The sequence below is a fragment of the Methylobacterium sp. Leaf465 genome (genome assembly GCF_001424705.1).
Classification (GTDB): Bacteria; Pseudomonadota; Alphaproteobacteria; order Rhizobiales; family Beijerinckiaceae; genus Methylobacterium.
Genome location: NZ_LMRA01000013.1, coordinates 1 through 53904 on the forward strand (window position 1 = coordinate 1; position 53904 = coordinate 53904).

43 protein-coding genes and 5 pseudogenes are annotated in these 53904 nt (G+C 64.9%); 24 read left to right on the forward strand and 24 right to left on the reverse strand.

Going from position 1 to position 53904, the window contains the following annotated elements:
* The 6 genes and pseudogenes from ASG51_RS11205 to ASG51_RS23355 form a co-directional block, all read right to left on the reverse strand.
* Positions 1-393, reverse strand: a pseudogene (locus tag ASG51_RS11205) (glutamine--fructose-6-phosphate aminotransferase); the annotation flags it as partial.
* Between the two features lie 118 nt (positions 394-511).
* Entirely contained in the window at positions 512-1822 is a 1311-nt protein-coding gene (locus ASG51_RS24085) for a hypothetical protein (RefSeq protein WP_156389671.1), read from the reverse strand.
* 45 nt (positions 1823-1867) lie between these two features.
* Entirely contained in the window at positions 1868-2728 is an 861-nt protein-coding gene (locus tag ASG51_RS24090) for a glycosyltransferase family 2 protein (protein WP_156389672.1), read from the reverse strand.
* A gap of 686 nt (positions 2729-3414) precedes the next feature.
* Positions 3415-4470 carry a GDP-mannose 4,6-dehydratase gene (gene gmd, locus ASG51_RS11210; RefSeq protein WP_056380873.1) on the reverse strand — a complete coding sequence of 352 codons (1056 nt, stop codon included), beginning with the start codon at positions 4468-4470 and terminating at the stop codon, positions 3415-3417.
* A gap of 81 nt (positions 4471-4551) precedes the next feature.
* Positions 4552-5499, reverse strand: coding sequence for a GDP-L-fucose synthase (locus ASG51_RS11215; protein WP_056380874.1), 948 nt, complete (start codon positions 5497-5499; stop codon positions 4552-4554).
* Positions 5500-5793: 294 nt separating this feature from the next.
* A complete protein-coding gene (locus ASG51_RS23355) occupies positions 5794-9090 on the reverse strand; it encodes a glycosyltransferase (RefSeq protein WP_082513973.1) in 3297 nt (1098 codons plus the stop codon).
* Between the two features lie 290 nt (positions 9091-9380).
* On the opposite strand from ASG51_RS23355, the gene ASG51_RS23360 reads away from it, so the two are divergent.
* A protein-coding gene (locus tag ASG51_RS23360; protein ID WP_156389673.1) for an IS5 family transposase occupies positions 9381-10186 on the forward strand; the annotation gives its coding sequence in 2 pieces (ribosomal slippage) (positions 9381-9708 and positions 9708-10186; 807 coding nt in all).
* A 308-nt stretch (positions 10187-10494) separates the two neighbouring features.
* Positions 10495-11592, forward strand: coding sequence for a hypothetical protein (locus ASG51_RS11225; RefSeq protein WP_056380878.1), 1098 nt, complete (start codon positions 10495-10497; stop codon positions 11590-11592).
* Between the two features lie 53 nt (positions 11593-11645).
* Here the strand turns inward: ASG51_RS11225 and ASG51_RS11230 are convergent, their stop codons facing one another.
* Positions 11646-12551: a 2-dehydropantoate 2-reductase gene (locus ASG51_RS11230; RefSeq protein ID WP_056380880.1), complete on the reverse strand. Its 906-nt coding sequence runs from the start codon at positions 12549-12551 to the stop codon at positions 11646-11648.
* Positions 12552-12587: 36 nt separating this feature from the next.
* Positions 12588-12857 (reverse strand): hypothetical protein, encoded by a 270-nt coding sequence (locus ASG51_RS11235; protein ID WP_156389674.1) that lies wholly within the window; start codon positions 12855-12857, stop codon positions 12588-12590.
* A 195-nt stretch (positions 12858-13052) separates the two neighbouring features.
* Here ASG51_RS11235 and ASG51_RS11240 point away from each other — a divergent pair, with 195 nt between their 5' ends.
* The 5 genes from ASG51_RS11240 (at position 13053) to ASG51_RS11260 (ending at position 15558) form a co-directional block, all read left to right on the forward strand.
* Positions 13053-13616: an Hsp20 family protein gene (locus tag ASG51_RS11240; protein WP_056380882.1), complete on the forward strand. Its 564-nt coding sequence runs from the start codon at positions 13053-13055 to the stop codon at positions 13614-13616.
* A 134-nt stretch (positions 13617-13750) separates the two neighbouring features.
* Positions 13751-14272: an Hsp20/alpha crystallin family protein gene (locus ASG51_RS11245; protein WP_056380935.1), complete on the forward strand. Its 522-nt coding sequence runs from the start codon at positions 13751-13753 to the stop codon at positions 14270-14272.
* Positions 14273-14415: 143 nt separating this feature from the next.
* Positions 14416-14784, forward strand: a complete 369-nt coding sequence (locus ASG51_RS11250; protein ID WP_347379735.1) for a hypothetical protein — start codon at positions 14416-14418, stop codon at positions 14782-14784.
* 15 nt (positions 14785-14799) lie between these two features.
* A complete protein-coding gene (locus tag ASG51_RS11255; RefSeq protein ID WP_056272184.1) occupies positions 14800-15174 on the forward strand; it encodes a hypothetical protein in 375 nt (124 codons plus the stop codon).
* An 18-nt stretch (positions 15175-15192) separates the two neighbouring features.
* The gene (locus ASG51_RS11260) at positions 15193-15558 is read left to right on the forward strand and encodes a hypothetical protein (RefSeq protein WP_244480126.1); all 366 of its coding nucleotides are present in this window, start codon (positions 15193-15195) and stop codon (positions 15556-15558) included.
* Positions 15559-15630: 72 nt separating this feature from the next.
* Here the strand turns inward: ASG51_RS11260 and ASG51_RS11265 are convergent, their stop codons facing one another.
* Complete coding sequence (locus ASG51_RS11265; RefSeq protein WP_056380884.1) at positions 15631-16044, reverse strand: DUF1236 domain-containing protein; 414 nt, start codon at positions 16042-16044, stop codon at positions 15631-15633.
* Between the two features lie 184 nt (positions 16045-16228).
* Between ASG51_RS11265 and ASG51_RS11270 the strand changes: the two genes are divergently transcribed.
* Positions 16229-16849 (forward strand): pyridoxamine 5'-phosphate oxidase family protein, encoded by a 621-nt coding sequence (locus ASG51_RS11270; protein WP_056380887.1) that lies wholly within the window; start codon positions 16229-16231, stop codon positions 16847-16849.
* Positions 16850-17091: 242 nt separating this feature from the next.
* A complete protein-coding gene (locus tag ASG51_RS11275) occupies positions 17092-19749 on the forward strand; it encodes a glucosidase (protein WP_056380889.1) in 2658 nt (885 codons plus the stop codon).
* 32 nt (positions 19750-19781) lie between these two features.
* On the opposite strand, the gene ASG51_RS11280 is transcribed toward ASG51_RS11275, so the two are convergent.
* Positions 19782-20051, reverse strand: coding sequence for a hypothetical protein (locus ASG51_RS11280; RefSeq protein ID WP_056273604.1), 270 nt, complete (start codon positions 20049-20051; stop codon positions 19782-19784).
* A gap of 249 nt (positions 20052-20300) precedes the next feature.
* Positions 20301-21686: an FAD/NAD(P)-binding protein gene (locus tag ASG51_RS11285; protein ID WP_056380890.1), complete on the reverse strand. Its 1386-nt coding sequence runs from the start codon at positions 21684-21686 to the stop codon at positions 20301-20303.
* A 313-nt stretch (positions 21687-21999) separates the two neighbouring features.
* Between ASG51_RS11285 and ASG51_RS11290 the strand changes: the two genes are divergently transcribed.
* Genes ASG51_RS11290 through ASG51_RS11305 form a run of 4 tightly spaced genes read left to right on the forward strand, consistent with a single transcriptional unit; the run spans position 22000 to position 25584 of the window.
* Positions 22000-23103 (forward strand): LLM class flavin-dependent oxidoreductase, encoded by a 1104-nt coding sequence (locus ASG51_RS11290; protein WP_056380892.1) that lies wholly within the window; start codon positions 22000-22002, stop codon positions 23101-23103.
* Complete coding sequence (locus tag ASG51_RS11295) at positions 23103-24044, forward strand: ABC transporter substrate-binding protein (protein WP_056380894.1); 942 nt, start codon at positions 23103-23105, stop codon at positions 24042-24044. The genes ASG51_RS11290 and ASG51_RS11295 overlap by 1 nt, the downstream gene beginning before the upstream one ends.
* Positions 24045-24073: 29 nt before the next feature.
* The gene (locus ASG51_RS11300) at positions 24074-24601 is read left to right on the forward strand and encodes a cupin domain-containing protein (RefSeq protein ID WP_056380895.1); all 528 of its coding nucleotides are present in this window, start codon (positions 24074-24076) and stop codon (positions 24599-24601) included.
* A 14-nt stretch (positions 24602-24615) separates the two neighbouring features.
* Positions 24616-25584, forward strand: coding sequence for an aliphatic sulfonate ABC transporter substrate-binding protein (locus ASG51_RS11305; protein WP_056380897.1), 969 nt, complete (start codon positions 24616-24618; stop codon positions 25582-25584).
* 48 nt (positions 25585-25632) lie between these two features.
* Here ASG51_RS11305 and ASG51_RS11310 read toward each other — a convergent pair whose 3' ends face one another.
* Positions 25633-26379, reverse strand: a complete 747-nt coding sequence (locus ASG51_RS11310) for a glucose 1-dehydrogenase (RefSeq protein ID WP_056380899.1) — start codon at positions 26377-26379, stop codon at positions 25633-25635.
* Positions 26380-26486: 107 nt separating this feature from the next.
* On the opposite strand from ASG51_RS11310, the gene ASG51_RS11315 reads away from it, so the two are divergent.
* Positions 26487-26852, forward strand: a complete 366-nt coding sequence (locus ASG51_RS11315) for a helix-turn-helix domain-containing protein (protein WP_056272218.1) — start codon at positions 26487-26489, stop codon at positions 26850-26852.
* Positions 26853-27044: 192 nt separating this feature from the next.
* Here the strand turns inward: ASG51_RS11315 and ASG51_RS11320 are convergent, their stop codons facing one another.
* Both ASG51_RS11320 and ASG51_RS11325 read right to left on the reverse strand, forming a co-directional pair.
* Entirely contained in the window at positions 27045-28307 is a 1263-nt protein-coding gene (locus tag ASG51_RS11320; protein WP_056380901.1) for a D-serine ammonia-lyase, read from the reverse strand.
* 240 nt (positions 28308-28547) lie between these two features.
* Positions 28548-29012 (reverse strand): Lrp/AsnC family transcriptional regulator, encoded by a 465-nt coding sequence (locus tag ASG51_RS11325; protein WP_055953482.1) that lies wholly within the window; start codon positions 29010-29012, stop codon positions 28548-28550.
* A 154-nt stretch (positions 29013-29166) separates the two neighbouring features.
* Here ASG51_RS11325 and ASG51_RS11330 point away from each other — a divergent pair, with 154 nt between their 5' ends.
* Positions 29167-30177 carry a 1-aminocyclopropane-1-carboxylate deaminase gene (locus ASG51_RS11330; RefSeq protein ID WP_056380905.1) on the forward strand — a complete coding sequence of 337 codons (1011 nt, stop codon included), beginning with the start codon at positions 29167-29169 and terminating at the stop codon, positions 30175-30177.
* A gap of 134 nt (positions 30178-30311) precedes the next feature.
* On the forward strand, positions 30312-31736 hold the full coding sequence (locus ASG51_RS11335; protein WP_056380907.1) for an FAD-binding oxidoreductase: 1425 nt from the start codon (positions 30312-30314) through the stop codon (positions 31734-31736).
* Positions 31737-31743: 7 nt separating this feature from the next.
* On the opposite strand, the gene ASG51_RS11340 is transcribed toward ASG51_RS11335, so the two are convergent.
* The 3 genes from ASG51_RS11340 to ASG51_RS11350 are packed head-to-tail and all read right to left on the reverse strand — an operon-like array spanning position 31744 to position 35313.
* Positions 31744-32793, reverse strand: a complete 1050-nt coding sequence (locus ASG51_RS11340; RefSeq protein WP_056380909.1) for a response regulator — start codon at positions 32791-32793, stop codon at positions 31744-31746.
* 13 nt (positions 32794-32806) lie between these two features.
* Entirely contained in the window at positions 32807-33220 is a 414-nt protein-coding gene (locus ASG51_RS11345; protein WP_056212883.1) for a response regulator, read from the reverse strand.
* 35 nt (positions 33221-33255) lie between these two features.
* Positions 33256-35313: an MHYT domain-containing protein gene (locus tag ASG51_RS11350; RefSeq protein ID WP_347379736.1), complete on the reverse strand. Its 2058-nt coding sequence runs from the start codon at positions 35311-35313 to the stop codon at positions 33256-33258.
* A gap of 3 nt (positions 35314-35316) precedes the next feature.
* On the opposite strand from ASG51_RS11350, the gene ASG51_RS11355 reads away from it, so the two are divergent.
* Together ASG51_RS11355 and ASG51_RS11360 are read left to right on the forward strand one after the other, a co-directional pair.
* Positions 35317-36939, forward strand: a complete 1623-nt coding sequence (locus ASG51_RS11355; protein WP_056380913.1) for an ABC-F family ATP-binding cassette domain-containing protein — start codon at positions 35317-35319, stop codon at positions 36937-36939.
* Positions 36940-37314: 375 nt separating this feature from the next.
* On the forward strand, positions 37315-37548 hold the full coding sequence (locus tag ASG51_RS11360; protein WP_244480127.1) for a hypothetical protein: 234 nt from the start codon (positions 37315-37317) through the stop codon (positions 37546-37548).
* A gap of 250 nt (positions 37549-37798) precedes the next feature.
* Here ASG51_RS11360 and ASG51_RS11365 read toward each other — a convergent pair whose 3' ends face one another.
* On the reverse strand, positions 37799-40975 hold the full coding sequence (locus tag ASG51_RS11365) for a CusA/CzcA family heavy metal efflux RND transporter (RefSeq protein WP_056380916.1): 3177 nt from the start codon (positions 40973-40975) through the stop codon (positions 37799-37801).
* Positions 40976-41007: 32 nt separating this feature from the next.
* Complete coding sequence (locus ASG51_RS11370) at positions 41008-42345, reverse strand: efflux RND transporter periplasmic adaptor subunit (protein WP_244480128.1); 1338 nt, start codon at positions 42343-42345, stop codon at positions 41008-41010.
* Between the two features lie 771 nt (positions 42346-43116).
* Here ASG51_RS11370 and ASG51_RS11375 point away from each other — a divergent pair.
* The 6 genes and pseudogenes from ASG51_RS11375 (at position 43117) to ASG51_RS11400 (ending at position 47737) form a co-directional block, all read left to right on the forward strand.
* Positions 43117-43710, forward strand: coding sequence for a DUF6088 family protein (locus ASG51_RS11375; RefSeq protein ID WP_056380919.1), 594 nt, complete (start codon positions 43117-43119; stop codon positions 43708-43710).
* Entirely contained in the window at positions 43703-44524 is an 822-nt protein-coding gene (locus tag ASG51_RS11380) for a nucleotidyl transferase AbiEii/AbiGii toxin family protein (RefSeq protein ID WP_244480129.1), read from the forward strand. The genes ASG51_RS11375 and ASG51_RS11380 overlap by 8 nt, the downstream gene beginning before the upstream one ends.
* A 136-nt stretch (positions 44525-44660) precedes the next feature.
* Positions 44661-45547, forward strand: a pseudogene (locus tag ASG51_RS23365) (IS630 family transposase); the annotation flags it as partial.
* 221 nt (positions 45548-45768) lie between these two features.
* On the forward strand, positions 45769-46965 hold the full coding sequence (locus tag ASG51_RS24095) for a hypothetical protein (RefSeq protein ID WP_156389675.1): 1197 nt from the start codon (positions 45769-45771) through the stop codon (positions 46963-46965).
* A 63-nt stretch (positions 46966-47028) separates the two neighbouring features.
* A complete protein-coding gene (locus tag ASG51_RS11395; RefSeq protein WP_056380925.1) occupies positions 47029-47340 on the forward strand; it encodes a hypothetical protein in 312 nt (103 codons plus the stop codon).
* 154 nt (positions 47341-47494) lie between these two features.
* A complete protein-coding gene (locus ASG51_RS11400) occupies positions 47495-47737 on the forward strand; it encodes a glycoside hydrolase family protein (RefSeq protein WP_056380927.1) in 243 nt (80 codons plus the stop codon).
* A gap of 35 nt (positions 47738-47772) precedes the next feature.
* Here ASG51_RS11400 and ASG51_RS11405 read toward each other — a convergent pair.
* The 5 genes and pseudogenes from ASG51_RS11405 to ASG51_RS25035 form a co-directional block, all read right to left on the reverse strand.
* A pseudogene (locus tag ASG51_RS11405) lies at positions 47773-48914 on the reverse strand (IS3 family transposase).
* 66 nt (positions 48915-48980) lie between these two features.
* Positions 48981-49061 (reverse strand): annotated as a pseudogene (locus tag ASG51_RS24100) (IS5/IS1182 family transposase); the annotation flags it as partial.
* A 121-nt stretch (positions 49062-49182) separates the two neighbouring features.
* Complete coding sequence (locus ASG51_RS11415) at positions 49183-49635, reverse strand: hypothetical protein (RefSeq protein ID WP_244480130.1); 453 nt, start codon at positions 49633-49635, stop codon at positions 49183-49185.
* A gap of 1263 nt (positions 49636-50898) precedes the next feature.
* A complete protein-coding gene (locus ASG51_RS25025) occupies positions 50899-51432 on the reverse strand; it encodes a hypothetical protein (protein ID WP_244480131.1) in 534 nt (177 codons plus the stop codon).
* A gap of 1950 nt (positions 51433-53382) precedes the next feature.
* A pseudogene (locus ASG51_RS25035) lies at positions 53383-53861 on the reverse strand (IS481 family transposase); the annotation flags it as partial.
* Positions 53862-53904 lie beyond the last annotated feature (43 nt).

The window sequence follows — 53904 nt, forward strand, 5'->3', positions numbered from 1 at the left end:
GAGGTCGACGTAATGGGCCAGCGTCCGGGCCACCACCTCGGTGTCGGTCTCGCTCTCGAAGCGCACGCCCTGGCCCTGCAGCTCGGCCTTCAGCGCGCGAAAATTCTCGATGATGCCGTTGTGCACGACGGCGACGCGCGTCGTGGCGTGCGGATGGGCGTTGGTCTCGTTGGGCCGCCCGTGGGTGGCCCAGCGGGTGTGGCCAATGCCGAGGCTGCCGGCTAGGGGCGCGTCGCGCAGGCGCATCTCCAGGTTGGCGAGCTTGCCCTCGGCGCGCCGGCGCTCCAGGTGCCCCTTCGTCAGGGTGGCGATGCCGGCCGAGTCGTAGCCGCGATATTCGAGCCGGCGCAGGGCTTCCACCAGCTGCCCGGCCACGGCGTCCCGTCCGACGATGCNCGTCAGGGTGGCGATGCCGGCCGAGTCGTAGCCGCGATATTCGAGCCGGCGCAGGGCTTCCACCAGCTGCCCGGCCACGGCGTCCCGTCCGACGATGCCAATGATTCCACACATGCTATTTCGTACCATTGTCATCGCGGCGATATTCTGACGGTAACGATTCGATCATCCTAATGCGATAAACTTCCTCCTTATTGGGCTGTGCAAGATATACTGCAAATCCCGTTTTACGGATATCAAAACTTGATCGTGGAACGCTGAATTCGAAGCCATATTCTAGGCCATTAGTTCTCATTGCTTCGTCTACATCGGCTCTCATATACCTGTGCGGCTCAATAATGCTTGTGCCAGTATCGCTGCAAAAGAAGATGAAAGATTTTTGGTATTCAGGTTTATAGTTGTCTACCCAACCTTTAATGATGGTACCGTCTTCATTAATCTCAACTGAGTCTACATAGCCATCAAGATCCTCTCTGCAATCGGCAGCCATTGACACTATTCTCGAAGCAAATAGCGCGCCTATGTATTCATTGATTTGGTAAGGCTTGTCACTTCCGGCCTTTTCTTCCTGAGGCAACGGACGCACGGGTGCTGCTGGAGCCTGATCAATTGATCGATGATTTAACAGCCAAGCGAATTCACTTACGCGCACTTCTACCCTAGTAGATCTTTTTTTCTCTAGTATTATCTCCCTCGCTTTTTCGAGTCGACTTACTCTCAAACTAGGGTCAGGAAACTCGCTATTCGCTAAATTTATTGTATCAGCATCTCTTCTAAAATATTCACCGACCGGTGTATCTATGAGGGAAAAGTCCCCCTGGTATTTCGAAAGAAAGCTTAGCAAAAAGCTATAGTCCTCTAAAGCCGACATATTTTCATCGAATAAAACATCTGACACATCAACTTTGCTCAAATCAATAAGAAAGCTATGAATAGGACAAAAGTTATCAACAAAAAGGTCGTACTTGTTTTTGCCAAAAAATTCTCTCCGTTTATTTGTGACGTAGGGTTTCCCACCAATCCGTTCATAATACGTGGAAACTATAGCCCCGAAAGATATAGCCGCTGAACTCCGATTAAGACAATCTATCAGCAAATTGTAAGCGCTTGGGTACATTATGTCGTCAAAGTCTAAGAAGTGAATATAGCGTGTTTTAGCTGCTTTAACGGAAATATTTATCAAATGTGATCTTAAATCCTCCAGATCAGTGCGATCGGAATTTAAGATTGATATGTTTCTTACAGAACCGAAAACATAAGGGTTAGTTGCTGCTTTGATGAGATCGACTGACTTCGGAAGGAACCGCTGCGTTGCAATTATTACATCAACGTAGACTTTTTGACCTGATAACGAAAACAAAGCTCTTTGTAAAAAATCAATGCAATTTAGGTCGTGAACTCTAATAATCGTTGTGACATCTGACATCGAGCATACCTGTTTTATTTAGAGGACTATGATTATTTATGTCTTTCACCAGCGGGGTAGGGAAAAGCTCAATAACTGCCGCCATTCTTGAATCTCTGAAGACTGGAATATCTCTTTCGGCTTTTTAATTGGCGGCAAGTAATCTTTATTAGGATAAAATCTGCTCTCGATGAGTTGACGTTCCATTTCGGCTTGAAATTCCGGAGCTGACCACTTCGCGGCTAAGTATCGCGCTGATTCAAGCATCAACCGCCTTATCAGAGAAGATTTTATCTCACTTACGTCGTGGAAGAACAGAGCGGAACTGCAAGTAAAGCACTTGAAACCTTCCATTCTCACCCTCCACGATAAATCTATATCTTCGCAATACATAAATATATTATCATCGTAACCGCCTATCGAACGGTATATTTCTTTTGAAATCAAGAGGCATGCGCCCGAACACCATTGCGTTTCGCCGGTGAATGGATCGTATGGCTTCGGATGTTCTATCGGGAATTGGATAGCTTCGATAAGTGCGGGGTGACCCAAGTCAGCACTAAACTTGATTAGGTTCTTAATTGCATCAGGGTGCAAAAAGCCGTCGGGATTCATACATAGATAATAGTCGGACATAGCTGCGAATGATTTTTGCATCATAGCATTATGTGCGGAACCAAAGCCGATGTTGAAGTTTCCTCCGACGGAGCAGGAACTAATTCCGTATTCTCTGCAAACCTCATCCGCATCAAATAGTACCGATGAGTTCCACTTATATTTAACTTCGATATCTAAGGATACCCCGACATCAAGGTTCTCTATCGATCTTGCTATGGACTTAATAGTATCGACGAAGCCGTCGCGGTCTTGGTTAAACAATACTATGCCAATAGACATCTTTGTCTTGTTCGAAGGTTCTTCGGGCATCTGTTTGTCCTCTTATCTCGTTAGCTGAGAGAATCGCCGGCTTGAGTCGTTTCCAAAACTCTTGATTCTTCTATGCATGAAGGTATGTAGCCTTTTTTGACGATGTCGTTGAGTTTTTCGCTAAATAATATTTCGGACAAGTACTACTTTGCCATTCTGAGCCGAATCGCCCTGATGGTCTATCCTTTAGGTAAAAAAGGCCTCAGACCTCGCTGACTTGAGACACTCGAGATTGCAGTGGGTTCAGACAAATTTTCTGTTCCTGGCGTGCTTCTAGGTCAGAATGCCTTTCTGTCAAAGTAGTGCTAAGCGAAAGTCACATGCTCATCCTGTCTTTTGATTATTCCCGGCTCCATAATCTACCACCGCGTTGGCCCTGTCACTGTATGAGGTAGGTCGGTCGGTGCGCGAGGCGGGTATCTCTCGGATGGCACCAATCGATTTATGTGTGTCAATCAGGTAGCGTGCGAACGCTAAGTGCCTCGAGTTCACATTCACATAAAGCCAGGAGTTCATTATAGTGGCCAAAGTCTGTCCCGGCATCATTGGTCCTAAGGCTTACTGTAAGCGTCTGTTTTCGACAGATTTCTTATAACAGATTCTCAATGTAACAGCGCTCTTCTTGATGAAGTGCATAGAATTGAAGACTCCCTTTTTCCCTCGGTTTCGAGTTTATAAATAATAAATTAGTGGGTGGATAGAACTGCCGCAAGATCGGTGCGAACCATTTCCTCGACGAGTTCGGGAAACCTAATTGTGTGCGTCCAACCAAGTTTCTCGCGAGCCTTAGTTGGGTCACCAAGCAGCTGGTCGACCTCCGTGGGACGAAAATAGACCGGGTCGATCTTCACTAATACCTGACCGGTTTTACCGTCGAGGCCCTGCTCATCGACGCCTGTTCCCTGCCAGACGATTCTCCGGCTAACCGCTGCAAAAGCGCGCTCAACGAATTCACGAACCGAGTGCATCTCGCCAGTTGCCAGCACGTAGTCGTCCGGCACCTCCTGCTGAAGGATGCGCCACATCCCCTCGACGTAGTCGCGGGCATGCCCCCAGTCGCGCATGGCGTCGAGGTTGCCGAGGTAGAGCGTGGGCTGCAGTCCAGCCTCGATCGCCGCCACCGCGCGGGTGATCTTGCGGGTGACGAAGGTCTCGCCGCGCGTCGGACTCTCGTGGTTGAACAGGATGCCGTTCGAGGCATGCATGCCGTAGGCCTCGCGGTAGTTCACCGTGATCCAGTATGCGTAGAGCTTGGCCACCGCGTAGGGGCTGCGTGGATAGAACGGCGTGGTCTCACGCTGGGGCACCTCCTGGACCTTGCCGTAAAGCTCGGAGGTCGAGGCCTGGTAGAAGCGGGTCTTCTGACTCAGGCCGAGGATTCGGATCGCCTCCAGGAGGCGCAGGGTGCCGATGGCGTCGGAATTGGCGGTGTATTCCGGGGTTTCGAAACTGACCTGGACGTGACTCTGAGCGCCAAGGTTGTAGACCTCGTCCGGCAGGGTCTCCTGCATGATCCGAATCAAATTGGTGGCATCGGTCAGCTCACCGTAATGCATGTGGAAGTCAGTCGGCGCGAAGCGGGGATCTTCGTAAAGATGATCCACCCGCCCGGTGTTGAAGGACGAGGACCGGCGCTTGATGCCGTGAACGATGTACCCCTTCTCCAGCAGTAGGGCCGCCAGATAGGCGCCATCCTGTCCCGTGACGCCCGTGATCAGAGCCGTTTTCTGCGTCGTGAACATACGTTGCTCCTAGGGGGGGGCGCAGGGAGTTAAGGGGTTGCAAGCCAGCTGCAGCTTTGCGGTCGCTTGGTACAGGCCCTGTCAGGCCTTGGGATGATGGTGGCGGAACCAGGCGTAGGCGTCCGCGATCCCGGCGCGCAGGTCGATCCGCGGCTGCCAGCCGAGAGCCTCCAGGCGGGAGGTGTCGAGGCGCTTGCGCGGCGTGCCGTCCGGCTTGGTGGCGTCGAAGAGCAACTGCCCCTGCCAGCCCAGCGCCTCGGCGATCGTCTCTGCCAGTTCGCGGATGGTGAGTTCCTGGCCGGAGCCGACATTGATCGGCCCTTCGCCGGAATACGCCTTCATCAGGTGAACGCAGGCATCAGCGAGATCATCCACGTGGAGAAATTCGCGAAACGGGGTTCCCGTGCCCCAGAGCGTGATGGTCTCCTGATTGTCGCGCTTGGCCTCGTGCACCTTGCGCAAGAGGGCCGGCAGCACGTGGCTGCCCTGCAGATCGTAGTTATCGCCCGGCCCATAGAGGTTGGTCGGCATGGCCGAGATGAAGTCGGCTTCGTGCTGGCGGCGATAGGCCTGGCACAGCTTCAGCCCGGCGATCTTGGCGATCGCATACCATTCGTTGGTCGGCTCAAGCGGTCCGGTGAGGAGTGCGTCCTCCGCCATCGGCTGGGGCGCCATCTTCGGGTAGATGCAGGAGGAGCCGAGGAACAGGAGCTTCTCGACACCCAAAGCGTAGGCGCTCTGGATGAGGTTCGCCTCGATCATGAGGTTGTCGTAGAGGAAGTCAGCCGGGGCGCTGTCATTGGCGGCAATGCCGCCGACCTTGGCGGCGGCCAGGAAGAGCGCTTGTGGTCGTTCCGCTGCCATCCAGTCCTCGACCTCGGTCTGTCGTCGCAAATCGACCCTGTCCCGCCCTAGGGTGAGAATGGTGCAACTCTCCGAAGCGAGCCGCCGCACGAGGGCCGATCCGACCATCCCTCGATGGCCTGCGACGAGGACGCGCTTGCCGGAAAGATCGTAGGTCGGGTTCATCGGACAGTCGGATCCTCGGAAAACATATCGGTTAGGGGGGCGTCACACGGACTACCAGAGTCCGAACAATTCAGCGGCGATAAAGGAGGGCGAGCCTTTTGGAAACCCGATCCCGACTCGCGTGTCGCGTGCGGCTCTTCTCAGGCGCATACCGCTGGGCCGATCAGTCGAGCCGCGATAATCTACCCATTTGACAGAGACCTTTGGATCCGATTGAGCCCGATTGACATCGATTAGAAGTGCCGATGAGGCTTCGGAATGTAAGGCAGAGCCCACTACGACCAATGCTCTACATCATTCAACGTAGCCAGCACAGCGAAACCAGGCTGCCTGACCTGCATCACGCAGGTCAGCTTCAATCGTATCTCTCATTAACGTCAGGGGAGTATTCCAAGGTTCGATCAGCGCGGTACGCGGTAAGCCTTTCTCGCTCCACCGGGATGCGTGCTGTACGAATTTGTCGAGAAGCAACGGTAATGTGTTCGCGGTTTCTACCCCAAACTCACGGTGTGCCTCAATGTCAGAGGCAACGACAGGCAGGCCCATAGCGCAGGCTTGGCCGATACACAGATTGTAACCTTCCCAGCGGGAAAGGCTGACGAAGAGATCGGCAGCTGCATACAGCTCGGCCATCTCTGCATCGGATATGTTCGTGAACACGGTAAGCCCAGCTGCCCTCACGTAGGCTTCATCGGAAGCGTTTCCGCGGCCCGCGAGTGCGAAGATTGGTGACAAGCGTTGCGGATCAGCATGAAATTGTGCTTCGGCGGCAAGTTCCATATAGCTGTCGATCCCTTTGTAATGACGCTCACCTTCGCCAAAGCGCGCGACGTTGAGAACGACGAAGTGTCCCTCGAAGCCGTACTTCCTCCGCAAGTCCGCGCGTTTTCGTGACCAATCATCGGACCAAGCCGAGAGATGACCATTGCCGTTTCGAATGACGATCGCGTCATTCCGGTATTGTTGATCCTTAATCGTCTGCGAAATCGTGAATACGCGACGCGCCAGCGGAGCGGACAGCCGCTTCTCCCAATCGATGGATAGCCGCCCCTCAGCGTCGGGAAAGAGATGGGGTGGCGGTTCGCCGTGATCGACGAAATAGACAAATGGACGGCGGCCCAGGTACCGCGTGACGGAGAAAAACGGCGGCGTGTGCGCGATGATGCAATCGATGCCCTCGTTGATCGCTAACGAGGCGGCTTCCCGTTCGTTTTGGCAGATCACGCGTTCACAGCCGGGATAATCGATATCGTGGCTGGTTCTCGGGCCGCCAATAAAAACGCGCCATCCGCAGCGGCGGAGGAAAGCCGCCTGTTCTGCCACCACCATTGCAACGCCATGACCAAGGCCATGGACACGACTGAGAAGCAGTACGCGCAATTGGCCCGGCTCGCTTCTACGCCACGGGCGGACTGCGCGCGGCGGTGTCGCGAGCTTGCCGATCTGCTGCAGGGACAGATTCGGATTGTAATAGGGGTCGTCTTGGAACAATCCTGCGTACCGATCCCGGACGTAAATTGCCTCGCGGTTGTTTCTCGCCTGCTTTATAGGCGAATGATCAAATCCGCGCGATTTTGACTCATGATGAAAGAGTAAAGCATCACTTAAATATAGATTTCGATAACCGGCTCGGTGTGCATCGATACAGAGCTTCACATCGTTGAAGGCAATTTTGAGCGCCGGATCAAACCCGCCAAGGTCTTTGAAGAGGGTTCGGCGCACTGCAATGCAGGCTCCCGTGACCGCTGACATCTCGCGCGTCACGTCAAATGCCTCGGCGGCTTTGTGCTCGACTCCGACCAGTCGATGTGCGCCAACCCCCTGAATCCCTAAAACGACACCACCGTGCTGGATTGTACCGTCCGGATACAGGAGTTTAGCGCCGACGACTCCTACGTCCCGTAGACTGGCGAGCGATACGAGCTGCCGAATCCAATCGCCACGAATGACGCTCATGTCGTTATTCAGAAAAATGACGACGTCACAGTCGACGGCAGCAGCACCTGCGTTGCAGATTTTGGCGAAATTGAACTCACCGGGGGCTGGAACGATTGTAATATTTGGCTCTTCAGATATCTTCGTTAGGTACGAGGTTGTTGCTTCCTCCCTCGAGCCATTGTCGACGATAACAATTGCGTATGCCGTATCTGGGTAGTCTGTAATTGCAATTATGCTGTCGATGCACTCCTTAAGCAGATCCACCTGATCTCTCGTGGGAATGATAATTCCGACGCGAGACACAGGGGGGCTGGATGGCGTTGGCCGGGCGTTGGACTGAACTAAAGCGCCCTGCAGCGTCGGCTCATAGAAGGAGACGTCGGCGGGCGCCAAAATCGTCAGGACATGAGAGAGAATCAAGGGGATGTGGGCGACCTGCGGGTCATCCATTCCAAGGAGGAGGTCTGCTCCCAGCCTATCGAGTGAGCTTATCTGAGGCAGGCTTTGAATCAGAAGGTTCAGAATTTCGGACGTGACACGGAAACCGATCACCGGCCCAGCATACGGAGTTCGACGCATGAACTCCGGCGACATGACCGGCTTGAAAATCGGATTGAAGCGAACGTTGGCCTCGTTGAGGTGGTCATGGTCGGCATAGGCGCCCGTCACACCGTCCGATTCAAGTGACAGTGCGAATATCGCGCTCGCATGAGGCCGCAGGGCGGAGGTGCCGCTGCAGAGCAGGATCAAATCACCTTCGGAGAGATCCTCTACGACCGAGGCTGCGTCCGTAATGAAGTCGATCCGTCCCTGCTTGGCATACGCAAGGCAACTGTTCCAGGAAACGTCGCCGACGCCGTCCCCGCGAAGGAAACAGACCCGCACCTCCGGCCCGACCTGATTTTGATATCCGGCGATGATCGCCCCAATGTGTCGGCAGCCTTCTTCATCGAGAAGGTGGATACTGATCATATGCGGAGCGACGATCGCCTTCGCATCCGCCGCGATCCTGTCCAAATCATGTGGAGACAGCGCGTCATATGCATCCACCCACCGCTGGTATCTCGGCGGTCCCTTCGAGACGTTCCCTTGCCGCTGTCCTATCCGAAGGTAATGCTCGATCGGACTCCGACTGAACGTGGAAAACTCCGGATAAATCTCGGCATAGTAGTCGCTCTCGAAGTCAGAGCTCGGATCACGGCCCTCGACGGCTCCGGAATTTACGAAATGATCAAAAGGGACGACACCTGCATTCGCCAAGTCTCGATTGTTGGCGAGATAGAAGACCGCATCGAACATACCGCTTCGCTTTAGCAAATAGGCGAAGGTACCAATATCGTCAGACAGCCATAATGGACGTTCGCTATCGTTCGATGTCGCTGCCAAAGCATGGAGAAAAGGTGCGCGTCGCACTTCCTCAGAATGTCCGTGGGCGATCAAATATCGGGCTGTACTGAAATTCGGCCCAGGATCTCGGTGCTCGAAGATACCAAATTCACAAAAGTGAGCCAGAGGGCCAGATTTGAATTTCGATACCTCCGGATATGTTTGGACGTACCATTCCGGATCAAACAGGTTGGAGCCTTCGACTGCCGCGACGAGAGCCGGATCAACGGGCGACTTCGACGCACGTTTCCTTTTGGCGAAAAACATCAAAAACTCACCTCAAGATTCGCAATCGGCTTCCATAACCTAATGGTCTTCACCATCCGGCTCGCCGACGCCAAAGCGAGCTACGCGGCCGAGACGCGCATCTGCAAAAATTCTTTGCCGCAAACCGGCTCGTTCTGCACATTTCGGGTTGTTCCTACCATGGCACACGCGGAAACGGCCGCGTTGGACCGAGGATCGCCACCACATTCTCCGGAAATCTGGTCAACTTGGAGGCATTTGGCTCTCACTAAGAGCCTCTAACAAAACCGGGTTTGGCGCGTTGAGCGGAGATGGCGAGACCGCTCCTTCCCGATGGCCTCTGGGCCGAGATCGCACCGCTGCTTCCGCCTGAACGGGCCAAGCCGAAGGGCGGTCGGCCTCGAACATCCGACCGCGCGGCGCTGACGGGGATCCTGTTCGTGCTGCGCTCGGGCACACCGTGGGAGTTGCTGCCCCGGGAGATGGGCTGTGGCTCGGGCATGACCTGCTGGCGGCGTCTACGGGATTGGCAGGGGGCCGGAGTGTGGGACCGCCTGCAACACGCGCTCCTCGACCGGCTCGGCCGCCAGAACGGGATCGACTTCAGTCGAGCTTCCCTCGACAGCGCCTCGATCGCCGCAAAAAAGGGGGCGCGGCGACAGGCCCGAACCCGACGGACCGGGGCAAGCCGGGCACGAAGCGCCATGTCCTCACCGATGCGAAGGGCATTCCCCTCGCCTTGAAGCTGTCGGGTGCCAACGTGCACGACAGCCGAATGCTGGAGGCAGTCGTCGATGCCGTCCCGCCGATCCGGTCATGCTGGGGACGGCCGCGCAAGCGGCCCTCGAAGCTGCATGCCGACAAGGCCTACGACCACCGCCGCTGTCGTCAGGCGCTGACCCGCCGCCGCATCCAGCACCGCATCGCCCGGCGCGGGATCGAGAGCAGCCAGCGGCTGGGACGGCGCAGGTGGGTCGTCGAGCGGACCCTGGCCTGGTTCGCCCAGTTCCGGCGCCTCGCCATCCGCTACGAGCGCCGCAGCGACATCCATCTCGCCTTCTCGACGCTGGCCGCAGCCCTCATTGTCTGGCGTTTCATCGAACGGTGGTTTTGTTAGACGCTCTAATTTCCGAGTATGAGGAGCCTACACCATGCGCGCTTCGGGCGGACGTCGTCCGCTCATGCCATAGCAGCTGGAGAGTCTGAATATCGGTCTGACTCCAGCGAATCGTGTGATGCCGCATCATCATGGCGGATAACGACTTCAGAATTGGCCATCGATCTAGAGGCGCGCTGCTAAACCTGTCCGGCTTCGTCGTCGACGAGGCTGTCGAGACTCAAACACTCCGTGTAAAGAGCCCCAAGGGGGGCGACCTCTGCATGCCATCGTCGGCGCTCTTAGCTCTGAAAGTTCATGGACGTCGGATGAAAGCAATCTACACGGCGCGCGGCGATGGCCTTGGCACCCGGATGCTGTCGGCACTATATGCTCGCATCCTGGCCCAGCAACTCGGCCTGCCGCTCAAGGTGATCTGGTCGCCGCTGGGCGGCGCGAGCATCTATGCCGATTACGTGCTGATGCATCCCAGGTTTCTGCTCGAGATCTTCGCGGATCGGACGATGTTCACCAACCCCAATTCAGATCTACGCGGAGATATCCTGACCAGCGAAGAGGCCGCACACCTTAGGCTTCGAAGCTTGTATTATTCCAAAACCGAGATTTTAGGTCTGAGCCGTCAGGAATTGCCTGCTGCCTTGGACGAGGCTGAAGAGCTGCTCTATGATTTTCCTGGGCCGCTCATCGACTTCATGTCCAGCGAGATCGACCTGGGGAGCGCTCTGTCCTCCGCATGGTCGCAGGTGAATTGGAGCGCGCCGGTTCGTGAGGCTGTTGCAGCCGTCGGCACACGCATCGACTTTCCGACCTGCACCGCGGTTCATGTCCGCCGGGGCGACATTCTCGATGTCGTCAATCGCGGTGACTTGGAGCATCTCGTCAACGACGGAATGATCCAAATCCTACAGCGTTACACGCCCTTGGGTGCGTTTTTCCGGCAGATCGACACGTCGGCCCTGTCAGGCGACATCCTCGTCTGCACGGAAGACGAGGATGTGGTGCAGCGCTTCGCTGATCGCTACGGACGCGCGCGCGTCGCGTCGAGCATCGGCCTCGACCTCACCGAGAACCAGCGCGCGGCCACCGATCTGCTGCTGCTCTCGAAGGCTCGGCAGATCTTCGCGCCGTCGGTCAGCTTCTTCTCGCACTGCGCCGCCACGGTCAGCGGGGCCCGCCTCACGAACACGGGCTGGGACCTCGCGGCGAGCCTCGAGGAAATCCTGGCCTTCACCGATCGCAGCGACGCCACGCGGGTGCGGCAGGTCTCCGCCATCGCCTATGCCGCCGCGAGCCGCCTGGTCGCCGCGCAGGACCCGGGTCTCGCGGGGCAATTTCGTGCCCAGGCCGCGCTTTTCGATGCGGGATTGTCCGGCCGCATGCTGGGCGAGCACGCACCGGCTGCCTGAACCGTTCCGGCCTGTCCTCGGCCGGGCTCGGCGAACGGTCCTCTGAGCTTGGCTCAGGACAAACCTGGCCCATCCCGTCCCTCCAGCGCCCGAACCAGCGCCGTCAACGCCTGATTCACCGGCGTGGCGATGCCGGCGGCCTCGCCTCTCTGCAGGATGATCCCGTTGAGATGGGCGATCTCGCTCGCCCGGCCCCGAACGAGATCCTGCGCGGTGGAGGAGATCTGGTCCGGCATGGTCGCCGCGAGGGCGATGACCTGGGCCAGGATGTCGGGTGCCACCGAGATGCCCGACGCGTGCGCGACGGCGACGCATTCGGCGACGAGATCCGTCATCACGGCGTCGATGCCCGGTACTCCGAGAAGCCGGCCGTAGGGCAGCCGCGTGATCGCCGAGAGGGCGTTGTAGGCGCAGTTGACGATCAGCTTGCCCCAGAGGGCGTCGAGGGCGCGGTCGGAGATCTCCGTCGGGATGCCGGCGGCCGCGAAGAGCGCGGCCACCTCGGCGCTGCGGGGGAACGGGCCCATCACCACATCGCCGCGGCCGTAATGCCGGACATGGCCGGGCCCCGGCATCCCGGTCGCGACGTAGACCGCCACCGGCACCACCGGCCGGCCGAGCACCGCCTGGAGCCGCTCGGGGTTGTCGACGCCGTTCTGGAAGCTCAGCACCGCTGCGTCGGGCGTCAGGAACGGGGCGATCGTCCGGCCGACCGTCTCGGTGTCACCGGACTTGACGCAGACCAGCACCATGTCGGCGCCGGCCACCCCCGCCGCTCCGGTCGTGGCCTGCAGGCGTACCGCCTCCTGCCCGGCCGCGGTCTCCAAGAGGAGGCCGCGTGCCTGGATCGCGTCCACGTGGACCGCCCGTCCGACCAGGGTGACGGTGGCCCCGGCGCGCGCCAGCAGGGCACCGTAATAGCACCCCACCGATCCCGCCCCCATCACGGCGACCTTCATCGCAGCGTCTCCCTGTGCGCGATCCTGATCGGAGGCTTACGGGAGGCCGCCGCCCAGGGCCAGCCGTCGTTCCCGACCGGTTTCAGGCCGCCGGGGCGAGGGCTCGCTGCCCGCGGGGCTTTCGGTCAGAAAGGCGATGAGGGGGCGCATGAGCGCGCCCGCGCGGTCCTCACCGATCAGCACGACCTCGGTTATCGACGGGGCCGGCCAAGGCTCGGGAGCCCGCAGGATCCGCAGGCCCGCCTGCAAGAAGGAGCGCCCGAGCAGGGTCACCCCGAGGCCGCTGGCCAGCGCCTGGACGCCCATCAGGCCGCTCGTCGTGCAGGCTGCGACCCCGGCGCCGTGCCGGGCGGACCAAGTCCTAAAAAAATCGATCGCGGCCCGGAACCGCACGCAAACGACGACGTTTCGCGCGTGCGGGGCTCGATGGCCCGCGATCAGGGCGCCGGCGCACGCGTCCGGCGTCCCTCGTCATCACGTTGCTCATCGGAGGATGTGGTCATGAGGACTTACGATGTGTCACCCCTGTTCCGGTCCTCGGTCGGCTTCGACCGGCTGTTCGATCTGCTGACCCAGGCCGAGCGGGTCGAGGCCTCGACGGCCTGGCCGCCCTACAACATCGAGAAGGCCGCCGAGGACCGCTATCGCATCACCATGGCGGTGGCCGGCTTCACGCCGGACGAGATCGACCTCGTCCAGCACGACACCACGCTGCTGGTCTCCGGCCAGAAGACGGGCCCGGAGGGCGAGCGGCAGTATCTCCATCGGGGAATCGCGTCCCGGTCGTTCCGCCAGACCTTCAACCTCGCCGAACACGTCACCGTGCTCGGGGCGTCCCTGGAGAACGGACTCCTCACCGTCGACCTCAGACGCGAGGTTCCCGAGGCGCTCAAGCCGCGCCGCATCGCCATCGGCGGGCCCCCGGGCGCTGTCGGTCAGGACAATGCGCCGGCCCGGATCGGGGAGGCCGAGCCCGGGGAATCGCGAGAGCCCGGCGCTCGGAGCGTCGAAGGCCCACGGACCGGCGACGACGCCCGCGGCCAGGAACAGCCCGCGGCCGCCTGATGCCCCGCCCGGTCATTGGGCGATCCGAATCCGGCCCCGTTCGGACATCCGATCCCTCGCGGACCCGCGTTGCCGTGAAGACCTCCGGGCCCGCGAAAAACCGTTGGACGTCAACCCTGCTGATGGAGTGCATCATGAGTGTGAGAGATCTTCTTCCCTGGACGCGCAACGCGGGCGCCGCCGGGCCGGGTCCGATGCGGTCCGAGCCGCTGAGCCCCTTCCTGACCCTCCACCGCGAGATGAACCGCCTGTTCGACGACGTCTTCAGCGGCCTGAACGGCGCGTCCGCCCTCGGCCGGGGCGGCGCCGGCTGGCCCAGCGTCGAACTCGTCGAGACGGACCAGGGCCTGCGGGTCTCGGCTGAGCTGCCGGGCCTCGACGAGAAGGATGTCGAGGTGCTGATCGAGGACGGTGTCCTCACCCTGCGCGGCGAGAAGCGCTCAGAGACGAGCGACGCGGCCCGCGGCTACACGGAGCGCGCCTACGGCCGCTTCGAGCGGACGATCGCGCTGCCGTTCGCGGTCGAGGAGGACAAGGCGGAGGCTACCTTTTCGAACGGCGTGCTCAGCGTGACCCTGCCCCGCTCGGCCCAGGTTCCGGCCTCGGCGCGCCGCATCGCGATCACCGGCGGCGTGCAGACCGGGACGGCCCATTGACCGGCGCCCGAGCCCGGGCGGCCTGACGCGGCGGACGCGGATCCTTGGGTCGCGCCCGCCGATCCCGCACTCCCGAGGAGATCCCCGTTCACCCAGTGACTCTTGCTCACGAAGAAACCCTTGCTCACGAAGAGGAGGATGTCATGCAGTTGCTGGACACGACCATCGAGCGCCTGGGGCCGCTGGCCTCGGCGACCCTCCGGGCGACGGCCGTCGATCCGTTCGAGGCCTTCGTCGCGCCGGGCGACGTCTTCCGGCACCCGCGCGAGGTGCTGACCTATCCGGGCCTGTCGCTCGCCGAGAAGCGCGCCGTCCTGGCCTCCTGGGCCTCGGATTCGCGCGCCGTCGAGTCCTGCCCGGCCCTGCGCTGCCTCGAGGGCTGCCGGGCCGAGCCGGTGCCCCTCGACGCGGTGCTGGCCGCGCTCCAGGCGCTGGACGCGGTACCGGTGGCGGGGATCTGCGCCCGCGACGGCCAGGCGGGCGAGGCCGCTGCGGCGGACGGTCTGAACTGAGGGCGTAGGTGCGGCATGCCGACCTTTCCGCTGAAAAGCCCGCCCCATCGGCCGGACGGGCACCGCCGGGCCGGGATGCCGTGGCACGGCGCCGACGTGACGCGCCTTGTCGACGGGGTCGTCACAACAGGCCTCTGCGTCGGGCTCGCCGTGCTCCTGCGGGCGTGGCTGGCCGGGCCGGCCCTGGCGGGCGCGATCCTGGCAGGGCTCCTCACGGGCGCCGGCTATGTCTGGCTCGCCGTGGCGATCACCGGGGACGACGCACCCGGCGATACCCGGCGCGGGAGGTCCTGGGACGTCACCGCCTGGCATGTGACCGCCTGGGATGTGGCCCTGGTAATCCTCGCCGCCAGCGTCGCGGTGCAGGCCGCGGCGCCGCTCGGTGCCTGACTGGAGTGCGAGACCCCCATGCGTGACACCATCCTCGCCGTCGGACACAGGTCGCCATCTGTAGCTCCGGACCCTGGACGCCGCGACCCGGACTGGGAGCGTGCGCTCGTCAACCCGGCCGCGGTGTTCGGCACCGTCCGGGCCGTCCTCGATCACCCGCGCCTGATGCGCGGCGTCAAGCGGGAGATCCTGCGGCGCTGGGCCTGGGACGAACACCTCAAGGAGGTGGCGGCCTCCGAGGGCATGGCGGAGGGGGAGCCCTCGTGCCTGGACGAGGTCCGGGCCGCCCTCCTCAGCCTCGACGCGGCGTGGCGGCCGAAGCCCTCCGCCCCCGCGGCGGCCATCCCGCTCCTGCGGGAGGCGGACGACCGCCTCGCCGCCTGATTCCCCCATCGCGGCCGGCCCCTCCCCGCAGGTACCGTTCGGGCCTGTTCGGCCGACGCGCTCCGGCGCGGGTCAGTCGATCACCTCGACCACCCGCCGGGTGCCCGGTTCCACCAGCACAGGGTGGTCGTTGACGATGGTGTAGTTGTAGCCCTTCAGCGCGAATTCGGACGGCACGTCGTAGTAGACCACCCCGTCCTCGGGCAGCACCGCGCCGACCCGGACGGTGCCCGGATAGGCGTAGGACGGCCGCCGCTCGGCGCTGGCGTAGATCCGGAAGCGCTCGCGCCGGTCGACGCCGAGGATGCCGTTGGCCGTGCCGACGGCGGCGCCGATCGCGCCGCCCACCACCGCGCCGAGGGGGCCGGCCGCCAGCTCGCCCCGCGCGGCCCCTTCCTGCGCGCCCTGGACGAGGCCTTGCGCCTGGACCGGGCCGAGGCTCGCCAGGACGAGGGCCGAGGCGGCGGCGAGGATCTTGAGGGTCATGGGGCGGGTCTCCGGTACGGATGGATGCGGCTGCGAGCGGGCAACGCGGCCCGCCCCGTCCGGTGCCGGTGGTCGTACCGACAAAGCCGACCCGTGTCGCGCCGGACACAGCGGCGTCACGAGGCGTCTCCATGAGGGGCCAGGTTTCGCGTGTACAGATCACTAGGAAGAGACAGGAAACCCGATGGCGGCCGTCGAGACGATCGAAAAGCTGGAGCGCATCTACGGAGCCCCCGGGGCCGTCGGGGAGGCCTCGACCACCAAGGTGGCCGACCACATCACCCCGGATTACGGGCGCTTCCTCGCGGTCGCACCCTTCCTCGCCCTGGCCACCGTGGGCCCGGAGGGGCTGGACTGCTCGCCGCGCGGCGATGTCCCGGGCTTCGTGCGCGTCGCCGATTCCCGGACCCTGATCCTGCCGGACCGGCGCGGCAACAACCGGATCGACAGCCTGCGCAACGTCGTGCGCGACCCGCGGGTGGGGCTGATGTTCCTCATCCCGGGCATCGGCAACGCCCTGCGGGTCAACGGCCGGGCCGTGGTGGATGACGATCCGACCCTGCTCGCCAGCTTCGCGGTGGACGGCAAGGCGCCGCGCACCGCCCTCGTGATCACCGTGGGCGAGGTCTACTTCCAATGCGCCCGCGCGTTGATCCGCTCGGGCCTGTGGCGCCCGGACAGCCACGTCGATCCGAAGACCCTGCCGAGCCCCGGCGAGATCCTGGCCGGGTTGAGCGGGGGGCGCGTCGGCGGCGAGGCCTACGACGCGTCCTGGGCCGAGCGGGCGCGCCAGACGATGTGGTGACCTCCGGGGCCCGGGTCCGCGGATGCGAAAACGGCACGGCATCTGGCCGGCTTGGCGCTGATGATGCATCTGAGCCGCCTCCCGTTCCGAAATTCCCCGCCCCGAAGTCCCCTGCCCCGAAGCTCCCCGGACCTGATGATCGCCCTCCTCCCGCCCCCCTTCGTCACCCACCCGTCCGCCCGCCCTGCCCCGCCCCGGACCGGGACGGCGGCGCGCCCGGCGCCCGGCGCCGGGAGGCGGGCATGAGCGAGCTCGACGGCTGGGCCGAGCGCCGGCGCATCGCCGAGCAGGGGCGCGGCGAGCGGCCCTGGTCCCTGTGGGGCCCGTATCTCAGCGAGCGCCAGTGGGGCACCGTGCGGGAGGATTACAGCCGGGACGGCAATGCCTGGCGTTCGCTGCCGCACGACGAGGCGCGCTCGCGGGCCTATCGCTGGGGCGAGGACGGCCTCGCCGGGCTCTGCGACGAGCGCGGGCAGATGTGCCTCGCCCTCGCCCTCTGGAACGGGCGCGACCACATCCTGAAGGAGCGCCTGTTCGGCCTCGCCAACGAGGAGGGCAACCACGGCGAAGACGTCAAGGAGGTCTACCACTACCTCGACGCGGTCCCGAGCCACGCCTACCTGAAGTTCCTCTACCGCTACCCGCAGGGGGCCTACCCCTACGACGACCTCGTGCGCCAGGGGCTGCAGCGCGGCCGCGACCAGCCGGAATACGAGATCGAGGACACCGGGCTGTTCGTCGAGAACCGCTTCTTCGACATCACGGTGGAATACGCCAAGGAGGACGTCGAGGACATCCACGTGGTGATCACGGCGGTGAACCGCGGCCCCGAGACGGCGGACCTGCACATCATCCCGCAGCTCTGGTTCCGCAACACCTGGTCCTGGTGCGAAACGGCGGCGTACCGGCGCCCGGCCCTGGCCCTGCGCCCCGACGGCGGCATCGCCTGCGAGCACCCCCGCCTCGGTCTCTACCGCCTCAGCTTCGACGGCTATCCCGACCCGCTGTTCTGCGAGAACGACACCAACCTGCGCCTGCACGGCTGGGAGCCCGACGCTCCGGGCCCGTTCAAGGACGGCCTGCACGCGGCGATCGTGGACGGCGACGACGGGGCCGTGCGGCGCGATGCCGGCACCAAGCTCGGGCTGCACTACTTCCGCCAGTTGGAACCGGGCGAGACCACCCGGGTGACCTTACGTCTCGCGGCCGGCCCGCGCCTGCGCCCCGTGGACCGCGAGGGCACCATCGTCCATCGCCGGATCGCGGAGGCGGACGCCTTCTACGAGGCGCTGCAGGACGGCATCGGGGATGCCGATTCCCGCGCCATCTACCGGCAGGCCGCCGCCGGCCTGATCTGGTCGAAGCAGCTCTATGCCTACGACGTCCGGCTCTGGCTCAAGGGCGACCCGCTGCAGCCGGTGCCGCCCAAGGAGCGCGACAACGGCCGCAACGCGCATTGGCGCCACTTCGCCGGAGCAGACGTGCTCTCGATGCCGGACAAGTGGGAATACCCCTGGTTCGCCGCCTGGGACCTCGCCTTCCACTGCCTGCCGCTGGCTCTGCTCGATCCGGACTTCGCGAAGAAGCAGCTCCTGCTCCTCACCCGCGAATGGTACATGCACCCGAACGGCCAGCTGCCGGCCTACGAGTGGGAGTTCGGCGACGCCAATCCGCCGGTCCATGCCTGGGCCACCTACCGGGTCTTCGAGATCGACCGGGACCGGCGCGGCGGGCGCGGCGACCTCGCCTTCCTGGAGGGCGTGTTCCACAAGCTCCTCATCAACTTCACCTGGTGGGTGAACCGCAAGGACGCGGACGGCCGCAACGTCTTCCAGGGCGGCTTCCTCGGCCTCGACAATGTCGGGGTGTTCGACCGCTCGCGCCCGCCGCCGGGCTTCGGCCGCATCCACCAGGCGGACGGCACCGCCTGGATGGCGATGTACGCCCTCAACATGATGCGCATCGCCCTCGAGCTGGCGCTCCACAACGACGTCTACGAGAGCACCGCCTCGAAGTTCTTCGAGCACTTCCTGCTCATCGCCGAGGCGATGACCGACATGGGCGGCGAGGGCTTCGGCCTCTGGGACGAGGAGGACGCGTTCTACTACGACGAGGTCGACATCCCCGGCGGCGGCATGCTGCCCCTGCGGGTCCGCTCGGTGGTCGGCCTGGTGCCGCTCTTCGCCGTCGAGGTGATCGAGCCCTGGGTGCTGCAGCGCCTGCCCGATTTCGCGCGGCGCCTGAACTGGCTCCTGGAGCACCGCCCCCACCTCGCCTGCCTCGTCTCCCGCTGGGACGAGGGCGGCGTGCAGGACCGCAAGCTGCTGTCGCTCCTGCGCGGCCACCGGATGAAGGCGCTCCTGCGCCGGATGCTCGACGAGGCCGAGTTCCTCTCGGCCCACGGCATCCGCTCCCTGTCGAAGGCCCACCGCGACCAGCCCTACGCGCTGAACGAATTCGGCGCCTCCTTCACGGTGCGCTACGACCCGGCGGATTCCACCTCGAACATGTTCGGCGGCAACTCGAACTGGCGCGGGCCGGTCTGGATGCCGATGAACTACCTCATCATCGAGGCCCTGCGCCGCTTCCACACCTATTACGGCGACGACTTCCTAGTGGAGTACCCCACCGGCTCCGGCGACCACCGGACCCTGGCCGCCATCGCGGACGCCCTGGAGGACCGGCTGATCGCCCTGTTCACCAAGGATGCGGAGGGCCGCCGCCCGGCCTTCGGCGACCGGCCGCCGATCCCGCCCGCCCCCGGCGCCGAAGAGGCCCTGCTGTTCCACGAGTTCTTCGACGGCGACACCGGCCGCGGCCTCGGCGCCTCGCACCAGACGGGCTGGACCGCGCTGATCCTCAACCTGCTGCACACCCGCGCCCGGCGGCCGGCGGGATAGGAAGCTGGGGAGCGCCGTGGGGGACCGACCCCTCAGGCGATGGGCTGGCTCAGATAGGCCACCATCATCTCGGCGACGGCCCGGTCGGCGTAGTCCGACACGCTCTCGCGCCAGGCGACCGGAAAGGCCTCGACCACGCTGCGGCCGGCCAGGACTTCCGCGAGTTCCTGCGGCAGGAGCCCGTTCTCGATCGCCGCGGCGGCGGCCGCCCGGCCGTAGCTTCGCCGGACGTTGTGCGGTCCGGCCAGGATCGCGGGGTTCGCGGCCCCGGTCGGCTCAAAGGCTGTGGTGTGAAAGCTCATGGTCGTCATTCCCGCCGAACTGTTGTCCTGTCTGCGTCGCGTCGCGTCCTACGCAGCGGCGACAGGGGGCGGGGCGGAAGGCGAGGTGGCGGTGATGCTGGGACGGCTGGCTCATGGCGTCGGCTCCGATCGTCGGCGTATCCGTGCGGCCGATGGAAGAGACGATAGCCGCATCGCCCGGGAATGTGCTCCTAAAGATCCGGCGCGGCGGAGAGGGGCGTCGCACCGAAGACCGTTTCAGCGAAAGGCTCAGGCGGCCAGGCGGTCGCCGAGCTGGTCGGCCACCGCCCGGGCCAGGGGGCGGGCCGCGTCGCGGATGTCCGGCACCGCGATGCATTCCCAGACCACGCCGCGCAGCATCGGCCCGAAGGCCCAGATCGGGGCGTCGTGCGGCGCGCCCGCGACCCGGCCCCCGGGGCTCGCCGCGATGCCGAGGCCGAACGGGCCGGGCCGGACGAGGCCGCGGGCCAGCAGGTTGCGGATCAGCGGGTCGTCGGTCTCGGCGAGCCGGCTGAAGCCGGTGGCGTCGAGGATGCCCTGGACCGCGATCCGCTCGCGTCCGTCGGTGCCGCGCGGGCGCAGCGTCACCACCGCCCCATCCGGGGTCTCGTCGATGGCGAGGATGCGCCCGGCCCGGACCACGAGGCCGCCTCTGCGGATCTCGGCCGCGATCGCCTCCGCCGCCGGGGGCGCCGTGCGGTGGCGATGCACGTCCCAGTAGGGGCGAACATGGCGCAGGATTCGCGCCTGCTCGGCCCGCGGCAGCCCGGCCCAGAGGGCGTCGGTGATCGGGCGCAGGGCGTCGATGACCCCGCGCCAGTCGTCGCCGGCCTCCCGGGCCGTCGTGATCGCGCGCCGGATGGCGGCGACGAGTTTGCGGGCGGAAGCGCGGATTTCGGGGGTGAGCTCGGGGCTCCGCGCCGCCGGGACGGCGGCGTGGGGCTTCGGCAGCAGCCCCCGGCGGGACACGGCGACGATGCGGCCGGCGAACCCTTCGCGGCGCAGGGCCGCCACCGAATCCATCATGGTCAGGCCCGTGCCGATCACCAGCACGTCGCGCGCCGGGTCGAGGGTGCCGAACGCCTCCGGGTGCCACGGATCGAGCCGGTGCCGGCGCGGCGCGAGCGCCGGGCCCGGAAGGTTGCCCATCGCCAGGACCAGGCCCGCCACGAGCCGGGGCGGCACGCCCGCGCCGTGCAGCCGGAAGCCCTCCGGCACCGGCTCCACGTCGCAGATCGCCGCGCGCAGGGGGATCAGCCGGTCGCCGGCCCCAGCCGCCACGCGGTCCCAGCGCTCGGCGAGGTAGCGACCGTAGAGCCCGCGCGCCGCGAAGGTGCCGGCCTCGGTCTCGCGAATTCCCTGCCGCTCCGCCGCATCCAGGGGCGTGCATGCCAGCCAGTCCGCAAAGTCCTCGGGCCGCTCCGGGTCGGCGCTCATCTGGCTCGCCCGAAGGTTCAGGAGATGGTCCGGGTTGGGGGTGGCGTAGGCGAGCCCGAGGCCGAAGGGGCGGCTGCCTTCGCAGAGCAGCACAGGGCGGTCCACCGGCAGCGCGCGCAGCAGCTGCTCCGCCGCCATCAGGCCGCTGAAGCCGCCGCCGATGATCGCAATGGGAAGCGGCCGGTGGGTGGACGTCATGGCGATGGGCTCCCGGGTGGTACTCCACCGGGCTCTTACGGACGTTCGTTTTAGAGAACAAGCGCGTATTCGGGCGACGACGCGGTCGGAAGGAATGCGGCGATTTTCGCCCAAACGGAGGCTGCGGGGAGCATAGACGCAGGATATTCTAGGATGCCGGTGCGGCGTGGGATGGTCTCCTCCACCGGTTGGTTCTTTAAAAAGAACGTTCTCGTTGACTCGCGGAGCAGTGAACGGGACGATGGAGGTGGCTCGGCGAGCCCTGGCCGCGCCCGGCCGGCCGTCGCCGACACATACCCTTGAGAGGGACGTCATGAGCTTCCTCGAACCGGACGCCGTCGAGTTCATCGGCTTCGCCGCCCCCCGCGAACAGTCGGAGATCCACGCGCCTACGGGCCCGGCCATCGACCGGGACTACCTGCGCCTGCTGGCCCAGGCCCATGAATGGGGCGGGTTCGACCGCATCCTGGTGGCCTTCTACGCCACTGCGCCCGACGCGCTCCTGCTCGCGGCGCAGGTCGCGGCGGTGACGGAGCGCATCGGCCTGATGATCGCCCACCGCACGGGCTTCACCGCGCCCACCGTGGCGGCGCGCCAGTTCGCCACCCTCGACCAGCTCACCGGCGGGCGCGTCGCGCTCCACGCGATCAGCGGCGGCGACGACCGCGAGCTGGCCCGGGACGGCGACCACCTGACCAAGGACCAGCGCTACGCGCGCACCGACGAGTTCCTGGCCATCGCCCGGCAGGTCTGGACCGCCGCGCGCCCCTTCGATTTCGCCGGCGCGCACTACCGGGTCGCGGGCGGTTTCTCCGAGGTGAAGCCGGTCGATCCGCGTGGCATCCCGGTCTATTTCGGCGGCGCCTCGCCGCCCGCCATCGCGGTGGCAGGCCGGCACGCCGACACCTACGCCCTCTGGGGCGAGAGCCTGGATCAGGTCCGCGAGGCGATTCGGACGGTCCGCGCCGCGGCGGCGCCCCACGGGCGGTCCCCGCGCTTCAGCCTGTCGTTCCGGCCGATCCTGGCCGACACCGAGGAGGCCGCTTGGGCCCGGGCGGAGGACATCCTGGCCCGGACCCGCGCCACCCGGGCCGCGCAGGGGCTCGGCCCGGCGGCGACCCCGGAGAACGAGGGTTCGCGCCGCCTCCTGGCCGCAGCGGCGCAAGGGAACCGCCTCGACACCCGGCTCTACACCGCCATCGCTCGGGAAACCGGGGCGTCCGGCAACTCCACCGCCCTGGTGGGCACGCCCGAGCAGGTCGCCGAGGCGCTGCTGGCCTATCACGACCTCGGGGTGCGCACCTTCCTGATCCGCGGCTTCGACCCCCTGGAGGACGCCCTCGCGTATGGCCGCACCCTGATCCCGGCGGTCCGCCGGCTGCTGGCCCAACGCGCGACCCAGGCGGAGGCGGCGTGATGCGGCTTCCCCTCGCGGTCCTCGCGCTTCTGGCCCTCGCCGGTCTCGCCCGCGCCGACGAGGCGGTGCTGCGCGTCGGCGACCAGCGCGGCAATGCCCGCGCCCTGATGGAGGCGGCCGGCGTGCTGGCCGACCTGCCCTACCGCCTCGACTGGAGCGAGTTTCCCGCCGCCGCGCCCCTGCTGGAGGCGCTGAATGCCGGGGCGATCGATGCCGGCGGGGTGGGCGACGCGCCCTTCACCTTCGCGGCCGCCGCCGGGGTGCCGGTGAAGGCCTTCCTCGCCTTCCGCAACCGGCAGGACGGCCTCGCCATCCTGGTGGCGAAGGATTCGCCGATCCGGACGGTCGCGGACCTGAAGGGGAAGAGCATCGCCACCAACCGCGGCTCCATCGGCCATCAGGTCGTGCTCGCGGCCCTCGAAGAGGCGGGCCTGCCGGCCAGCGCCGTGACCCTGCGCTTCCTGCCGCCGGCGGATGCCAAGATCGCGCTCGCCAGCGGCAGCGTCGATGCCTGGGCGACCTGGGAGCCTTACACCTCCACCGCCGAGCTCGCCGGCCTCGCCCGGGTGGTCCGGGACGGCAACGGCATCACCCCGGGCCTGAGCTTCGCGGTGGCGAGCGACGCCGCCCTGACGACCAAGCGGGCGCAGCTCGCCGATTTCGGCCGGCGTCTCGTGGCGGCCCGGGACTGGGCCCTGAAGGATCCCGCCCCCTACGCCGCAATCTGGTCGAAGCTCATCGGCCTGCCCGAGGCGGTGCCCCTGCGCTGGTTCGCCCGGGCGCAGTACCGGGCCGTGCCGATCGACGAGGCCGTCATCGCCGACGAGCAGCGCAACATCGACCTCTACGTCCGCTCCGGGCTGATCCCGCAGGCCCGCGCGCCGAAGGCCGCGGCGATCCTCGATCGCAGCTTCGAACCGGGCGCCGCTGCGGTACGATAGGCCGCGACCCAAAGCGCGAGAGGCGACCCATGCACGGCGACCACGACCATCCCCACGACCACAGTCACGACGATCACCCGCACGACCACGAAGCCCCGGCCGAGCGCTGGAAGCACGACGGCGTGCGGGTGATCCCGGGCGACAAGCTCGACGCCAACACGGCCCAGACGCCGGGCATGTTCCGGCAGGCGGCGATCAACCAGGCCCGGGTCGGCGCCCAGAAGATCTGGGCCGGCACCGTGGCGATCGCCCCCGACGCCAAGACCGGCGTCCACCACCACGGCGCCCTGGAGAGCGTGATCTACGTGGTCTCGGGCCGCGCCCGGATGCGCTGGGGCGACCGGCTCGAATACGTGGCCGAGGCCGGCCCCGGCGACTTCATCTTCGTGCCGCCCTACGTGCCGCACCAGGAGATCAACGCCGATCCGGACCAGCCCCTGAACTGCGTCCTCGTCCGCTCCGACAACGAGGCCGTGGTGGTCAACATCACCGAGGTCGAGCCCGTCGAGCGGCCCGAGACGGTCCACTGGGTCGACCCCATCCACAAGCATCCCTGACGAGACGAGACTCCATGATCCATCGCCGCCACGCGCTGCGCGCCGCCGCCGCGCTCAGCCTGTTCGCCCTGACCCTCGCCCCCGGCTCCGGCCGGGCCGCCGAGGGGGCCAAGCTCCGCATCGGCTTCCAGAAATCCTCGACGCTGATCGCCCTGCTGAAGGAGGAGTCCGCCCTGGAGAAGGCCCTGGCGCCGCTGAACGTCACCGTCACGTGGCACGAGTTCACCAGCGGCCTGCCGATCATGGAGGCGCTCAATGCCGGCCAGATCGACGTGTCGGCGGATGTGGCCGACACCGTGCCGATCTTCGCCCAGGCCGCCCAGGCGCGGATCGCCTACATCGCCCAGGAGGCGGCCTCGCCGACCGCGCAGGCGATTCTGGTCGCGGCCGATTCGCCGATCAGGACGGTCGCCGACCTGAAGGGCCGCAAAGTCGCGGTGACCAAGGGGGCCGGCAGCCACTACCTGCTCCTGGCCGCCCTCGCGGCCGAAAAACTGCCCTTCAAGGCGATCAGCCCGGCCTACCTGACGCCGTCGGACGGGCGCGCGGCCTTGGCCAGCGGCAGCGTCGAGGCCTGGGTCGCCTGGGACCCGTTCCTGTCGGCGGCCGAGCAGCAGACCGGCGCCCGCGTCCTGCGCGACGGCACCGGCCTGTCCCAGTACAAGCGATACTACCTGGCCGGGGCCGACTACGCGACGCAGCGCGCGGACGTGCTCGCGCTGCTCTTCGGCAAGCTGCGCGAGACCGGGACCTGGGTGAAGGCCAACCCGGACGCCGCCGCCGCCCGGCTCGGCGCCCTGTGGAAGCTCGACCCGGCCATCGTCCGGCAGGCGAATGCCCGGCGCAGCTACCAGGTCGAGCCCGTCACCCACGCCGCCCTCGCCGAGCAGCAGACCATCGCGGACGCCTTCCGCGCCGAGGGCCTGCTCCCCCGCGCCGTCGACGCCGCTTCCCTGCCGATCTGGGCGCCGCCGGGTCTCTGAGCGGGCCGGCCCCGCAACGCCCCGTCGGGGCGCCCGAGGCCGGACCGTTCAGCGGATGCCGCCGCTGGCGGTGATGTTCTCGCCGGTGAGCCAGCGGGCCTCGTCCGAGGCCAGGAAGGCGACGACGTCGGCGATGTCGCCCGGGTGGCCGGCACGGCCCAGCGGCGTCTGGGCGACGAAGCCGGCCTCCATCTCCGAGCCGGTGATGCCGGCGCTGTGCGTACCCTCGGTGACCACGTAGCCCGGGCTGACCGTGTTGACCCGGATGCGGCGCGGGGCGAGCTCGTTGGCGAGGACGCCCGAGATCGCGTTCACGGCGCCCTTGGTCCCGCTGTAGACCGCGGCGGCCGGGGTGCTCACATGGGTGATGGCCGAGGAGATGTTGACGATACTCCCGCCCTCGCCGAGGTGCTTGGCCGCCGCCCCGGAGGCGAGCAGGACGCCCAGGACGTTGATGTCGAAGAGCCGGCGGTAATGCGCCTCCGTGACCTCCTCGATCGCGGCGAATTCATAGACGCCGGAATTGTTGACCAGCACGTCGAGCCGGCCGAACTGTGCCACCGCCGCCTCGATCAGGGCCTGCGCCTCCGCGGCCTTCGAGACGTCCGCCCGCACCGCGATGGCCCGTCCGCCCGCCGCGGTGATCCCCGCCACCACCGCTTCCGCGCCCGTCTGGCTCGAGGCGTAATTGACCACCACCGCCGCGCCGTCCCGCGCCAGCGCCGTGGCGATTCCCGCGCCGATGCCCTTCGACGCGCCGGTCACGACGGCCACCTTGCCCTGAAGCTTCGACATCTCAGCATCCTTCGACCCTGGGCCGGCGCCGCCATGGCGCCTTGCGTCCCATAGTTCGGAAGTTCGGAACTTCCGAAGAGGAGATCAAGACCCTAGATGTCGAAATCATGAGACCGCTGTTCCACCCCGCGCCCGAGGACCTGCAAGCAAGTGCGATCCTGCACGCGCTGGCCGACCCGAACCGGGCCGCGATTTTCGCCAACATCATGCGGGCCGGCTGCGTCGAGGCCTGCGCGTCGCTCGCGACGGTGGGCGACCGGGTGATCCCGAAATCCTCGCTCTCCAACCACTTCAAGGTGCTGCGCGAGGCCGGGCTGATCCGCAGCGAGCGCCACGGGGTCGAGATGCGCAACCACGCACGCTGGGACGAGGTAGAGGCCCGCTTCCCGGGCCTGCTGCGATCGATCCTGAACGCCTATGCGGGCGAAGGGCCACGGGGGGAGCCGCCCCTGCCTGCCTCCGATCCCGACTAGCTGCGGGCGTTCCGATCGCCGACAAATCCGCACCGTCATTCCGGGGCGCCGAAGGCGAGCCCGGAATCCAGAGCCGCCGACAGTGCAAGTCCTTGCACCACATGTGTTTCTGGATCCCGGGCTCCGCTGCGCGGCCCCGGGATGACGCTGTGCTGGGGTCGGGAGCCGCGCCCATTCCGACCCCAGAACGCCTCACGCCGCCGCGGCCAGCGCCTTCTGGAACTCCGCCTCGGGCAGGAGCGCCCCGCCGGTGGTCCACACCACCTGGGTGGCGTCGCGCCAGTCCGGCCGGGCCGCGAGCGTCGGGCGGACCGCCGCGAAGGCGGCGGCGGCCGAGGGTTCGAGGCGCAGGGCCGCTCGCTGCCAGAGGTCGCGAACCCCGGCGAAGAGCGCGGAATCCGTCACCGTGACGATTCCCGCGATGAGCGGGCCGACGGTGCCGGCGACGAGGAGCGAGGCGCTCGACACCGCGAGGCCGTCGGCGGCGGTGCGGTTGTCGAGGCCGACATCGTAGACGCTGACCGGCCGGTCGAGCCCGGCGGCGAGCTGCACCAGCATGCAGGGGGCGGCGACGGGCTCGACGAAGACGCAGTGCACCGCGTCGCCGAACAGGAGCTTCAGCCCGAGGGTGACGCCCCCCGGCGCGCCCCCGACCCCGCAGGGCAGGTAGACCACCAGGGGATGCGCGGCATCGACCGGGATGCCGGCCGCCGCCAGCTGGCGCTCCAGGTCGAAGGCCGCCGCGGCATAGCCGAGGAACAGGTCGACCGAGCTCTCGTCGTCGACGAAATGCGCGTCCGCCCGGTCTCCGAAGGCCTCCCGCGCCGCCGCGACCGCGCTGCCGTAATCGCCCGCATGCTCCACCACCCGGGCCCCGATGTCGCGCAGGCGCTGCTTCTTCCAGGCCTTGGCATCGTGGGACATGTGGACCTCGACCTGGAAGCCGAGCGCGCGGGCCATGACGCCGACGCTGAAGCCGAGATTGCCGGTGCTGCCCACCGCCACGGTGAAGGCCCCGAAGGCCGCGCGGATCTCGGGCTCGGCCAGGCGCGCGTAGGATTCGCCCGCGCGCAGCCAGCTCCGCGCCAGGGCCAGCCGCTCGGCCGTGACCAGCACCTCGTAGACGCCGCCGCGCGCCTTGATGCAGCCCGTCACCGGCAGGTCGTGGTCGGCCTTCACCCAGACGGCCGGTGCCTCGCTGCCGCAGAGATGGGCGGCGACCTCCGGGGCCAGCGGCAGCAGGGGCGAATCGATCCGCCCGGTCTCCAGCTCGGGGAACAGCGCCTTCAGCAGCGGGTCGCACCGGCGCCAGCGCGCCTCCGCGTCGCGCACCTCGGCGAGGCCGAAGGCGAGTCCGGGCAGGACCTCGGCCGCCGACCGGACCTGCGGGTTGCACCAGACCGTCGGACGCCCTGCGCGCACGGCCTCCGGAATTCCCTGCGGTTGGTCGGACATGGGGGTGGACCTTTATCGGTGGTTGGAAGCTCGAGCGCGACGTGGCCCTCCTCCCCCTTGTGGGGCGGAGTTGGAGGTGGGGGTGGTTGGGCGACCCGCGACCGGCGGAGGCCAGCGAAGCCACCCCCACCCCTGACCCCTCCCCGCAAGGGGGAGGGTAACCCGTCGGGGTTCTGACAGGACCGCTCTGTTGGAGCGGCAGCCTTCCCGACAAGCCGCACCACCCCGTCGCCACGCGTCTCAGATGTCCAGCGGCGCATTGTCGACCACCTCCTTCATGACGAAGAAGGTCCGGGTCTGGCGGACTCCCGGCAGGGCGATCAGGGTCGCGCTGTGGAGGCGGTTGAAATCCGCCATGTCGGAGACGCGGATCTTCAGGAAGTAGTCGAAATCGCCGGCCACGAGGTGGCAGTCGAGCACCATCGGCATGGCCCGGGCCGCGGCCTCGAAGGCGGCGAAGCTCTCCGGTGTCGAGCGGTCCAGCACCACGCCCACCATCACCAGGGAGCCGCGCCCGACCTTCTCCGGCGCGATCTGCGCCCGCACGCCCCGGACGTAGCCCTCGTCGAACAGGCGCTGGATGCGCCGGTGGCAGGTGGCCGCGCTGGTGTTCACCCGCTTGGCGATCTCGGCATTGCCCATGCGCCCGTCGGCCTGGAGCAGGCGCAGGATCTTCAGGTCCATGCGGTCCAGCCCTGCGTCCATGAAAGATCCTTTCGCCAGGGGCACTATCGACGAAAGCGATGCCCGTCGCGAGGGGCTGCAAGCCGAACATTGCAAAATCCAAACCCCGATTTCGAGAGCACCTTTCGCGGCCTCTTTGCTAGCGTTTCCGGGCTGACCACGAAGGACCCCGCCCATGCTGTCGAAATTCGAGCGCTATCCCCTCACCTTCGGCCCGACCCCGATCGAGCACTTGCCCCGCCTGACCGCCCATCTCGGCGGCGACGTGCTGATCTACGCCAAGCGCGAGGACTGCAATTCCGGTTTGGCCTTTGGCGGCAACAAGCTGCGCAAGCTCGAATACATCGTGCCCGACGCCATCGCGAGCGGGGCCGACACCCTGGTGACCATCGGCGGCGTCCAGTCCAACCACACCCGCATGGTGGCGGCGGTGGCGGCCAAGATCGGCATGAAGTGCCGGCTGATCCAGGAGGCCTGGGTGCCGCACGAGGACGCCGTCTACGACCGGGTGGGCAACATCATGCTGTCGCGCATCATGGGCGCCGAGACCCAGCTCGTGGAGGACAGCTTCGACATCGGCATCCGCGACAGCTGGACGAAGGCCATCGAAGACGTGAAGGCGAAGGGCGGCAAGCCCTACGCGATCCCGGCCGGCGCCTCGGTGCACAAGTTCGGCGGCCTCGGCTTCGTCGGCTTCGCCGAGGAGGTCCGGGCCCAGGAGGCCGCGATGGGTCTCCGCTTCGACTACGTCGTGGTCTGCACCGTCACCGGCTCAACCCATGCCGGCATGGTGGTGGGCTTCGCCGCCGACGGGCGCGCCCGCAACGTCATCGGAATCGACGCCTCCTGCACCCCGGCCCAGACCAAGGCGCAGGTGCTGGAGATCGCCCGCAACACCGCCGAACTCATCGGCGCCCCGGCGATCACGGCCGACGACATCGTGCTCAACGCGGACTACGCCTATCCGGTCTACGGCGTGCCCTCGAAGGAGACGGTCGCGGCCATCCGCCTCTCGGCGCGCCTGGAAGGCATGATCACCGACCCCGTCTACGAGGGGAAGTCGATGCAGGGCATGATCGACCTCGTGCAGAAAGGCTTCTTCCCCAAGGGGTCGAAGGTGCTCTACGCCCATCTGGGCGGCGCCCCGGCGCTCAACGGCTACAGCTATACCTTCCGGAACGGCTGAGTTGCCCGGTTCGTCATGGGGCTGACACCTCCGCCCCCGTTGAAAGCCGGGTGCTTCCTTTCGGGGCGGCCGCGCGACATGGTCCGTCCCCGACGATCGAACCCGCGCGACCTCAGCCAGGAAAAGTCTCCCCCATGCCGGAATCCCTGCCGGACCGCGACGCCCTCGCCCCCTTCGAGGCCCTGCTGGGCTCCGGCGGGGTCCTCACCGACCCCGCCCTGACCGGGCGCTACACCCGCGACCAGCGCGACCTGATGCAGGGCGAGACCCCCGCCGTGCTGCGCCCGCGCAGCGTGGAGGAGGTCCAGGCGCTCGTCGGGCTCGCCCGGGCCCAGGGCTTCGGCCTCGTGCCCCAGGGCGGCAACACCGGCTATGTCGGCGGGGCGACGCCGGAGCCCGGCCGGCGCCAGCTCGTGGTCAGCCTGGAGCGGATGACCCGCATCCGCGCCGTCGATCCTCTGAACTTCACCCTTTCGTGCGACGCCGGCACCATCCTGGCGGACGCCCAGAAAGCCGCCGAGGCCGACGGGCTGTTCTTGCCGCTGAGCCTCGGCTCCGAAGGCAGCTGCCGCCTCGGCGGCAACCTCGGCACCAATGCGGGGGGTCTCCAGGTCCTGCGCTACGGCATGGCCCGCGACCTCGTCCTCGGCCTGGAAGTGGTGCTGCCGGACGGGACGCTGTTCTCCGACATGCGGACCCTGCGCAAGAACAACATCGGCTACGACCTGAAGCAGCTCTTCATCGGTGCCGAGGGGACGCTGGGCATCATCACCGGGGTCGTCCTCAAGCTCTGGCCGGCCCAGGGCCAGCGGGCGACCGCCTGGCTCGAACTCGCCGCGGGGGCGCCGATCCCCGAGATGGCCGCCCTGGTGCGCCGGGAAACCTCCGACCTCGCCTCGACCTTCGAGCTGATCTCCGCCTCCTCCCTCGGCCTCGTCACGGAGATGCGCGGCGCCGAGACCGGCCTGAAGGCCGGCCCCGGCGGGGCGGTGCTCCTCGAGCTCACCGCCTCCTCGGACCGCATCCCCCTCGACGACGTGCTGATGGGATGCCTGGAGGCCCTGATGGAACGGGGCTGGGTGGTCGACGCGGTGCTGGCCCAGTCCGAGACCCAGCGCCGGGCCTTCTGGGCGGTGCGCGAGACGATTCCCGAGGGGGAAAAGCATGCCGGCGGATCGGTCAAGCACGATATCGCCGTGCCGATCTCCCGCCTGACCGATTTTCTCGCCCGCGGTGCCGCCCTGCTCGCCGAGCGCCTGCCGGACGTCCGGCTCTCGGTCTACGGCCATGTCGGCGACGGCAACCTGCACTACAACCTCGTCGTGCCGGCGGGCCGCGACCGGGTCGCGTTCACGCGCGAGATCGAGGCGAGTTTTGCCCACGACCTCTACACGATCGCGCTGGAATACGGCGGCGGATACAGCGCGGAATATGGCATCGGTCGCTTCAAGCGCGACCTGCTGGAACGCTACTCGGATCCCGCCCGCCTGCGCCTGATCGCGGCGGTCAAGCACAGCCTCGACCCGGACGGGATCATGAACGCGGGCGCGCTGGTCTAGGGGCGCCTCAGTGCTGGAAGGAGAGCGTCGCCCGGGTGCCGATCGGACCGCCGCCATAGACCAGGGCCGAGCGCAGGTTCGTCGCCATCGCCCGGATGATCCGGGAGCCGAGGCCGGTGCCCCGCGGCTGGCCCTCGCCGGTCCAGCCGATGCCGTCATCCTCCACGGTCAGGGTCAGGCCATCGCTGCCCTGCCGAGCGATGGAGACCCGAATTTCCCCTGACGCCTCAGGGGGATAGGCGTATTTATAGGCGTTGGTCACGAGCTCGGTGACCACGACGCCGACCGAGACGGCCTTGTCGGTGGCGAGCCGCACCGGCGCCGCGTCGAGGCGGATGGCGTGGTCGCGCCCGGCCGCCTTCATGGCCGCCTGGAGCTCCTCCACGAGGCTCGCCAGGTAGGCGTCGAGGTCCACCGCCTCCACGTCGTCGGAGGTGTAGAGCCGGCGGTGGATGCCCGCGATCGCCGAGATCCGGGCCTGCATCTCCTGAAGCGCGGCCTTCGCCGCCGGGTCCGTCACCGCGTTGGTCTGCATGTGGGTCAGGGCCGCCACCAGCGCCAGCGAGTTGGCGACGCGGTGGTTCACCTCCCGCAGCATGATCTCGGCCCGGTCGCGCGCCTCCCGCACCGCCTGCTCGGCCCGCTCCTTGTCCCGCCGCAGAGCCTCCTGCCGCAGAGCGGTATCGATGGCCTCGCCGAGGAGCTCGCGGAACTGGCCCTGCAGGTCCTTCCAGACGTAGTCGACGGCCCCCGCCTTCAGGGCCGCCACCGCGACGCGGCTGTCCTCCGAGCCGGTGACGTAGACCACCGGCGGCGCCTCCGGCAGGGCGCGGATGGCCGGCAGGATGTCGAGGCCGGTCTGCCCAGGCATGTGATGATCGAGGGCGACGACGTCGATGTCGCCCTGCCCGAGACGCGCCAGTCCGGCATCGCCGTCGAGGGCAAGCTCCACGGCGTAGCCCCGCGCCGCGAGGGCGCGCTGCACGAGCCGCCCCAGGCCGGGGTCGTCGTCGATGTAGAGGACGCGACCGCGGCCTGGAGGCGCGGACTCGGTCATGTGCGGTCCGATGTCATGGGTTTTCCGGCACCTGCATCACGGAGAAGAACAGCCCGAGCTGCCGGATGGCGTTGGCGAAGCCCTCGTAGTTGACGGGCTTGGTGATGTAGACGTTCGCGCCGAGGTCGTAGCAGCGCTGGATCTCGCGCTGGTCGTCCGTCGTGGTGAGGACGACGACGGGCGAGCGCTTGGTGTGGGTGTTTGCCTTCACCTTCTCGAGGATGTCGATGCCGGTCATGTCCGGCAGGTTGAGGTCGAGAAGGATCAGCAGGTGGCGCTTGGCGCTCGCCTCGCCGGTGCCGTCGGCGCCGAGGAGATATTCGAGCGCCGACGTCCCGTCCCGGAAGGGCAGGATGGTGTTGTTCACACCGGCGCGGCGGATGTTGCGCTCGATCAGGCGCGCATGGCCCTCATCGTCCTCGATCATGACGATTTCGACGGCGTTCACGCTTCGCTCCGCACCTATTCGGCGGCGAGCCGCATGGGCGGCCCGTCCTGTCCCTGACCTGTAGCGGTCTCGCGCGGCAGCGTCACGCTGAAGGTTGTGCCCACCCCCAGTTCCGACGCGACCTCGATCCGGCCGCCGAGGGACCGGACCAACGCCTTGACGTGGGCGAGCCCGATGCCCTCCCCCGGCCGATCCTGCGCTCCGGAGCGTCGGAACAGTTCGAACACCCGTGCATGGTCCCGCTCGGCGATGCCCCGGCCATTGTCTGCGACGCTGTAGCGGACGCGGCCGCCCCCCAGCACTTGTGCCTTGATCTCGATCCGCCCCGGCCGTGCCGGGTCGAGATACTTGACCGCGTTGTCGATGAGATTGCCGAAGATCTGCTCGATCGCCAGCCGGTCGGCGACGAGACGCGGTAGGTCCGGCGCGATGACGACGCGGGCGCCCACCTGCTCGGTCTGGTGGTGCTGTGCGTCGGCGAGGCGGCGCAGCAGGCTCGTCATGTCGAGGCGTTCCGGCGTGAAGCTGCGCCGCCCTTCCCGCGACAGCTTCAGGATGGCGGCGATCAGGCGCTCCATGCGCGTCACCGCGGCCTTGATGAAGCCGAGCGCCTCGCCGAGATCCGCGTCGATCCGCTCTGCCTGCGGATGCCCCTGCAGGGCGGCGCGCACGTCCTCGCGGGTCGTTTCCAGCTCGCTCGTGAACCCCATGACATTCACGAGGGGTGCTCGCAGGTCGTGGCTCACGATGTAGGCGTAGCGCTGGATCTCCTCGTTGGACTCGAGCAGTTCGGCTTCGGCTTGGCGCTGCTCGGTGATGTCGGTGTGGACGCCCACCCATTCCCGGATCGACCCGTCATCGTGAAAGACCGGCACGGCGCGGATGGCGTAGTGGCGCCAGGCGCCATCGGCGGAGCGCACCCGGTGCTCGTGAACGAAGGTCCGCCGCGCCCGCACGGTCTCGTTCCACGCTTCGATGCTGGTCTGCTGATCGTCGGGGTGGACGGCCTTGGCCCAGCCGTAGCCTTCGTACTCGGCCCGGCTCTGCCCCGTGATGGCGCTCCAGCCCGGCTGCTCGCCGAGCATCCGGCCCTCTGCATCGTTGGTCCAGAGCACGCCACGCACGGCCTGTACGGCGGCGCGGAAGCGCCCCTCGCTGGCCTGGAGGTCGCTCTGGACCCGCTGCTGGTCGAAGGAGGAGGCGAGCATCGCCAGGAATAGGATCAGGAAGGTCGCACCGGCCACCGCCAGCGCCAGGTTCTGCTGTACGGCGCCGAGACCGGTCGGATGCGCACCGGCGCCTTCGGGCGAGAAGGTCGCCGCGGCCATGCCGGTGTAGTGCATGCCCGCCACCGCGAGGCCCATCACGGTGGAGGCGATAAGCGTCTGCCACACGCTGTTCCGGCGCAGGGTGAGCCAGAGAGCCGCCGTCGCTGCCGTGACCGCGATGACGACCGACAGCGCCACCAGCGGCCAGGCATAGGTGAGATGGCCCGGCATCTGCATCGCTGCCATGCCGGTGTAGTGCATCGCGGCCACCCCCAGGCCCATGACAGGGCCGGCGACGAACAGGTCGCGTCGCGTCGCGCCCGGCCGGCTGATCCACGCGAAGGCAGCACCGGTGCAGGCGATGGCCAGCGCGAGGGACAGGGCCGTGGTGCCGAGGTCGTAGGCGACCGGCATTCCCATCTCGAAGGCCAGCATGCCGACGAAGTGCATCGACCAGATCCCGCCGCCCATCGCACAGGCGGCAGCAGCGATCCAGGCCCAGCGGCGCCTGCCCGCCGAGCCCCGGCCGCGGCCACCGAGATCCAGCGCGGTGTAGGAGGCGAAGATCGCGATCGTGACGGACAGGGCGACGAGCGCCGGATTGTAGCCGGTGTGGACCATCGGGGGCGCGGAAAGACCGTTCTGACCGTGAAAGCGCCAGCCTAGCGGGTCTTCGCCTCGAGGACCATCGGCGCCGAACGCGGAGGACGCGCCGGCCCGGTGCCGGGCTGCACTACCCCTCGGGGCACACATGCCGTAAGGCCGCAGCACCCGCCCGAACCCCCGTGAGCCCGTGATCCGCATCCCATGATCCGCCTCGAAAAAATCGGCAAGCAGAACGGCCGCCAGATCGTCTTCATCGAGGCCTCCGCCGCCCTCCAGCGGGGCGAGAAGGTCGGTCTGGTCGGCCCCAACGGTGCCGGCAAGACCACTCTGTTCCGGATGATTACCGGCGAGGAGCAGCCCGACGAGGGCCAGGTCGCCGCGGATCGCGGCATCACCATCGGGTATTTCAGCCAGGACGTCGGCGAGATGTCCGGCCGTACCGTCGTCTCCGAGGTGATGAACGGCGCCGGCCCTGTCAGCGAGATCGGCGCCGAGCTGAAGGAGGTCGAGCAGTCCCTGGCCGACCCCGACCGGGCCGACGAGATGGAGGCGCTGATCGAGCGCTACGGCGAGGTCCAGGCCCGCTTCGAGGAACTCGACGGCTATGCCCTGGAGGGGCGTGCCTACGAGGTGCTGGCGGGCTTGAGCTTCTCCCAGGAGATGATGGACGCCGACGTCGGCAAGCTCTCGGGCGGCTGGAAGATGCGCGTGGCGCTCGCCCGCATCCTCCTGATGAACCCCGACGTCATGCTCCTCGACGAGCCGAGCAACCATCTCGACCTGGAGAGCCTGATCTGGCTCGAAGCCTTTCTCAAGGGCTATGAGGGCGCCCTGTTGATGACTTCGCACGACCGCGAGTTCATGAATCGCATCGTCACGAAGATCGTCGAGATCGACGGCGGACAGCTCACCACCTACTCGGGCGACTACGCCTTCTACGAGCAGCAGCGGACGCTCAACGAGACGCAGCAACAGGCCCAATTCGAGCGCCAGCAGGCGATGCTCGCCAAGGAGATCAAGTTCATCGAGCGTTTCAAGGCGCGGGCCTCCCACGCTGCCCAGGTGCAGAGCCGGGTGAAGAAGCTCGACAAGATCGAGCGGGTGGAGCCGCCCAAGCGCCGCCAGAGCGTCGCCTTCGAATTTCTGCCCGCCCCCCGCTCCGGCGACGACGTCGTGATGCTCAAGAACGTGCACAAGCGCTACGGCAGCCGCACCATCTACGAGGGCCTCGACTTCTCGATCCGGCGGCGCGAGCGCTGGTGCGTGATGGGCATCAACGGGGCCGGCAAGTCGACGCTCCTCAAGCTCGTGACCGGAACCGCCAAGCCCGACGAGGGCAACGTCGCGGTTGGTGGCAGCGTCAAGCTCGGCTACTTCGCGCAACACGCCATGGACGTGCTGGACGGCGACCGCACGGTGTTCGGGTTCCTGGAGGATTCCTTCCCGCAAGCGGGCCAGGGCTCTCTCCGGGCGCTGGCCGGCTGCTTCGGCTTCTCGGGAGACGACGTGGAGAAGCGCTGCCGCGTGCTCTCAGGTGGCGAGAAGGCCCGCCTCGTGATGGCGCGAATGCTCTACGACCCGCCGAACTTCCTCGTCCTCGACGAGCCTACCAACCACCTCGACATGGGCACCAAGGAGATGCTGATTGCCGCCCTGGCGAACTACGAGGGGACGATGCTGTTCGTGAGCCACGACCGCCACTTCCTCGCCGCCCTGTCGAACCGCGTCCTCGAACTCACGCCGGACGGAATCCATCAGTATGGCGGCGGCTACACCGAGTACGTCGCACGCACGGGTCAGGAGGCGCCGGGACTGCGGAGCTGATGGTCGACGCGATGGGGCGGCCGGCATTCTGGCTGATCCGATGCTGGCTCGCAGCGGACAGGTCGACCGCGGCTCGCATCACGAGCCTGCAGGCAGTTCGTGGAGGAGGAACTGTCGTACGGACAGCCCCTTGAGGCTGCCATCGGACACGGGACGACCGTTGGAAGAGAGGCGCTCTCCATCCCTGAACTTGAAATGAACAAAAAGTCAGATTAACTGAATATGAACGAACAGCCTTCCACACTCGGCTGCCACTCACCAACCAGGAGTACGGATATGTCCTGCGGACTGTTCCAGAACCTGCCGGGCGCTCATGAAATGGGAGGGCTTCAGGCCCTTCCGAGTGAGCCGTGGCTTCTCCCGATCTCGGACCGATTGGACGCCGCGACGACGGATGCCGATCGACTGGAAGCGACTGTGCGGCTGTCCGTTCGTCCCTTCCAGCGGGCTGCGAACGCCCTGATGGCGGTGCTTCTGCTTCTCCTGTCGGTGCAGATCGGTGCGGACTGGATGAACGCTCGAACCCCGCATCCGCCCACAAACCAGATCGCGGACGCGACGCCGCCGGACATGCCGGTGACGAAGGCCACGCTGACCATCAACAACTGAGCGCTTTTCGTGCCAGTCGCATGACCGACCCGCTCCCGAGTGGGTCGTGAGGCCGCCCGCTTATTCGTCGCGGCGGCGGGATCGACCCCTCCTTCGGAACGACCTCAACATCGTGAGATCGTTGTTCGCCGGCCGCGTCATCCCTTGATGTGCGAGACGATCGGCACCTTTCAACTGCCCCCCTCTAAGGTTCCCTGATCGCGTTCTGAGCCCAGTCAACGGCTGGGTGTCGACGCGCGGTTAGGCCGGGTCAAGCGGTGACCGAAGCCGACTGCAAAGCCGCGGTCGATCGCGGGTCACCATCCTCCTCCTCGGCCAGTCCGGGCTTTCGCCGCGAAAGCGTGAGGATGAGCACCGGCAGGATCAGCAGGATGAGGAGCGGCGCCAGGCTCATGCCGCCGACGACGACCAGCGCCAGGGGCTTCTGAACCTGCGATCCGACACCATTCGAGAAGGCGGCCGGCAGGAGGCCGACGCCGGCGACCACGCAGGTCATCACCACCGGCCGGAGCTGCGTGTGACAGGTCCGCAGCATCGCCCGCACCCGCTCCTCTCCCTCGATGATCAGACCGTTGAAGTGCGACAGCACGATGATGCCGTCCATCACGGCGATGCCGAGAAGCGCGATGAATCCGATCGCGGCCGAGACGCTGAACGGTGTGTCGGTGATCACCAGGGCGAGCACGCCGCCGGCCGCTGCCATCGGGATGACGCTGAGCGCCAGCAGCATGTCGATCGCGGAGCCGAAGTTCATGAACAGCAGGATCGCGATGAGGCCGATGGCGATCGGGACGGTCACCGACAGGCGCGCCAGGGCACCCTGCATGTTGTTGAATTCGCCCACGAGTTCGAGGCGGTAGCCCCGCGGCAGGGCCACCTCGGCGTTCACGCGCTCACGTGCCTCCAGGATCGCGCTGCCGAGGTCGCGGTCACGGACGCTGAACTTCACCGGAAGGTAGCGCTCCTGGCCCTCCCGGTAGATGTAGGCCGGCCCTGAGACGAGGGCGACCTGGGCGACCTCGCTCAGGGGCACCTGCATCAGCGTGCCGTTCGGCCCCTGCCCGGAGATGCGCAGGTTGCGGATGGAGGCCACGCTCTGGCGGAACTGCTCGGCGAGGCGGATGACGATCGGATAGTGACGATCCGAGCCGCTGTCGTAGAGGTCGCCGGCGCTGTCGCCGCCGATGGCGGTGCGGACCGTGGCATTGATGTCGCCGGGGGTGAGGCCGTAGCGTGCGGCACGGACCCGGTCGACGTCGATCTGCACCGTGGGCTGACCGAGCGACGTGAACACGCCGAGATCGGTTACGCCGGGCACCTTGCGGAGCACGGCCTCGACGCGGTTGGCAACCGCCGTCAAGGTTTCAAGGTCGGATCCGAACACCTTGAACGAGTTCTCGCCCTTGATGCCGGAAACCGCCTCGGCGACGTTGTCCTGCAGGTACTGCGAGACGTTGAACTCCACGCCGGGGAAATCGGTGCGCAGCCGGTCGAGGAGATCGCCGACCATCCGGTCCTTGGTCATGCTCGGCCGCCACTTCTCGGCCGGCTTGAGCGGCGCGAAGAACTCGCCGTTGAAGAAGCCGGCGGCATCGGTGCCGTCATCCGGGCGGCCGTGCTGCGAGACGACGCTCTCGACCTCCGGCACCGCTGCGATGATGCGGCGGATCCGGTTGACGTAGAGGTTTCCCTCCTCCAGCGAGATCGTCGCCGGCATGGTGGCACGCAGCCAGAGATTGCCCTCCTCGAGCTTGGGCAGGAATTCCAGGCCGAGCTGGCGCCCCGCCACGCCGACTCCGGCGGTGAGTAGCAGCGCGAGGCCGAGGGTTAGGATGCGATTGCCCAGGGCGGCGCGGATGGCGGGCCGGTAGAGCCGGTCCAGGGTCCGCACGAGGATCGTCTCGACCTCTTCGACATGGGCTGGAAGGAGGTAGGCGGAGAGGACGGGCGTCACCGTGAAGGTGGCGATGAGCCCGCCGAGCAGCGCGTAGGCGTAGGTCTGCGCCATCGGCCCGAAGATGTGGCCTTCCACCCCCGTCAGGGTGAAGAGCGGCAGGAAGCCCGTGACGATGATGATCGCCGCGAAGACGATCGAGCGACTGACGTCCCCGGAGGCTTGGCGGATCCGCAGGAGCTTGCCTGCGAGGCCCGGCCGGACCACCTCCCCTGTCGGTGTCCCGTGACCGGAGAGCCGCCGGAAGATCGCCTCCACCATGATCACCGTTCCATCGACGATCAGTCCGAAATCCAGGGCGCCGACGGAGAGCAGGTTCGCCGACTCGCCGCGCACCACCAGAATGATGACGGCGAAGAACAGCGCGAAGGGGATGGTCGCCACCACGATGAGGGCGCTGCGCAGATTGCCGAGAAAGAGCCACTGCACGATGAGGATCAGCACGATGCCGACCAGCATGTTGTGCAGCACGGTGTGCGTGGTGACCGCGATGAGGTCGGCCCGGTCGTAGATCCGCTCGATCCGGACGCCCGGCGGCAGAAGGCCCATGGCCTCGATGCGCCCCACCTCCGCCTGTACGGCAGCGATGGTCGGCGTGCTCTCCTCGCCCCGCCGCATCAGCACGATGCCCTGGACGATGTCATCGTCGTCGTTCATGCCGGCGATGCCGAGGCGTGGCTGGTGCCCGATCGTGACGGTGGCGACGTCCTTGACCAGCACCGGTGCGCCGCCCGACTGCGTCAGCACTGTCTCGCCGATGTCGTCGGTGGAGCGAATCAAGCCGACACCGCGCACCACAGCCGACTGGGTGCCGAGATTGATCCGGTTGCCGCCGACGTTCAGGTTGCTGTCGTTCAGGGTCTTCACGACGCCCGACAGGGTCAACCCGTAGGCGGTGAGCCGGTCCAGGTCGACGGCGATGTCGAAGGTCTTGGTCTTGCCGCCCCAGCCGATCACGTCGATGACGCCCGGCACGGCGCGGAAGCGCCGACGCAGCACCCAGTCCTGCAGGGATTTCAGGTCGAGGACGCTGTAGCCCGCCGGCGCCGTCAGTTTGTAGCGAAAGATCTCACCGATGGGGCTCACCGGCGAGATGGTCGGCTTGGCGCCGTTGGGAAGGGCGTCGAGCTGGGCCAGCCGGTTCAGCACCTGCTGCTCGGCCTCGCGGTAGCTGAACTCGAAGCCGAACTGCAGCTTCACATCCGACAGCCCGTAGAGGGAGACCGAGCGGACCTGCTTCAGGTTCGGCAAGCCGGAGGTGATCACCTCGATCGGCACGGTGACGTAGCGCTCGATCTCCTCGCCCGACAGACCATTCGCTTGCGTGATCACGTCGATCATCGGCGGGGTCGGGTCCGGATAGGCCTCGATGTTCAGGGTTCGGAAGGCGACCAGCCCGCAGGCCAGCAGCAGAACGAACGCGAGAACCACCAGGGCACGCTGGCGCAGCGCGAGATGGACGAGGCCGGTCATGCGTTGGGTTCCTGCTGACGGGAGCCGACGGATCAGCCCCGGGTCACCATCCGGTCGATGAATAGGGAGCCGCGCGAGATCACACGCTCGCCGGTCGCCAGACCTTCGAGGATCTCGATCTTGCTTCCGTCGATGATGCCGGGTTTGACCCGGCGGCTCTCGACCGTGTTGTCGGTCTTCAACACCCAGACGCTCGCCTTGCTGCCCTCCAGCACGACCGCTGCACGGGGGACCGATTGCGACAGGGTTTCGCGCTCGTTGATGATGCGCACGGTGGCGTACATCTCGGGTTTCAGCAGATTCTGTGTGTTGTCGATATCGGCCCGAACCGTGATGCGACGGGTCGTCGGGTCGACGGACGATCCGATGAAGTTGATCCGCCCCTCGAAGACCTTGTCGGGATAGGCGAGTACGCGGAACTTGAGCCGATCGCCGAGATCGACCTTCGCCGCGTCCGGCTCACGCAGCTGCGCGATGAGCCAGACCTTGGATAGGTCGCCGATGATGTACGAGGGGTCGCTGCCCCCGGTGCCGACATACTGACCCGGTCCGATCTTGCGCTGGATGATCGTTCCCTTGAGGGGCGCGTTGATCGCCGTTTCGGGGTTGATCGAGCCCTTCTGTAGATTGGCGACCTCGTCGTCGCGCAGGCCCAGGATGCGCAGCCGGTTGCGCACGGCCTCCAGACCGACCTCGGCCGTCCGGGCATCGTTGGTGGCCGTGTTCAGATCGTTCTGCGCGGATTGGAGCTCGCGCAGCGTGGTGACCCGCGAATCATAGAGATCGTGCAGGCGCTTCTCGGCGGCCTGGGCGTAGCCGAGCTGCGACCGTGCCTTGGCCAGGACGTTCAAGGCCGCAAGATAGTCGTTCTGGGCCTGGACCATCTCGTTGGCCTGGATCGAGAAGAGGCGCTCACCCTTCTGCACCTGCTCGCCGGTGCGCGCGAAGATGGCGATGACCCGACCCGGATAGGGGGAGAACACCGGGGTGGCCTGATACTCGTCGACGCCGATCTTACCCTCGGTGGTGATCTCCTCGTAGAAGAGGCGCTGCTCCACCGTCTCAGTGTCGATGGCGGCCAGCTGGTCCGGGCTGAGGACGAAATCGCCGTTGCTCGGTGGTGTGACCGTGACGGCTGCCGGCGTTGGTGTCGTTGCAGCACCCGCGAGCGTACTGGGCAGCCACAAGAAGCCAGCAACGCAAAGACTTGAGGCGACTAAGAGAATGGAAACCTGAGTGCGATGCTTCAACCCGACGAGTGGAGCGAACGAACCCTGAGGCTCAATCATCGAATCAATCTCGCGTGTCTTCGCATTTGTGCACTCATCCGGTCCAGCCGGATGGTGCGTCGGTCTGTAGAAGGCCGTCACCTGAGATACAAGCGTGGCCAGTTCACGATTTGGTCGCGTCGTCCATCGCGTGATCGGTGTGGCTTCCCGGCCCCGAGAAACGGGTCGCTCCGACAGATCGCGCGGCTTCCCAATATTGGGCTGCCGCCCGTCGTTCGGATCGTGTAGGAGCTCAAAGTTCGGACGAGAAAACCCCGCGGACCCTAAGGCCTGCGGGGTTAAAGTTGCGTCACATGAATCCCTGGGAGGGACCCCTGGTATACTACATGCCAATTCAAACGCAGCAAGAGGTATTGTTCCCCGTGGCGATTTATTCTGCCAGCGGCGCTGCGGGGCGCAGAGAAATTTTTCTCATCGGTCCTCGCCGGCCCTCTCATTCCCACTCGATTGTTCAGCATGGCCATAAGTAGTTGATTATCGCGAAATTCTTCTGTTTGGATGGCGATATGCCGACACGGGGACCGTCAAAAACCTACGCTGTTGATTTTAAACAGCTTTTTCTACGAAAATTTTCTTGCATGGTTTCGGTATTTATCGAGGTCGATTACCTCTGATAACCGATTTTCCAGCGGCTGGAAGCAGCTCGGCAGCTAGCGGAAAAGTACCGTCACTCGTCTTATAGCAAGGTTTCGTTCGGTGAGCGAGGTCCGCCAACCACGCCCCAGAGTAAGCCTGCACGAGGGCCTGACGGACCGTTATCACCTCCCTATTAGGCGCCCCTTGAATGTCAGAAAAAGATGTACTATTTTCTGACGCATGAAAGCCACTGTCACATCAGTTCCGGATCGGATCATGCGACGCGCCCGCGCTGGCGGGCGTGGCGGCGTCTTCACGCCTCGTGACTTCCTGGACGTGGCGGCGCGCGCAGCGGTAGACCAAGCCCTCTCCCGCTTGGCGAAAACCGGAAAGCTCCGCCGCCTGGCGCGTGGCTTATATGATTTCCCCAAGGTCCATCCCAAGCTCGGCCCGCTTTCTCCAACTCCCGACGACGTTGCGCAGGCGCTTGCACGCGAGACCGACTCGCAGGTGCAGATCGCTGGCGCGCGCGCGGCCAACGCGCTCGGCCTCTCGACCCAGGTTCCGGCGAAGAGCACCTATCTGACCGATGGCCCCTCCCGCCGCGTCGTGCTGGGCAAGCGCGTGGTCGATCTGCGTCACGCCTCGCCCAAGCATCTGATTGCTCCGGGAAGCCCGGCCGGCACCGTCGTCCAGGCTCTTCGTCATGTGGGGCAGGTGCGCGCCGCCGACGTCGCACAAGTCGCAGCGCGTCGCCTGTCGGCCAGCGACAAGAAGACGCTTGCCTCCACCGCGGTCCAAGCGCCCGCCTGGATGAGGCCGACGCTCGTCTTGATCGCCAACGCAGCGTCGGGCGATCTGGATGGATAAAGTCGCTCTTCTTCCGGCTACCGATCGGGCGGCTCTTTTTGGCGAGACCGGCGCAGGCCGAGGTATCGCCGACGCGATCATCGAAAAGGACTTCTGGGTCTGCTGGACCTTGAAGCGGCTTTTCTGCCTGCAAGGAAAGGACGCTGCCACCTTGGTCTTCAAGGGCGGTACGTCCCTTTCCAAGGCGTTCGGCGCGATCCGCCGCTTCTCCGAAGATATCGATCTATCCTTCGACCGCGCCGACCTCGGCTACGTTGGCGACCGTGATCCCGAGAAGGACGGAATCAGCCGGAAGAAGGCGGCCCAACTCATCCAAGATCTGGTGGCCGACGTCGAGGAGCATATCGCCGAGAAGTTGCTTCCGGCGCTTCGCGACGCCATCATCGAGCAACTCGGCGAACCGACCGATGGCGCCTGGTCGCTGGAGATCGATGCCAGCGACGCGCAGACCGTGAATTTCCACTATCCGACCGCGCTGCCCGTCGCCGAATATGAGGGCATGGCCTACATCACGCCACGGGTGAAGCTCGAACTCGGCGCGCGCGGCGATCCCTGGCCGACCGAGGAGAAGGTCATCCGCTGCTATGCGGCGGAGGACTATCCCGACTTCTTCGAAGATCCCGACGCCGCCGTCACCGTGCTCGCTGCACAGCGGACCTTTTGGGAAAAAGCCACCGCCTTGCATGCGGAAGCCCATCGCCCTGCTGAATCCGCAACGCCACAATATTTCTCACGACACTATTACGACCTTGCCATGCTTCTAGAGCGGTCACCGATCGACATGAATCGTCTAGGGTTTCGGCCGCGGCGGTGATGTGATTCGATGGACAGCTTTCCGAGGAGGAGAGCCGATGGCTTTCTAGAGCGGTCACCGATCGACATGAATCGTCTAGGGTTTCGGCCGCGGCGGTGATGTGATTCGATGGACAGCTTTCCGAGGAGGAGAGCCGATGGCGTCTGCCTTGTCCGTTGATCTGCGTGAGCGTGTCGTGGCCGCGATTGAGGCGGGGGCTTCGCGCCGGGAGGCGGCGCGGCGCTTCGAGGTCAGCCCGGCCAGCGCCGTGCGCTGGCACGGGACCTTCGTGCAGGAGGGTCGGACACACGCCAAGCCGATGGGCGGCGATCAACGCTCGCACACCATCGAGGCGCAGGCCGACCTGATCCGGCAGACCTACCAAGCTCAGCCCGAGCTGTTCTTGCACGAGTTGCGCGACCGTCTGGCCGAACAGGGTCTGCGGGTCGGGGTCAGCAGCCTGTCCCGCTTCTTCAAGCGTCACGGCATCACGCGCAAAAAAACACTGGCCACGCCGCCGAGCAGGAGCGCGAGGACGTAAAGGCCGCGCGCCTGTCCTGGTTCGAGCGCCAGCTCGATCTCGACCCGGACAAGCTCGTGTTCCTCGACGAGACCGCCACCAACACGAAGATGGTCCGCCGCTATGGGCGAGCCCCGCGCGGCGAACGTTGCCGGGTCGCGGTGCCGTTCGGCCACTGGAAAACCATCACGGTCACCGCCGGTCTGCGCACCAGCGGCCTGACAGCCACCGCCCTCTTCGATGGACCGATGACGGGCGCGCGCTTCCGCGACTATGTCGAAGAAACCCTCGTCCCAGCCCTCAGGCCCGGCGACACGGTCGTGCTCGACAATCTGCCCGCCCACAAGGTCAGCGGCATCCGCGAACGCATCGAGGCGGCCGGGGCGAGGCTACTCTACCTGCCGCCCTATTCCCCCGACTTCAACCCGATCGAACTCGCCTTCGCCAAGCTCAAGGCCATTCTTCGAGCCGAGGCCGCTCGAACGATCAGCGACCTCTGGGACACAATCCGACAAGCCTTCAGACGCGCAGGCTACGACGCATATGATCCAACATGATCGGATGCTGCTCTAGATCGAGATCGACAATCAAGAGGCCGTGCTTGCGGGCACTCAATTTCGAATGCGCTTTCTCTGAGGGTGTACGAGGGCCTGTGCTCTTTGCAGCATTTTGGCGATTGGCATGACTGGCGTGCTTAGACGTCATCACTGACCCGACGTTCGAAGTAAAAGGTGTGGACTGTCTGATGCGCAATCTTCTCACCTCAATCACCCTCCTCGCCGCGGCGCTCGCACTCAGCACCCTGGCACACGCAGATCAGATCCTCGGTCCTGGCCGAATCGACACGTCAAACCGAGTCGTCCTCCCGGGCGGGCCGACGCTCGGCACTTGGCGGTCCGGCAAGTTCACCGCAGCGCCAGACGCTCTGCAGATCAAAGGCTCGGGCTCGACGGGCGATCTGTCCGCTATGTCGGTAACGCCTGTAGGAGCTTCGGCTCCAACCACGCTTGGCACTTTCACGGCCGGCGCCGCGATGCGGAATTACAAGTTCACGGGCGACTTCCCTCTCGACAGCCGTGCCTTTGTGGATGCGGCTCAGACAAGCGGCGGCCCCTACGCGAACTACAACACTGGAGCGGCCAACGCCGAGTTCCTGGACCTCACCGGCACCATCCCGACGAGCAACCCGGGCGCGATCCGGGACGGTCGCTTCATCATGGTGCGTGATCGGGATACGACACCTTACGAGTCGAGCGGCTATCGAGCGATCACGAACGGCCTTCGTGTGATCGTGACGGGCAAGGCAGACAACTTCGCCTACTCGACCCAGTCGAAAGACTTCCACGCCGGTTGGTTTACGAGCACGGGCCGCACCAGCGGTACGGGACGGGGCTTCTCGGGCATTCTCGCGGAGGCTTCGCAGATTGGGACCGGCGCCGCCACCAACGAGCTTGCGGCATCCAACCCTGATTACAGCAACGAGCATGCTGCCTACCTCGTCGCCGCAGTTGGTCACGTCCACAACAACAAGGCGGCCGCCGACGACACTCACCTCTCTATCGGCATCCAATCCAGCACCTACGGCTATTTGAGCACCGCAGCATTCCGTGCTGCCTCAGTAGGCGGAGAAGCTGGGCAGCCCGGGGCTTCGATGTACGGACTGATGATGGAGGAGCAAATAGCCTCAAAAGCCGGCATCACAATGCCGCAAAGTCTGGCGGGCTCCGGAAACGCTGGAACAAATATCAAGTATGGCGCAGGTCAGTATTCAAATTATAATCGAACCGACAAAGTCTTTGGATGGCTCGTTGATGAAGCGGCGGTTCTTTCCGCAGGGAAGAACGCATTCTATGTGAATATCGACCGATCTCTAAAGCAGGTAACTGTCGGCGCAGCAAATAGCTGCGGGACGGGATTTAAGTGCTTACGGATACCAAACTGATACGCCGCACGCTTCGCCTTTCGGCCTGAGCCTGACACGAACCTAACAATCTGGAGACCACCCATGGCTCGCGCCCTGCTCGCCGTCGCGCTCCTCTGCGCGCTGGTCTCTCCAGCTGTGGCCGCCCGGCATCGCACGGTCTGCGTGGCCGTGACGATTGAGCTGATCCCGTCCCTCGTCCGCGTGGCCGACCCGGCTCCGCTGACCTCAGCCTTCCACGGCTATGCGCTCCAGCTTGGGGAAATACGGATTGAATACGAGGGACCGGCCTACTACCGGCCTGACATCCGGAACGGTGCCGTCGTCTGCGGGCAACGGCGGAAAATAAGGGTCGTAGGCCACGACAGTTGGTCGCTCTCGCGGGGTCGTGCCTAGACGCTCTGCCCGCACCTGCTTCGTTCGAGCGCTCTGCATCGTATCGGCCCCTGAAGAGAGTCGCCTCCTACCGTGGCGACAGCGAGTTACCTGTGCCCCGCCCGGCACACCTTGCCCGACAATCCTTCACGCCTCGACAATCTGGAGACCACCTGTGGACCTCTCGCCCATCGGCGAAGCCGTGCTGATCGCTCGCGAGGGGCGGCGGCTGAAGGCCTACAAGGACTCGGTGGGCGTATGGACCATCGGCATCGGCCACACTTCGGCGGCGGGCGCGCCGCTGGTCACCGCCGGGCTGACGATCACCTCGGGGCAGTGCGACGCGATCTTCGAGCGCGATGTGCAGAAGTACGTGGCAGCAGTGCGTCAGGGCCTGAAAGTGGCGGTCAGCCAGTGACCTGACCGGTATTTTGGACCGAGCCGAGTGAGAGGCTACTGCATGGTAGCGGCCATGGGTAGCCGGAAGGCCAGATCCGGGAAGGTGACAGGCGCGGGCGGCCGGTAGCCCAAGGACGAATGCGGCCGAACGCGGTTGTAGGTATTCTGCCAGATCCCAATCACGGTCTGTGCCTCCTTCAGCGAGTAGAAGATTTCTTGGCGTAGGCACTCGTCCTTCAGCTTGCCATTGAAGCTCTCACAGTAGCCATTCTCCCACGGCGATCCTGGTGCAATGTACTGGATCTGCGGGCCGGTTTTGGCGACCCACTTCCGCAAAGCCTTCGAGATCATCTCTGGGCCGTTGTCGCAGCGGATGTTCTCCGGGATGCCATGCAGGCACATCGCATCGGCCAGCGCCTCGATCACGCCCAGGCTGTTGATGCGCCTCGCGACCTTGAGCGCTAGGCAGGCGCGACTGTGCTCGTCGATCAGCGTCAGGATGCGCAGGCTTCGCCCATCATGGGTCTGACCCTGCACGAAGTCGAAGCTCCAGACGTGATTGCGATGGAGAGGCCGCAGCCGCACGCAGGAGCCATCGTTCATCCACAGTCGGCTTCGCGGCCGATGCTTTTGCGGAACCTTGAGCCCCTCACGACGCCAGATCCGCTGAACCCGGTCCTTGCCCACCTGCCACCCCGCAGCCTGCAGCAGCGCGGTGACGCGGCGGTAGCCATAGCGTCCGTATTCAGACGCCAAGACGATGATGGCGCGGGTCAGCGCATCCTCGTCTGCCGGCACGGTCGGTATGTAGCGTTGCGTGCCCCGGTGCTGGCCAACGATCCGGCAGGCATGGCGTTCTGAGAGACCATACTTCTCACGAATGCCGTCGACGGCCTGCCGGCGTCGCTCCGGGGCTACAAGTTTCCCGAGGCGACGTCCGCCAGAACCTGCTTCTCCAAGGACAAGTCAGCCACGAGCCGGCGCAATCGCGCGTTCTCGCGTTCCAGATCCTTCATTCGACGTGCCTGGTCGATCTGCAGCCCCCCGTATTCCTTACGCTAGCGATAGTAGCTTTGCTCGGAGATCTCTGCCTCCTTGCACGCCAGAGCCAAGCTCTTGCCCTGTGCCGTCTGCACCTCGATCTGGCGCAGCTTCAGAACCACCTGCTCCGCACCCGTCTTCTGACCTCGCTTCATGTCCAGCTCCTTCGGTCCCGGCTGATCCTCTCAATCAGCCCGGTCCAAAGCCAGCCGGTCAGGTCACGCCCATTCCGTATTCGTCAGGTCGGTTTCGTAGCACAGGCGCGCACGGCTATGCTGCCGGCGAGTGATCGAGGTCCACATGGCACGTCCAAATGCGGCTTCAGCACCCTTCTCGAATCCCCGCCACCTAACCCCGGCCGGACATTATCGGACGGGCTCTGAGCCCCAGGCGCCGTTGAGGTCGGGGCAGATGGTCTCGACCTTAGATGAACGTGCGGTAGTGTGCATCTGCGCGCACCAAGTAAGACTCTCCAGCCAGTCCAAAAAGCCGGAGCAATTCAGCGATCGTTTCTAACTGCTGCAGGTTTTGGTCCGCGTAGATAGTGAATGACCGAAGGTCGCACATATAGACCACCCGCCCTCTCGGGAACGCTTCATATTCATGATCTGCAATGGTCGGCGGCAGACCTTGGCGGCCTAGAACTGTGGCGCCGAGTCGACGCCATGCTTCCCAGACCTCATAGTGTCCGCGCGAGTGGGTAAGGCAATCACCGTAGGCTTCTGCTTCCCCGAGAGACGAGCGGTCGGTAACGAGCACCGTACGTCCCTTCTCAAGCACGCCCCAAAAAATACCGACGCTCGGTGGCAGCGTCTTGCTGGGAACGATGCTGGCCTTTGGATGGGTGGTAAGCGTGCTGGAGATGCTTGCTTTCATGGCGCAGGCTCCTGTTTTTTAACTCGGCTGTAGTTTCATCTTTCGAATAATAATTAGGTCCTCGTAGGCTTTTTAGATAACGTAAACGATCGCAGTAGGCCGATGCGCGCAACTATCGTAATAGGATCTTCCTGCCGCCAAAGGTACACCGCAGAAATGACCGTCGCGGGTGGCCGACGGACTGAACATGACGAAACGTTCCGAAAACACCTGAGGAGATGCGTCGTAGTGTTCCCGTTGATGCCCGATACTTATACATTATAGGCCAAATTTCTACTGCGTCACACATCCACATACAAAAAATCCTGAGAATTGCGCCATCACTGAGGTCAAATAAACCAATGTATCGTCTGAGCGCCAGATAATTTTCCGTATGCTAAGCAGGCTGACCACCTATATCCGCAGTCGGTCCGGATGCTTAGCTTATCCATAATAATTCTAGGTACTGTATCGCGCTTAACAATATTAGGAATGCTATCCACAAGACACAACTTGAGGCCGACTCACAAAGTGCGTGTATCGGAGTTCGTCAGAGTTGTTAGCGCACTCTGGAGCGGCCCGGTGTCGAGCTAAAAGTCGCACCGAACCGCGTGTCGCAAGCCGTTAATGTGAGCGACGTTGCGGCAGAGAACAAGACAGTTCGCCTCCAGTCGCCCAATCGATTTGATGAAGGTCGAGCAGCCGCGTACGGTTTTCACGTCGATGGTTAGGCAAATTCGCGATTGCAGCCTTTGGTTTGCGGCAAGCTCGGCCCCTTAAAGGCGCTTCAAAATCCAATTCTATTGCTCTCGATTGACAAGTGCAAGGAACCGTCGGAAGGCAAACTTTCGGCGAGACAAGGCCCGAGCTTCATACCGGCTCAGTTTTTCAAGCTCAACAAAGGTCTTTGGCGAGGGCACATTCGATGAGCAGTGACCTCGTTCAGCTTCCGATGTCGCATCTGCGGTACCACTTCGCAGCATTGCGATCCCAAACGCCCGCACACGTTGTAGGTAAACCTGCGCCTCAGCAGCAGTCCGAGCTGCCGCCAAAATGACTGCATCAGCTTTGTAATCTCCCACTATTAGCACCGCAAGATATTCGATTTCCGCCTCCGCTTGTGAATTGGGTTCGACAACGGAGAGACCGTGCTGGAGGGCATTTTGTTTCGATCGAGCCTTACCTAAAGATGTGCGTGGGCCTGTGCTCTTTCTAGAATTGCAGCGATTGGCATGGCTTGCGCGTTCAGAGGTCATCGCTGCACTGAAGAACAACGATCAAAAATCACTGCTCGCTCGATCGTTCGATCTCGAGGACGTCCGCGGCAGCTTTCCGGGCACGCTGACCAAAGGCTGCTCGTGCACGCTCAATTTCGCGTAGGAGCGCATCTCGGCGTTGTTCAGCCAACGAAGCCATCCGGTCGAGGCGTTCGACGAATGATAAAGTCGACAAGAAGCCGTGCGCTGCTACGTCCTCAGCAGTAAGACCGCGCTTCCCGAGGATCTCATTGACCTGAGCCCGCTCCTCTTCGCGGCCTTCCATCCAGCCCACTGCGAGGGTTTCAGCAGATGACTCAGTGGGTTGACTTGAACCGGGAGGATGCGCGTCGGGGAGAGTAGGACGGATCAGGTTCTCTGCTGCTCTCACCTGAGCTCGAATAAGGGTCTGCATCCTCCAACGCCGGATCCGATTCGCTTCCCAAATCAGATCAGTGATGTCTTTGACCCAAATCGCCTCGATCACGTCCGCGGGACGTATCTGCTGGATGATGTTGCGTAAGAGGGTTTGGTACTGCTTTGGGTCTTCGCCTGGCATCAAGGGTCGATCGCGAAATAGGAAGTCGAGGTGAATTGGGATTGCCGGCAAGACGTCACCTGAGACCGAGTCGTCCCCCCCGGTATCATTGGCTGACTTTGCCTCCGCTGACGTTCGGTTCGCCATTTGATTCACCGCTGCTGACTCAACCTCCTTAGCCGAAAGCACTACCTTCGGCCAAAGGCGCTCAATCGAATTGGTCGCGGCATCCACCACGATCGGCGTTGAGCCGGATGCTTCAGCCTCACCGCTTTCGGGTTTAAGCCTGCCAGACCGGCGAGACCTTGGACGCTCCTCCCGGAGGACAACGGTTCCATCGACCTTACGCTTGAGTGCAGAAGCCCGTGACCCAGGCATCGGGCGCTTGATGACCCTCGCACCACGATGCCGGAGCTTTTGTCGTTTCGCGTCGGCAGCTCGAGCGTGATCACCGCGTGTCTTCTCACGCCCACATGCCTCATGCGCTGGCCCGAGATTGTGGATCTCATCCGGCCCACCGAGTTCGAGAGCGCGTATGTGCTCGACGATCCAGCGGTCCCGCACGCCGTCGATGCGACAATCGCAAAACACGCAGGTCCCGCCCGTCCGCTCCCAAGCCTGAAGCCGACGGCGATTCGATAAAGACCCACGTCTCGTTGTGCCAACGTCTTCAAGCGCGACGTACGGCATCGGCGCCCCCACTTGGGAGATTCGGACGGTCTGTAAGCGCCTTCAGAGCCCGATAGGAAAGCTGCTCCCAGTCGCTAAGAAGTTGCTCATATCGCTCGATCAACGCTCTGAGTTGCTCATCATCTTCACGGCTTACGAGTCTCACCTGCAGACCCAGGGAAGCCAATGTAGGACGTGCAGGATCAGTCGCGCGCTGGCGCGGGTTCCTGTGGGGCATAGTGAGCCTCCTGATTAGATTGGGTTGGTGAGAGGATCAGGCGGTCCCAACAGGTGGGCCGCAATAGAGCTTGAATTCAGTCGCTAATCACACTCATGCCGACGGCCAGGCTTCACACGAGGCGCCAGGGATCCGTTCTGGCGGAATGGGCTGCCGATAAAAATCTGTCGTTCGGCGTCACTCGCGGCAATCGCGTTGATGATGCATCCGCATCTTCAAAAGTTGCATTCGGGCGTACTGCGGGCAGCTTCGGCTCAGGTCCTGTGCGAGAAGAAGTCTCATTGATATTCACTACGGATCGGCTCGCATTCCACCCGGCCGTAAGACGAGCGGCCTTGGCGGCCCTCCATGTTCCTTCCAAAGCTGCGGACACACAGACCCGCCACCCTTCACCAGTCGCGGCTCGGCGAGCTTTCGCAGCAGCAACGGCTAAGCGCATGATAGCTCTGCGGTCGTAGGCTTCAGAATTAAGGAGAGGATCGATCCGCGCTGATGACTGTGCGCGACGAAAGGCGAGATCAGCGAACGCTCGTTGCCGCAACGCAGTTTGACGATCCCCAGGAGCAAAATGGATGCGATCCGCTCGGATATCGCGTATGGCGGCGGACCACGATAGTGCTCGGCGAAGGGCCATGATTTTGATCCACTTTCGATCTTGTGATCAAATTCATATCACATGAATGCTGGCAGATCAATATGCGTCGTAAGGATCAAGACGTGCTCACAGGTGCGCAGCTGCGTGCAGCTCGCGCACTCCTTCGTTGGAGCGCGGAGGAACTCGCAGAGAATTCCAAACTTGGCGTTGCTACTATTAGGCGAGCCGAACTAAAGGATGGACCGGTCACATCTACCGCCGCAAATGTAAGAGCGATCTTAAATACGCTCGAAAACGCTGGCCTTGAGCTCATTCCAGAAAACGGCGGAGGGGCCGGTGTTCGGTTCCGTCAGAGACGAGCTTTGTAATATTTGTCCTCTACTCCAAGCTTACGACATAAAAACGGACAAAGATAGAACTGTGCATTAGTGAATCTTTATTTATCTAAGTTAAGCTCTCTAGAAATTCATTCGGCGCGTTCGTGCAGTTGGGTTAAGGTGTATTTGGATGTCCTGTCGATGGCAACCAAAAGGTACAGCTTGCCTTCGCCGGTGCGCACTTCCGCGATGTCGATATGGAAGAAGCAGATCGGGTAGACATTGAACGCTTGCTTGCTGAGCTTGTCGCCGCCGACCTCGGGTAACCGGCTGATCCAAAGGCGCTGCAGACAGCGACGCAGCGATGATCGGGTCAGTTGCGGGATGGTGGCTTGAAGCGCGTAGAAACAATCGTCCAGCGGCAGCAGGGTGCACCGGCGGAGGCGACGATCACTGCCTCTTCATCGGTCGTGAGCACAGTCGAGCGCGGCGTCTTCGGTCCCTTCGCCGCGTCATGCACGAAGGCACGCTTGCACCACTTCGCGACCGTCTTGGGATTCAATCCATGCTGTGCGGTAATACCAATCCTCACTGATCAGAACGCATGGGCCCATCGGCGCAGTCCGATGGACATGAGGCGCCAGGGTTGGGCGATGATCTTGTTCCAGGCATCGCAG

What these genes read in the sequence shown, in the direction of transcription:
- ASG51_RS11320 (WP_056380901.1), bottom strand. Translation starts at nt 28,307, where the DNA reads ATGTCCGACCAACCGCAGGGAATTCCGGAGGCCGTGCGCGCAGGGCGT.
- ASG51_RS11245 (WP_056380935.1), top strand. Translation starts at nt 13,751, where the DNA reads ATGAGTGTGAGAGATCTTCTTCCCTGGACGCGCAACGCGGGCGCCGCC.
- ASG51_RS11255 (WP_056272184.1), top strand. Translation starts at nt 14,800, where the DNA reads ATGCCGACCTTTCCGCTGAAAAGCCCGCCCCATCGGCCGGACGGGCAC.
- ASG51_RS11380 (WP_244480129.1), top strand. Translation starts at nt 43,703, where the DNA reads ATGGATAAAGTCGCTCTTCTTCCGGCTACCGATCGGGCGGCTCTTTTT.
- ASG51_RS11350 (WP_347379736.1), bottom strand. Translation starts at nt 35,313, where the DNA reads ATGCGGATCACGGGCTCACGGGGGTTCGGGCGGGTGCTGCGGCCTTAC.
- ASG51_RS24090 (WP_156389672.1), bottom strand. Translation starts at nt 2,728, where the DNA reads ATGCCCGAAGAACCTTCGAACAAGACAAAGATGTCTATTGGCATAGTA.
- ASG51_RS11395 (WP_056380925.1), top strand. Translation starts at nt 47,029, where the DNA reads ATGGCTCGCGCCCTGCTCGCCGTCGCGCTCCTCTGCGCGCTGGTCTCT.
- ASG51_RS11305 (WP_056380897.1), top strand. Translation starts at nt 24,616, where the DNA reads ATGATCCATCGCCGCCACGCGCTGCGCGCCGCCGCCGCGCTCAGCCTG.
- ASG51_RS11290 (WP_056380892.1), top strand. Translation starts at nt 22,000, where the DNA reads ATGAGCTTCCTCGAACCGGACGCCGTCGAGTTCATCGGCTTCGCCGCC.
- gmd (WP_056380873.1), bottom strand. Translation starts at nt 4,470, where the DNA reads ATGTTCACGACGCAGAAAACGGCTCTGATCACGGGCGTCACGGGACAG.
- ASG51_RS11340 (WP_056380909.1), bottom strand. Translation starts at nt 32,793, where the DNA reads ATGACCGAGTCCGCGCCTCCAGGCCGCGGTCGCGTCCTCTACATCGAC.
- ASG51_RS11325 (WP_055953482.1), bottom strand. Translation starts at nt 29,012, where the DNA reads ATGGACGCAGGGCTGGACCGCATGGACCTGAAGATCCTGCGCCTGCTC.
- ASG51_RS11315 (WP_056272218.1), top strand. Translation starts at nt 26,487, where the DNA reads ATGAGACCGCTGTTCCACCCCGCGCCCGAGGACCTGCAAGCAAGTGCG.
- ASG51_RS11240 (WP_056380882.1), top strand. Translation starts at nt 13,053, where the DNA reads ATGAGGACTTACGATGTGTCACCCCTGTTCCGGTCCTCGGTCGGCTTC.
- ASG51_RS11265 (WP_056380884.1), bottom strand. Translation starts at nt 16,044, where the DNA reads ATGACCCTCAAGATCCTCGCCGCCGCCTCGGCCCTCGTCCTGGCGAGC.
- ASG51_RS11270 (WP_056380887.1), top strand. Translation starts at nt 16,229, where the DNA reads ATGGCGGCCGTCGAGACGATCGAAAAGCTGGAGCGCATCTACGGAGCC.
- ASG51_RS11295 (WP_056380894.1), top strand. Translation starts at nt 23,103, where the DNA reads ATGCGGCTTCCCCTCGCGGTCCTCGCGCTTCTGGCCCTCGCCGGTCTC.
- ASG51_RS11230 (WP_056380880.1), bottom strand. Translation starts at nt 12,551, where the DNA reads ATGAAGGTCGCCGTGATGGGGGCGGGATCGGTGGGGTGCTATTACGGT.
- ASG51_RS24095 (WP_156389675.1), top strand. Translation starts at nt 45,769, where the DNA reads ATGCGCAATCTTCTCACCTCAATCACCCTCCTCGCCGCGGCGCTCGCA.
- ASG51_RS11275 (WP_056380889.1), top strand. Translation starts at nt 17,092, where the DNA reads ATGAGCGAGCTCGACGGCTGGGCCGAGCGCCGGCGCATCGCCGAGCAG.
- ASG51_RS11375 (WP_056380919.1), top strand. Translation starts at nt 43,117, where the DNA reads ATGCGACGCGCCCGCGCTGGCGGGCGTGGCGGCGTCTTCACGCCTCGT.
- ASG51_RS11335 (WP_056380907.1), top strand. Translation starts at nt 30,312, where the DNA reads ATGCCGGAATCCCTGCCGGACCGCGACGCCCTCGCCCCCTTCGAGGCC.
- ASG51_RS11330 (WP_056380905.1), top strand. Translation starts at nt 29,167, where the DNA reads ATGCTGTCGAAATTCGAGCGCTATCCCCTCACCTTCGGCCCGACCCCG.
- ASG51_RS11415 (WP_244480130.1), bottom strand. Translation starts at nt 49,635, where the DNA reads ATGAAAGCAAGCATCTCCAGCACGCTTACCACCCATCCAAAGGCCAGC.
- ASG51_RS11345 (WP_056212883.1), bottom strand. Translation starts at nt 33,220, where the DNA reads ATGATCGAGGACGATGAGGGCCATGCGCGCCTGATCGAGCGCAACATC.
- ASG51_RS11235 (WP_156389674.1), bottom strand. Translation starts at nt 12,857, where the DNA reads ATGGGCGTCCAGGCGCTGGCCAGCGGCCTCGGGGTGACCCTGCTCGGG.
- ASG51_RS11300 (WP_056380895.1), top strand. Translation starts at nt 24,074, where the DNA reads ATGCACGGCGACCACGACCATCCCCACGACCACAGTCACGACGATCAC.
- ASG51_RS11365 (WP_056380916.1), bottom strand. Translation starts at nt 40,975, where the DNA reads ATGACCGGCCTCGTCCATCTCGCGCTGCGCCAGCGTGCCCTGGTGGTT.
- ASG51_RS11215 (WP_056380874.1), bottom strand. Translation starts at nt 5,499, where the DNA reads ATGAACCCGACCTACGATCTTTCCGGCAAGCGCGTCCTCGTCGCAGGC.
- ASG51_RS11225 (WP_056380878.1), top strand. Translation starts at nt 10,495, where the DNA reads ATGAAAGCAATCTACACGGCGCGCGGCGATGGCCTTGGCACCCGGATG.
- ASG51_RS11355 (WP_056380913.1), top strand. Translation starts at nt 35,317, where the DNA reads ATGATCCGCCTCGAAAAAATCGGCAAGCAGAACGGCCGCCAGATCGTC.
- ASG51_RS11285 (WP_056380890.1), bottom strand. Translation starts at nt 21,686, where the DNA reads ATGACGTCCACCCACCGGCCGCTTCCCATTGCGATCATCGGCGGCGGC.
- ASG51_RS11260 (WP_244480126.1), top strand. Translation starts at nt 15,193, where the DNA reads ATGCGTGACACCATCCTCGCCGTCGGACACAGGTCGCCATCTGTAGCT.
- ASG51_RS24085 (WP_156389671.1), bottom strand. Translation starts at nt 1,822, where the DNA reads ATGTCAGATGTCACAACGATTATTAGAGTTCACGACCTAAATTGCATT.
- ASG51_RS23355 (WP_082513973.1), bottom strand. Translation starts at nt 9,090, where the DNA reads ATGTTTTTCGCCAAAAGGAAACGTGCGTCGAAGTCGCCCGTTGATCCG.
- ASG51_RS11310 (WP_056380899.1), bottom strand. Translation starts at nt 26,379, where the DNA reads ATGTCGAAGCTTCAGGGCAAGGTGGCCGTCGTGACCGGCGCGTCGAAG.
- ASG51_RS11280 (WP_056273604.1), bottom strand. Translation starts at nt 20,051, where the DNA reads ATGAGCTTTCACACCACAGCCTTTGAGCCGACCGGGGCCGCGAACCCC.
- ASG51_RS11250 (WP_347379735.1), top strand. Translation starts at nt 14,416, where the DNA reads ATGCAGTTGCTGGACACGACCATCGAGCGCCTGGGGCCGCTGGCCTCG.